This is a genomic window from Blautia sp. NSJ-175, from assembly GCF_022867815.1.
Taxonomy (GTDB): Bacteria; Bacillota; Clostridia; order Lachnospirales; family Lachnospiraceae; genus Blautia; species Blautia celeris.
Genome location: NZ_JALIFQ010000003.1, coordinates 113,856 through 171,526 on the forward strand (window position 1 = coordinate 113,856; position 57,671 = coordinate 171,526).

44 protein-coding genes (1 of these 44 only partly in view) are annotated in these 57,671 nt (G+C 45.0%); 1 reads left to right on the forward strand and 43 read right to left on the reverse strand.

Annotated features, from left to right (window positions below):
- The 26 genes from MUB35_RS06115 to MUB35_RS06240 all read right to left on the reverse strand — a co-directional run.
- Nucleotides 1–626 carry the 5' portion of a family 43 glycosylhydrolase gene (locus tag MUB35_RS06115; protein WP_118593761.1) on the reverse strand. 1,198 nt of this gene lie to the left of the window's left edge, so 626 of the gene's 1,824 nt are visible here — the first part of the coding sequence; it begins with the start codon at nucleotides 624–626; its stop codon lies off the left edge, out of view.
- 1,267 nt (nucleotides 627–1,893) lie between these two features.
- Nucleotides 1,894–2,700: an alpha/beta hydrolase gene (locus MUB35_RS06120; RefSeq protein WP_244805893.1), complete on the reverse strand. Its 807-nt coding sequence runs from the start codon at nucleotides 2,698–2,700 to the stop codon at nucleotides 1,894–1,896.
- Between the two features lie 15 nt (nucleotides 2,701–2,715).
- Entirely contained in the window at nucleotides 2,716–3,537 is an 822-nt protein-coding gene (locus MUB35_RS06125; protein ID WP_244805894.1) for a ChbG/HpnK family deacetylase, read from the reverse strand.
- A gap of 12 nt (nucleotides 3,538–3,549) precedes the next feature.
- Entirely contained in the window at nucleotides 3,550–4,431 is an 882-nt protein-coding gene (locus MUB35_RS06130; protein WP_244805895.1) for a Nif3-like dinuclear metal center hexameric protein, read from the reverse strand.
- Nucleotides 4,432–4,438: 7 nt separating this feature from the next.
- On the reverse strand, nucleotides 4,439–5,320 hold the full coding sequence (locus MUB35_RS06135) for a carbohydrate ABC transporter permease (RefSeq protein WP_244805896.1): 882 nt from the start codon (nucleotides 5,318–5,320) through the stop codon (nucleotides 4,439–4,441).
- A 15-nt stretch (nucleotides 5,321–5,335) separates the two neighbouring features.
- The gene (locus MUB35_RS06140) at nucleotides 5,336–6,244 is read right to left on the reverse strand and encodes an ABC transporter permease (protein WP_244805897.1); all 909 of its coding nucleotides are present in this window, start codon (nucleotides 6,242–6,244) and stop codon (nucleotides 5,336–5,338) included.
- A gap of 22 nt (nucleotides 6,245–6,266) precedes the next feature.
- Nucleotides 6,267–7,799: an ABC transporter substrate-binding protein gene (locus MUB35_RS06145; RefSeq protein WP_244805898.1), complete on the reverse strand. Its 1,533-nt coding sequence runs from the start codon at nucleotides 7,797–7,799 to the stop codon at nucleotides 6,267–6,269.
- 91 nt (nucleotides 7,800–7,890) lie between these two features.
- Entirely contained in the window at nucleotides 7,891–9,483 is a 1,593-nt protein-coding gene (locus MUB35_RS06150) for a helix-turn-helix domain-containing protein (protein WP_033139398.1), read from the reverse strand.
- A 5-nt stretch (nucleotides 9,484–9,488) separates the two neighbouring features.
- Entirely contained in the window at nucleotides 9,489–11,204 is a 1,716-nt protein-coding gene (locus MUB35_RS06155; RefSeq protein ID WP_244805899.1) for a sensor histidine kinase, read from the reverse strand.
- A gap of 61 nt (nucleotides 11,205–11,265) precedes the next feature.
- Nucleotides 11,266–12,684, reverse strand: coding sequence for a sucrose phosphorylase (gtfA, locus tag MUB35_RS06160; protein ID WP_033139396.1), 1,419 nt, complete (start codon nucleotides 12,682–12,684; stop codon nucleotides 11,266–11,268).
- A 103-nt stretch (nucleotides 12,685–12,787) separates the two neighbouring features.
- Nucleotides 12,788–13,561, reverse strand: a complete 774-nt coding sequence (locus MUB35_RS06165; protein WP_244805900.1) for an MBL fold metallo-hydrolase — start codon at nucleotides 13,559–13,561, stop codon at nucleotides 12,788–12,790.
- Nucleotides 13,562–13,593: 32 nt separating this feature from the next.
- Nucleotides 13,594–14,364, reverse strand: coding sequence for an alpha/beta hydrolase (locus MUB35_RS06170; RefSeq protein WP_244805901.1), 771 nt, complete (start codon nucleotides 14,362–14,364; stop codon nucleotides 13,594–13,596).
- 3 nt (nucleotides 14,365–14,367) lie between these two features.
- Nucleotides 14,368–15,156, reverse strand: a complete 789-nt coding sequence (locus MUB35_RS06175) for an alpha/beta hydrolase (protein WP_052098874.1) — start codon at nucleotides 15,154–15,156, stop codon at nucleotides 14,368–14,370.
- Nucleotides 15,157–15,162: 6 nt separating this feature from the next.
- Nucleotides 15,163–15,996 (reverse strand): carbohydrate ABC transporter permease, encoded by an 834-nt coding sequence (locus MUB35_RS06180; protein ID WP_033139393.1) that lies wholly within the window; start codon nucleotides 15,994–15,996, stop codon nucleotides 15,163–15,165.
- Nucleotides 15,993–16,871, reverse strand: coding sequence for a carbohydrate ABC transporter permease (locus tag MUB35_RS06185; RefSeq protein WP_244805902.1), 879 nt, complete (start codon nucleotides 16,869–16,871; stop codon nucleotides 15,993–15,995). The genes MUB35_RS06180 and MUB35_RS06185 overlap by 4 nt, the downstream gene beginning before the upstream one ends.
- 39 nt (nucleotides 16,872–16,910) lie before the next feature.
- On the reverse strand, nucleotides 16,911–18,242 hold the full coding sequence (locus MUB35_RS06190; RefSeq protein ID WP_244805903.1) for an ABC transporter substrate-binding protein: 1,332 nt from the start codon (nucleotides 18,240–18,242) through the stop codon (nucleotides 16,911–16,913).
- 229 nt (nucleotides 18,243–18,471) lie between these two features.
- Nucleotides 18,472–19,473: a LacI family DNA-binding transcriptional regulator gene (locus tag MUB35_RS06195; RefSeq protein WP_244805904.1), complete on the reverse strand. Its 1,002-nt coding sequence runs from the start codon at nucleotides 19,471–19,473 to the stop codon at nucleotides 18,472–18,474.
- A 78-nt stretch (nucleotides 19,474–19,551) separates the two neighbouring features.
- Nucleotides 19,552–20,529: a LacI family DNA-binding transcriptional regulator gene (locus tag MUB35_RS06200; protein WP_033139389.1), complete on the reverse strand. Its 978-nt coding sequence runs from the start codon at nucleotides 20,527–20,529 to the stop codon at nucleotides 19,552–19,554.
- A gap of 308 nt (nucleotides 20,530–20,837) precedes the next feature.
- Nucleotides 20,838–22,193, reverse strand: a complete 1,356-nt coding sequence (locus MUB35_RS06205; protein ID WP_227242633.1) for an MFS transporter — start codon at nucleotides 22,191–22,193, stop codon at nucleotides 20,838–20,840.
- 148 nt (nucleotides 22,194–22,341) lie between these two features.
- Nucleotides 22,342–23,250, reverse strand: coding sequence for an alpha/beta hydrolase (locus tag MUB35_RS06210; protein WP_227210380.1), 909 nt, complete (start codon nucleotides 23,248–23,250; stop codon nucleotides 22,342–22,344).
- Nucleotides 23,251–23,493: 243 nt separating this feature from the next.
- Nucleotides 23,494–25,968, reverse strand: coding sequence for a GH39 family glycosyl hydrolase (locus MUB35_RS06215; RefSeq protein WP_244805905.1), 2,475 nt, complete (start codon nucleotides 25,966–25,968; stop codon nucleotides 23,494–23,496).
- A gap of 105 nt (nucleotides 25,969–26,073) precedes the next feature.
- On the reverse strand, nucleotides 26,074–27,432 hold the full coding sequence (locus tag MUB35_RS06220) for a NosD domain-containing protein (protein ID WP_244805906.1): 1,359 nt from the start codon (nucleotides 27,430–27,432) through the stop codon (nucleotides 26,074–26,076).
- Between the two features lie 59 nt (nucleotides 27,433–27,491).
- Nucleotides 27,492–28,976 carry a glycoside hydrolase family 32 protein gene (locus tag MUB35_RS06225; RefSeq protein ID WP_244805907.1) on the reverse strand — a complete coding sequence of 495 codons (1,485 nt, stop codon included), beginning with the start codon at nucleotides 28,974–28,976 and terminating at the stop codon, nucleotides 27,492–27,494.
- Between the two features lie 18 nt (nucleotides 28,977–28,994).
- Nucleotides 28,995–29,825, reverse strand: a complete 831-nt coding sequence (locus tag MUB35_RS06230; RefSeq protein WP_244805908.1) for a carbohydrate ABC transporter permease — start codon at nucleotides 29,823–29,825, stop codon at nucleotides 28,995–28,997.
- Nucleotides 29,826–29,850: 25 nt separating this feature from the next.
- Nucleotides 29,851–30,735, reverse strand: a complete 885-nt coding sequence (locus MUB35_RS06235; RefSeq protein WP_033139383.1) for a carbohydrate ABC transporter permease — start codon at nucleotides 30,733–30,735, stop codon at nucleotides 29,851–29,853.
- 118 nt (nucleotides 30,736–30,853) lie between these two features.
- On the reverse strand, nucleotides 30,854–32,080 hold the full coding sequence (locus MUB35_RS06240) for an ABC transporter substrate-binding protein (RefSeq protein ID WP_227210383.1): 1,227 nt from the start codon (nucleotides 32,078–32,080) through the stop codon (nucleotides 30,854–30,856).
- 367 nt (nucleotides 32,081–32,447) lie between these two features.
- Between MUB35_RS06240 and MUB35_RS06245 the strand changes: the two genes are divergently transcribed.
- Nucleotides 32,448–33,428, forward strand: coding sequence for a LacI family DNA-binding transcriptional regulator (locus tag MUB35_RS06245; RefSeq protein WP_033139381.1), 981 nt, complete (start codon nucleotides 32,448–32,450; stop codon nucleotides 33,426–33,428).
- 72 nt (nucleotides 33,429–33,500) lie between these two features.
- On the opposite strand, the gene MUB35_RS06250 is transcribed toward MUB35_RS06245, so the two are convergent.
- The 17 genes from MUB35_RS06250 to MUB35_RS06330 all read right to left on the reverse strand — a co-directional run bounded on the left by MUB35_RS06250 (nucleotide 33,501) and on the right by MUB35_RS06330 (nucleotide 57,549).
- A complete protein-coding gene (locus tag MUB35_RS06250) occupies nucleotides 33,501–33,896 on the reverse strand; it encodes a hypothetical protein (protein WP_054352174.1) in 396 nt (131 codons plus the stop codon).
- 91 nt (nucleotides 33,897–33,987) lie between these two features.
- Nucleotides 33,988–34,428, reverse strand: a complete 441-nt coding sequence (locus tag MUB35_RS06255) for a GNAT family N-acetyltransferase (RefSeq protein WP_244805909.1) — start codon at nucleotides 34,426–34,428, stop codon at nucleotides 33,988–33,990.
- Between the two features lie 276 nt (nucleotides 34,429–34,704).
- On the reverse strand, nucleotides 34,705–37,986 hold the full coding sequence (locus MUB35_RS06260; protein WP_244805910.1) for a DUF5107 domain-containing protein: 3,282 nt from the start codon (nucleotides 37,984–37,986) through the stop codon (nucleotides 34,705–34,707).
- Between the two features lie 4 nt (nucleotides 37,987–37,990).
- On the reverse strand, nucleotides 37,991–41,872 hold the full coding sequence (locus MUB35_RS06265; RefSeq protein ID WP_244805911.1) for a glycosyl hydrolase 53 family protein: 3,882 nt from the start codon (nucleotides 41,870–41,872) through the stop codon (nucleotides 37,991–37,993).
- A 47-nt stretch (nucleotides 41,873–41,919) separates the two neighbouring features.
- Nucleotides 41,920–44,205: a beta-galactosidase gene (locus MUB35_RS06270; protein WP_244805912.1), complete on the reverse strand. Its 2,286-nt coding sequence runs from the start codon at nucleotides 44,203–44,205 to the stop codon at nucleotides 41,920–41,922.
- Between the two features lie 14 nt (nucleotides 44,206–44,219).
- Nucleotides 44,220–45,056: a sugar ABC transporter permease gene (locus MUB35_RS06275; protein WP_054352168.1), complete on the reverse strand. Its 837-nt coding sequence runs from the start codon at nucleotides 45,054–45,056 to the stop codon at nucleotides 44,220–44,222.
- On the reverse strand, nucleotides 45,056–46,363 hold the full coding sequence (locus tag MUB35_RS06280; RefSeq protein WP_227210387.1) for a carbohydrate ABC transporter permease: 1,308 nt from the start codon (nucleotides 46,361–46,363) through the stop codon (nucleotides 45,056–45,058). The genes MUB35_RS06275 and MUB35_RS06280 overlap by 1 nt, the downstream gene beginning before the upstream one ends.
- A 30-nt stretch (nucleotides 46,364–46,393) precedes the next feature.
- A complete protein-coding gene (locus MUB35_RS06285; RefSeq protein WP_244805913.1) occupies nucleotides 46,394–47,626 on the reverse strand; it encodes a sugar ABC transporter substrate-binding protein in 1,233 nt (410 codons plus the stop codon).
- 291 nt (nucleotides 47,627–47,917) lie between these two features.
- A complete protein-coding gene (locus tag MUB35_RS06290) occupies nucleotides 47,918–49,282 on the reverse strand; it encodes an ABC transporter substrate-binding protein (protein ID WP_244805914.1) in 1,365 nt (454 codons plus the stop codon).
- Nucleotide 49,283: 1 nt separating this feature from the next.
- Nucleotides 49,284–51,050, reverse strand: a complete 1,767-nt coding sequence (locus tag MUB35_RS06295) for a sensor histidine kinase (protein ID WP_244805915.1) — start codon at nucleotides 51,048–51,050, stop codon at nucleotides 49,284–49,286.
- Complete coding sequence (locus MUB35_RS06300) at nucleotides 51,032–52,561, reverse strand: response regulator (protein ID WP_244805916.1); 1,530 nt, start codon at nucleotides 52,559–52,561, stop codon at nucleotides 51,032–51,034. Before MUB35_RS06300 ends, MUB35_RS06295 begins: the two co-directional genes overlap by 19 nt.
- Before the next feature lie 322 nt (nucleotides 52,562–52,883).
- Nucleotides 52,884–53,693: an ABC transporter permease gene (locus tag MUB35_RS06305; RefSeq protein ID WP_033139441.1), complete on the reverse strand. Its 810-nt coding sequence runs from the start codon at nucleotides 53,691–53,693 to the stop codon at nucleotides 52,884–52,886.
- A gap of 13 nt (nucleotides 53,694–53,706) precedes the next feature.
- The gene (locus tag MUB35_RS06310) at nucleotides 53,707–55,077 is read right to left on the reverse strand and encodes a sensor histidine kinase (RefSeq protein WP_244805917.1); all 1,371 of its coding nucleotides are present in this window, start codon (nucleotides 55,075–55,077) and stop codon (nucleotides 53,707–53,709) included.
- Nucleotides 55,058–55,768 carry a response regulator transcription factor gene (locus MUB35_RS06315; protein ID WP_054352159.1) on the reverse strand — a complete coding sequence of 237 codons (711 nt, stop codon included), beginning with the start codon at nucleotides 55,766–55,768 and terminating at the stop codon, nucleotides 55,058–55,060. The genes MUB35_RS06310 and MUB35_RS06315 overlap by 20 nt, the downstream gene beginning before the upstream one ends.
- Nucleotides 55,769–55,825: 57 nt before the next feature.
- Entirely contained in the window at nucleotides 55,826–56,470 is a 645-nt protein-coding gene (locus tag MUB35_RS06320) for a CDP-alcohol phosphatidyltransferase family protein (RefSeq protein WP_103731795.1), read from the reverse strand.
- 20 nt (nucleotides 56,471–56,490) lie between these two features.
- On the reverse strand, nucleotides 56,491–57,075 hold the full coding sequence (locus MUB35_RS06325) for a TVP38/TMEM64 family protein (RefSeq protein ID WP_033139370.1): 585 nt from the start codon (nucleotides 57,073–57,075) through the stop codon (nucleotides 56,491–56,493).
- A 93-nt stretch (nucleotides 57,076–57,168) separates the two neighbouring features.
- Nucleotides 57,169–57,549 carry a hypothetical protein gene (locus MUB35_RS06330; RefSeq protein ID WP_033139369.1) on the reverse strand — a complete coding sequence of 127 codons (381 nt, stop codon included), beginning with the start codon at nucleotides 57,547–57,549 and terminating at the stop codon, nucleotides 57,169–57,171.
- Between the last annotated feature and the right edge of the window lie 122 nt (nucleotides 57,550–57,671).

Sequence of the window (57,671 nt, forward strand, 5' to 3'; positions counted from 1 at the left end):
GCCTGATCCTTCATCATGGAAATCATGTTTTCCACCTGTTCCTCGATATCCGCATCTGTATGGGGAGCCACATGTTCTTCCCCAAATCTCTCATACCCGCGCACATCCTCATGACTGCGAATCATTACCTGCTTTTCCGTGACCGGCTGCATGGTTTTGGAATCAAGTTCGACTCCATAGATTGGCTCCATATTGGAACATCCCCAGTAAAAATACACACGCCCATCATCATCAATGAACAGATTTGGATCCCAGAACGGGAATGTGGCCGGAATTCTCTCAAAGGCCTCTGTCCGTGGATCTTTTGTCCGATAGAACGAACCATTCTCCCCATTTCTGGACGCGGAAAAATACATATAATCTCCCATAACACGAACATCAGGTGCATAATCATAAACGGGGATCTCATTTCCTAATCTGTAATAGTTCCAGTCATGCAGATCTTCACTTGTAAAAAATCCAGCTGTCATGGATGGAAACAGATAGTACAATCCCTTAAACGCAATCAGTGTCGGATCTGCTGCCTCACGGTATACTTTATACAGATCATTCTTCCCCGATTGATTCGGACGTCGAAAGAATTGATAGCGATATTCCAGATTCATAGGATTACAATAATGTTTCATTAAATTTCCTCCTTATACTTTCACGTCTTATAACGATTCAATATCTATATTATAATCATCCAGGGAATTCTTTTTTACTATATTTGTTGTTATTTTTTCATGTATATTGTTTTATTGAAACATTTCAAAGTTCCCCTGTCTCTCCTAATATCTCATTAGTCTCAGCCCGCTGACAAATCGTTTTTGTGGCATTAATTTTTATTTACACGGGAGTTTGACAGTCGAACATTAGAAAAGATACTCGCAGGTCGCAAAAAACCTGCTTTTTTATGTCAAATCTTTTGTCAGAATAGATTAGCAAAGCTCTAAGTCAGGGGTTCAAAATCAGAAGCCTGATAAGAAGACCTATGACCTCCTTGGATAGCGGTCCCAGTCACGATGCAGAACATACTGATAGAAATCCCTGAGTTTTGCAATATAAACATTGACTGTACGGGGATTAAGATGTCAGCTATCCTTCAGAAATAAGAGTAAGTCACAACAGTACCGGGGACAAGATTACGAAAAGAAAGGATGTCGATTTGCTGTTTCAGATAGTTTGTATTTTGTTCATTCATGGAATGAGTCCTCCTGTAAAATATGTTAATTTGTAAGGTCACAAAAAAACTTTACAGGCGGAACAGAAATGGACTTGTAAAAAAGCGAAAAAGTCGATATACTCATACACGTGGAAGCCCTACGGAATGGGAAACTGCGTCGTCAAACAAAGACCTCATCTGTGGGGCTATTCCTTTATTTAAGATGAGCCAATTATAAAATAAAAAATCTGCCAGTACAATACCGGCAGAGAAAAATAAGAAAGGGCTCTTCGTGGAGAACTGTGGGTTAAAACATCTCACAGCCCCACTGGTTATGCGGATTGCTCCCTATTTGATTTTCGATTTGGAAGTGGAATCACCAAATTTTACCGCAGTGAGGGCATCAGTTTTGCACTCTTGACATTGCATAAAGAATTAGCTGAAGCCATCTGTGGATATTTCCTTTCGGTAAGAGTTTGGATGCTAATACCATAAGGAACCACAGATGGTTTTCAATATTTATTTTCTAATATCTAAAAATAGGGCATCAAAAACATTTTCTGCGTTTAGCTAATCTTTCATATAACACTTCTGCATGGAAACTTAAAGGATACTACATCCGCCTGGGATAACAATATATCCATATCGCTCCAGTCCGCGACTACAAATCCATACCCCGCTGCATCCTCTAACCGCCACATTGAGCAGTATTCAGGACAACATTCTGTTTCCCGATTATCTGCAAATTTTTACGGAAGCACGATTTTATTACGTGAGCCTTCCGGAATACCTGTCAAAAAGGAAAATACTGCATCCATCTTTCCTTCCCAAAAGTCTGTTTCATGGTCTCCGTCGCTTTCCTGGTAAACGATGGGCACACCTGCCTTCTGCAGTTCCTCTGCAAATCTCTTATCTTGCTCATATACAAGCCTGTCCTGTCTGCCGCAGGTCACATACACTTCCGGCATCAACTCTTTTTTCTCAAAGGCATCCAGATATGTCTTGGTAAGATTGGTATCGCCAGCCAGAAACTCTTCCCGGCTGCCAAATATATTATCCAACAACTCGATGGAGAATCCGGCATCCGGTTGGTTTTCGTGTACCTCATAAGTATCAATTGCCGGAGACATCGCCGCAATCCTGCCGAAGGTATCTGCATAACGCATTCCATTCAGAAGTGTTCCATATCCTCCCATAGACACTCCTGCAAGATAAGTATCCTCCCTCTTATGGGACAGCGGGAGCAGCTTCCTTGTCATTTCCACCACTTCCTTGCCTACAAAAGTAGAATAATTCATATTTCTTTGGGGATGATCCACATAAAAGGAATTATCTCCGTTTACAATCACTACTGCCACACCTTTTAAATCAGACTGTCTCCGCATACTCAGATATGTGTAGATTTCATCACTGTCTCCGCTGTAACCAGGAAGGAAATACAGGGTTCTGTACGGAAACGGTACTTCTGCGCCCCATCCGTCAGTGGGCAGAAATATCTCCAGGAACACGCCCCGTGTTAATGCTGCTGATTTGTACTCCAATTTCATGTGTGCCATAATTTATCTCTCCTTTTATTTTTTCCCAAAATTCAACATAGACTTCAGTATCGGCAGTCCATCTCCCTGCTCCTTTGCCTCAGTATAACATACAGGCCGAATATCCAGTTCTTCCCGCCATTTTGTCCACGCATGTGCCGTCACTGCCATGTACTCCTGGTTTCTCTGTTTCTCTATCACACCTGCCGGTATTTCCTCATTGTAGAATAACCGCATTTCTTCACACCCCACCGCGGGGTGTGTCACATAACTGTACTGCCTTCCCTGCTGCAGACCTTCCAGCCACAGCCTTACCCCTTTCAGATAAACTTCATCCTTATCCGTAAAAGGGGGCTGTCCCTGTTTCGCAACAGAATAATAATTTCTCGCACTGATCAGACCTTTTTTCAATGTCCAGTCCTCTATAGCCTCAGCCAGCCCGGGTACCCACAGTTCAGGTCCCATATGGCTGTCCGCATAGGCAGCGGAAAGTCCCAGTTTTGTCAGTCTGTCAAGCTGAGCGTCATATTCCTTTATAATCCCGTCCACATCCGGTTTTCTCCCGGCCAGCTCCCACTGTGTCTGAAAGAAATACCCTCTGTCATCCGTTATCTGTCTATTGTCTGTAAGCGCGCCCCAGCGCACTCCATTCCACTCAGAGTTCAGGGTCAGATGCAGCCCGATATCAATGTAGATATACTTCTTTAGCATCTCTGCTCCCTCTTCTATATAAGGGGCACAGGCTATACAGGACACATTCCGCACTACATATCCCGTGTCTGCGGCCTCCAGGATTGCCCTGTTGGCCGCCCGGGCGGAGCCGAAATCATCCGTCCTGCTCAAAAGCTGAATACTCAAGTTATCTCCTCCTTATATTTTGTCCATTTCCCGCTGCTGCATATATGTAAAATACTGTTCCGTCTGTACATAATGTACAGGTACCTCTTCGCAGAGCAGTTCTTTTATCCAGTCCGCCGCGTAGCGCATTCCCAGCTCTTCCATATTGTAATGGCCGATATTAAAACATGCTTTCGCCTTACCCAGGGACACTGCATCGTGGATATAAGACAACAATGTCCATTCTATGATCTCTCCGGGAATCACCGCGTCAATACAGTCCTCTTCCTCCATCTGGCGCATGATCTGTGACGAGTAGTCCCGGTAATATCCATCCTCCCGGATCTCATCACCCGGCTGCGGATACAGATGAGCCACAATGGCAATGCGGCGGATCACATCCCCGGGTCTTCCCACAAACCGGATTCCGTTCATTCCCAGCTTGTCCATCAATAATTCTGCCAGTTCCTGCACCGTAACCGGCGGTATCTCGAAGGCGTAATATAGAGGGATCTCTCTCCGGGCTTTCAGCTCATATGCTTCCCAGCCCAGATATTTCACAACTCCTTTGAAAATCAGATCCGGCTGGTGGGCATGGATATGATCGTGATCCCTCCACACGGTGATCCCATAACGCTCCAGCAAAGCTTTTTTCTCATCATAAACCCGGTTTTCAAATTCTCCCTTCCATTCAGGGTAATCCGGGGTCTGATAATAGATCGGCTCATGGGTCACCAGCAGGTTACAGCCAAGCTCCGCCGTCTTCCTGATCACATCCACTGTGGGCACCAGAGCGCTGACCACCCCTGTACACTCATCCGACGGATTTCCCGATTTATACCCGTCACATCCGTCATAATCCGGAATATCAGGGTGGAACTGCAAGATACGGTCAATAACTTCTTCATTTTTCATTTTATATTTATCCTTTCACTGCCCCCACTACTACACCCTTGATGAAATATTTCTGCACAAAGGGATAGATGAGTAAAATGGGCAAAATTCCGATCACCGCCATTGCCATACGGATAGATGTTCCCGGAAGGCTGACAGCGCCGGTCCCCATCAGGCTTCCAGTATTCTGCTTCAAGGCGTTGATATTGTTCATGATCTTCAGCAGCAGGATCTGGATGCTGTACAGCTTGGCGTCATTGATATAATACAGACCGTTGATCCAGTCATTCCAGTAGGCCAGACCTGAAAAAAGGCTGACTGTGGCGATCGTAGGCACGGACAGCGGAAGTATGACCTTCCAGAATATTTTCATCTCCCCTGCCCCGTCGATCTGTGCCGCTTCGATCAGAGAGTCGGGAATGCTGTTGGTGTAATAATTCTTCACAAGAAAGACATTAAACGCTGTCACCAGGTAATTCGGCAGGATCAACGCCCATATGGTATCCTTGATCTGAAATACCCTTGTCCACATAATGTAAGAAGGTACAATACCTCCGCTGAACAGCATAGTAAAAAATACAAAAAAGGTTAATATTCCTCTGTACTTAAATGCCTTTCTCGACATGGGATATGCCAGCATGGCTGTGATCAGGACACTGCCAAGGGTGCCCACAACCGTCACCAGTATGGATACACCGTAGGCCCGTACAATAATCGCCCCCTGCTTTACCATGTAAATGTAAGCGTCAACGCTCAATGCCCCAGGCAAAAGAGAATATCCGTCGCGCAGTAAGGTTTTCTCCTCTGTAAAGGATGCGATCACGATCATCAGGATGGGCACCATAGTGACCACCACCAGAATCCCAAGGATCACAGTGGCTATGACATTAAATTTTTTAGAATCAGACATCTGCTTTCACCTCCCTTAGAACAGTGCATTTTCCGGGTTTATTTTTTTCACAACCGCATTGGCTGCCACCACCAGTACAAATCCAATAACAGACTGGTAGAATCCCGCCGCTGCCGCCATACCTACATTGTTGGACTGCATCAGTCCCCTGTATACATAAGTGTCAATGGTCTGGGTAACTGCATACAGCGCTCCGGAATCCTGCGGCACCTGATAAAACAGACCGAAATCAGAGAAGAATATCCTTCCCACCGCCATCAGGGTCAGAATCGTGATGGTCGGGACCAGCATGGGCAGTGTGATGGAAAATATCTGTTTCAGCTTGGAAGCACCGTCGATAGATGCCGCCTCGTAGATAGATTTGTCAAAGCCTGAGATACTTGCCATGTAAATAATGGACTGATAACCTGCATTTTTCCATAGAAAGACCAGCACCAGTATCAAGGGCCATACATTTGGCTGCATGTACCAGGAAACACTCTCCTTCCCCATGGTGCGCAGAATCGTGTTGTTGATAAAACCTGTATCTGCACTTAAGAAAGCAAATCCGATGATACCTATCACAACCCAGGACAGCAGGTTCGGCAGAAGCAGGCAGGACTGAAATATCTTCACCCGCATCCGCTCACCTAGCTCGCACATCAGGATTGCAATAAAGATAGCCACCACGGTTCCCAGTACGATAAACACCAGATTATATAAGATTGTGTTCCTGGTCATGATCAGGGCATCGTCTGTTGCAAACAAAAACTTAAAATTCTTCAGACCGCACCAGTCACTGCCAAAGATTCCTTTGGAATACTTGTAATCTTTGAATGCCAGGAAAATCCCGAACATGGGTATGTAATTGTTGATGATCAGGTATACAACACCCGGCAGAGCGATCAGCATAAAGGGAAGCGTGGTTTTAGAACTTTTTTTCATATTCTTTCCCTCCCTTTAAGCGTCACTGAGCTGCCAGCCATGCATCCAACTGTTTCTGTTTTTCAGCTATGACATTTCCAAGTCCGGCGCTCTCCAGCGCTTTGTTCAGCTTCGGAATCTCTGTTTCCGGTTCCACGTTGCCACAGAACAGTCCGGGCAGATACTGACTCAGAACATTTGCGATTGCCGTATACTCCGTGCTAACAGGTGCTGTGTCAAACACAAATCCCATAACTGGTGAGGAAGCAGCCTCTTTGTTCTGTTCTTCTTCCCATTTCAGGGAATCCAGATTATTGCCTTCCATCTGATACTGAATAAAATAATTTCCCAGTGTACCGCAGCTAAGCTGTGCTGTGTAAGGAACTGTAGAGGCATCCTCCCCCTCCGGATAATTAACAATGTCTTCTTCCTTTACCACATAATCTCTGCCCTCGATTCCATAAATCAAAAGATTCACAATCTCCTTATCTGAATAAGTCAGATTCAGGAATTTGAGAGCCGCCTCCGGCACTTCACAGTTAGTAGAAACCATGAAGGTCACTGCATTAACTGTTGACGTATCAATATAAGCCTCTTTCAGAATCCTGGCCCCTGTCGGATAACCCCATTGAGTCTGTAAGCTGGCTGCTGTATCTTCTTCCGGATAACTGTAGGAAGCAATAGCACAGAAATAATTTCCTGAGGACAGCAGTTCCAGAGACATACTCGTGGTCGTAGCCGCATCTTTCATGATATAGCCCTTGTTATACCAATCCCTTGCCATCTTGCAGACATCCATGAACTCCTGGCTTTCAAAGAGATTCACAACCTTGGTGTCATCACCCAATAAAACACCCTTTGGTGCGGTATAGTCATCGCCAAGGTAATCCACATTTGTACTGTAGAGCCTATTCAGTCCTGTATCTCCCGGTGCAATGGGGGCCAGCGGTGTGATATCAGGACGCCCTTCCTTAACCTTCTGAAAAACAGCATCCAAATCCTGCACACTGTTTACCTGACTCATATCAATCCCCAGTTCTTCAGCAATATCTTTGCGGTAAGTAATCATAGGCGTAAGTGCCAGCGGTTTGTAGACCGGTATTCCATAAATCTTACCGTCTGCAGTACAGGCATTCATCCACTCTTCACCCACCAGCTCTAGTGCCTCGGGTGCAAATTCCGGCGCCAGCTCTGTGATATCCATAGCCATATCCGCGGCAACACAGTCCGGGAAATTAAACAGACTCTCAAAGAGATCAATCTGCTCGCCCGCCTGCAGGGACAGACTGATCTGATTGTTGTAATCCGCGTAGGCGATAGGCTTTAACTCCACCTCCACGCCAATCTTTTCCCTTGTGATCTTGTTCACAGCTTCCTGTACCTCAGCAAGTCCTTCTTCTGAGGGAACATTGTTAAAGGTCTGGTAGGCAAAAACTACCTTTTCATACTTGTCAGAGTCTGCCTTGGCGCCTTCTTCCTTCTTGCCGGAACCCCCGGAGCCGCCGCAGGCACAAAGACCGGCTGCCATGCTCATGCCCAGAACCACTGCCATGATTTGTTTCATTCTTTTTTTCATTTTTCCTTACCTCCTTTTGATACTCCCATTATAGGTGATATCCATGGTCTGATTCTTGCAAAAACAAGTCTTCCTTTTTCAAAAACAAGCCTCATACGCCTGATTCACGCTTCCTGTATTCATTCGGGGTAAGACCCGTATACTTTCTGAAAAGAGTAGAGAAATAAGAAAAGTTATCCATCCCCACCTCTATAGCCACATCGCTCACCAGCTTATCTGTCTGCGCGAGAAGCCTTTTCGCCTGTCCGATCCGGTATTCGTTCAGATAATCCTTCAGGCTTGTGCCTGTTTTCCTCTTATACATCTTCGCCAGATATTCCGGGGTCAGAAAGAAATGCTCCGCTATCTCATTTCTGCCGATTTCCTCCCCGTAATGCTTATGGATATAATCATTGATCTGCCCGATCATGGTATTGGATTTCCGGATCTCCTCCTCATAGGCAAAGGTACGTTCCAGCAGATATGCCGCCCAGCGCATCAAATCCAGGACAGAGCGCACCGCCTTCTTCTCCATATCCACAGACAACTGGTCCCCCAGAAGCCTGGATGCCTGGATTCCCCTCTCTGTGAGGTAGAAATAATCGGCCTGCAATAGCTCCTGTTTCACCTTGATCAGCATTTCCCGGTCCAGATTACCCGGTTCATGCATCAGCGCCGTACATCTTTTCAGATAATTTAATAGTCCGCTTTTGTCCTTTTTGTCCAGGTATTTCTTCAGCTTACCGCCATCCAGTAAAGCATCTCCGGTCCTTTGCTTCTCTGAAATCTGGCTTTCCAGCACCACTTTGCCGTAAATTCCCACATTCCAGGACATTTTCTTCAGGATTCTGTGATATGTCTCAAAGAGCCGGCTGACATCACAGACCCGGCTTACGCAAACCGTCATCACACAATCTATATACTGCCTGACGGAATCCACCAATATCCTGGCACGGTCAAGCATAGTCTCATCCGAATCCACATCGCAGACTGCTGCCAGCAGCAGCTCGTCGTCTTTCTCCTGACAGATGACCCGCTCATTTTCCGGTGTACTGCACAGAATCTCTGAAAACAGATTGTTCAGGACAAATTTCAGCAGCTCTCTGCCGTATTTGGCAGTATCCTTCTCCACATCTGTAAATTTCGCTGCCAGTATCCTGTACTCTGTTCCCAATTCCAGTTTCTGGCCGCCGGATATCAGTTTGCTGTTGTCCTCATACATTTTTAGAGTGAACGGTTCCTTCAGCAGGCGTTCCACAAAGGACAGCTTGATATTCTTATAGTTGTGCTGGAACCAGGCTTCATACTCCCGGGATTTTCTGTTTGCCTCCTTCTTCCTGATGTTCTGAATGCATTTCTGAAGGGCCATCTCCAGCACTTCTGCATCAAAAGGCTTCAGGATATACTCAGCCGCCTGCATTTTCAGTGCATTGGCAGCGTATTCAAAATTCTCATGGCAGGTCAGAAGCAGAAATTCCCCGTCCAGTTCCTGTTCCCTGTACCACTTAAGGAGTTCCAGGCCGCTTCCCTGGGGCATCTCAATGTCACTGATGATAAGTTCTATTTCCTGCCTGTCCAAAATCTGCTTTGCATCCTCTATGTTGTATGCCTTGCAGACCTGCTCCACCATAAGCCTGTCCCAGTCCACTGAACTTTCAATGGCATCCACGATCGTGATATCATCATCAATAATCAACACATTCATTTTCTTCACCCAATTTTGTTCTGTACGGTTTCTTCCTTCATCTCATGCTTCGCTTTTTCCGGAATGAGCAGGAGATTCCGGCATCCGTGAGGCTCCACATTTGACATCTGGAACAGGTCCGTCCTCTCATACATCAGATACAATATCTTTCGTATGCTCCACAGACCGATCCTCGTCCCCTCCTCCGGATACTTGTCGTGATATTCCCCCATCTCCTTCAGAACATTTTCCGGATAGCCCTGTCCGTCATCCTCTATCTCCACAGACAGCATGGTTTCATTTTGGAAATGAGCCAGGGACACCCGGATCAGAATGCTCAGTGTTTTTCCCGGATAGACTGCGTATTTGTACTCATTTTCAATCAGGGTGTGGATCAGAAGCTGGGGAATCCTCCACTCCTCACACTCCTTTGCCATCTCCACGAAATAAAATACACTTCCCGGATACTTCAGCTCCTGCATCTCAAAATAATTTTCCACATGGCTGATCTCTTCCCGGACAGGAACTGTATGCAGCCCGGAGCGGAACATATACCGGATATTTTTCGACAGAGATTTCACATAGGCATCAATCTCAACATTTTTATTCTGCATACTCAGACTGGAAATCGTAGTCATGGCATTCAGGAAAAAGTGGGGACGCAGGGTCAGCCTGACACATTTTAGCTCTGTGTCTTTTAATTCTAACTGTTTCTCGTAGCTCTGGATGCGCAGCCCCACGATCTCATCCATCAGCCGGTTAAATGTCTCTGCCAGACGGATAAACTCCCGGCTCTCATATCCGCCCTGAAACCGCAGCTCGTAACTGCCGTCAGAAATCTCGTCCATCACGCTGGTCAGGTGCTGCATGGGATGCAAAAGCTCTCTCCTGATATAGCGTATGACCAGAAGCGCAAACACGATGCTTCCCAGGATCAGCAAGATAACAATGACCGCACTGTAGCGGATACTGCCCAGCACATCATAGGCCTTCACAAAGGATTCCAGGCACACCTGCCCCTCCACGATCTCCATCTGCCTTTTCACAAACTGCGGCTCCTCCAAATTCTTCCCTTCCTGCGAAAGCAGCTTCGGATCATTTAAGAATCCAACCGATGTCCAGACTGTGCCATCTCCGTCAGTTATGGTAAACGCCTGGTTTCCAAAATCCGTATTGTCCCAGAAATGCCTCAGTCTCTCCATAGACAGAAAGGCTGCCTCAGCCCTGGTTCCGCGCATATAGATTCTGTAAATATAACTCTTTCCTTCGATAGAAGTAAAGTACCACCTGGCCTTTTTCCTGCCCTTTCTGGACATTTCCAGCACAAATTCCCGGATAGCCTCCCCTTCCTGAAAGCTCACCCCATCTCCCTCGGCACTGAGACAGATATCGTACTCCCCTTCTGCGATCACCAGCATCTGAGCGCTGTCATCCCATGCCGTCAGATCTTTGATCTGATTACTGAGAGCCAATGAAGCGTAAAATCTCTCGCTCTCGTCTTTGCTCTCCAGTTTTGCGAGGTTTATATTCTGATATACAATACTGTTGAGCATCTTTTCCATCTTATCCAGCCGGTCTTTGATCTCTTTGCCGTAAACCTGCAGGAAGTTATCAGAGGACTGTATGATCTCCTCTCTGGTCTCGGCATAGGAGAAATAGACAAATACACAAAAAATGAATATCAAAAACAATAACTGGGCCGTGACCAGCGCTATGATTCTGCGGACAATTGATTTTTTCATAGATAATCCTCTCTGCTGTGCAAACAGCCCCCTGTCCGTAAGACAGGGAGCTGTATTTACGTCAGGAACACCTGATCTCGAACGTATGTCTCTTTAAATCTGCATCCAGTACAGCAAAATGTTCCCCCTGTTTTCTGGTAATGCGCAGACCGTGTTCCCCTGTCAGCGCCACCTCTATCTGCCCTTCCAGGGAAAACGCCGGGTGCCGGTTGCGAAACCGCATGAGTGCCAGCAGATCCTTTATCACAGGACGCTTTAATTCCTCTTTTACCTCCTCCGCCGAATAGCAGTGCCTGTTGATATCTCTTCCGTTCTTCGTTGATTCCATGAGCGCAATATCATTTGCGCCTGCCAGCATTCCCACATAATACACCTGAGGGATGCCGGGAGCAAAGAACTGGATGGCCCTTGCCAGAAGATAAGCGTTGTCATTTTCTCCCAGCGCTGCATAATAGGTGGTGTTGACCTGATAAATATCCAGATTGTTATAGGCCTCTGTGTTGTATATCTTCTTGACATTTGCCCCCTCGGCAAACATCTTATCCTTGGTAAATTCTATCTCCTCATCCGGCAGCAGATCCTTAACATCCACGATTCCGATACCATCATGAGTATCCAGTGTGGTGAACTGCTTCATGGGAGACATGAGCAGCCATTCCCTCAGATATTTCCCCTTCCCGCTGTACAGGGCATGAAGCGTCAGGACCGGAAGGGCGAAGTCATATATCCAGAATTTCTCTCCGGCAATCTCCATCTGGATCGAGTAATGTTCATGTATCTCCGGCAGGATCTCCACCCCGTAAGGTTTCACCAGGGCTTCTGTCTCACGCAGCAGATTCCAGATATCCGGCTTCACGAAGAAACAGCTGGTGTCCGGCTTCTTCACCGCATAGGCAAAGGCATCCAGCCGGATAATGGACGCACCGTGGCTGCACATGGAAACCAGATTCTCCCGGATAAATTTCTTCGTTGCAGCGCTTTCCACATTTAAGTCAATCTGTTCTTCACAGAACGTACACCACACCTTCTCTCGGCTGCCATCTCCGAATTCCACGTCCGTGTACGGCGCACGGGGCTTTCTCTTATAGATTTTGTCCACCTGTTCCGCAGTCGGCTCCCCGTTCTCCCAGAAATCCTTATACCGGATAAACAGATCCCGGTATTCAGACTGGTCTTTCTTCTTCTCAAAATCCCTGAAGAATTCCGAGCTTCTGGAAATGTGGTTGATCATAAAATCAAACATCAGGTAATAACTCTTCCCAATCCTCTCCACATCTGCAAAGGTTCCGAACTCAGGTGAAACCCTATCATACCTCATAGGTGCAAAACCCCTGTCCGCGGAGGACGGGAAAAAGGGAAGGATATGTACTCCGCCCACTGCGTCCTTGATGTCATTTTCCAGGATATCCCCCAGTTCCTTCAGATTACTGCCCAGGCTGTCCGCGTAGGTGATCAGCATGATCTCGTTTTTTAACTGCATTGTATATCTCCTTTCACTACTCTGTATCCTGTCCTCATTATACCACTGTCCGGCATCGAAAATCTTTTGTAAAAGGGATTGTCTCTTTCAATTTCAAGATATTTCAAGCATCATTTCTGTCAAATACGCGGTCCGGCGTATAGGTAATGGAGATATCCTTATAATAGAAGCATTTCGCCGGACCGAAGGGCATCTCTATATCTTCTCCCTCCGCCTTTTTATCCAGCAAAAGGTCAGCGGCTTCACGGAACTGTTCCAGTATCTCAGGAGAAACAGGAATTTTGTGATGCGCCGGCCAGGTCAGGTCATACTGCTCTCCAATGGACAGTAGCCTCTCTATGGTCCTTTTATAAGTCTCCACTGTAGTGGTATATTCCAGGTTCAGCAACACAGAAGCCTGGCAGCAGGTATCTCCTGTAAACAGCCATTTTCTCTCCACATCCAGAATGCTCACAGCTCCTAAGGTATGGCCCGGTGAAGAAACCAGACGGAGTGTCCGCCCGCCGAGCTGAAATTCTTTCTCCCCTGTGTACCAGATAATATTATCCCTCTGTCCTCGAAATTGATAATCGGGATAATGACTCCTGAACTTATCGCAGTGCAGACTAAATACCTCTCTGTCCAGCTCATTGATATAAACCTTCTCAAAGAAGCTGTTCCCGCCGATATGATCCAGATGTGCGTGTGTTGCCAGTACATCCACAGGCAGCAATGTCAGTTCAGCCGTTATCTCATCCAGCGGAATCATGCCCAGGCCTGAATCCAGCAGCATGGCCCTCTCGCTCCCCTCCAGGAGATACATATATACACTGGATGTGTCATCAAATTCCTCAATTCTCCAGGTGTGTTCATCCATTTGTACAACTCTGTAATCCATATTTTTTCCTCCCAAATTCATTTTCACATTCCTTATTTCTGTGCCAGAAACGCAAATACAGGATCCATAAATTTTTCCCAGAACATTACATCATGGCCGCCGTCATCTTCCCGATAATCAACCGGAATCTGATTTTCCTGCAGGAATTTTACAAAGCGGACATTATTCTCATACACCAGCTCATCCTGACGTCCGCAGCACATAAATAGTTCCGGGATCTCTTCTCCCGCCTTCTTCGCTTCCAGATAAGCCGGGTCCAGACCCAGGTCTGTGCGCTCAAACTCCTCCCTGCTTCCAAAAAGCCCGTCCAGGTATTCCCGGGTAAAACCGTTCACACCCCGCTCCATAAGATCATAGAAATCAAGTCCCGGAGACATAGCCGCAATCTTCCCAAAGGTCTCTCTGTAACGCAGGCCATTCAACAGCGCCCCATATCCGCCCATGGAGATTCCGCCGATGAAGGTGTCTTCCCGCTTAACAGAGAGGGGGAAAATACTCCTGGTCACCTCCACGATCTCGCTGCCGACAAACTTACTGTACCAGGCAAACCGGTCCGGTCTGTCCACATAAAAAGAATTGTCCCCGTCCGGTATCACCACTGCAATCCCCTTCATCATGGACTGCAGGCGAAAACTCAAGCTAGTGCTCAGCTCTTTTCCGCTGGCACTGAAGCCCGGAAGAAAATACAGGGTTTTGAAGGGTTTCTCCGCATTTCCCCAGCCGTCACAGCAGGGCAGAAACACATTCAGGGATACACTCCTCATAAGACTTTCTGATTTGTAATTCATTTCAATATATGCCATCTTCTATTCCTCCATAAATGATTTCGCCGGGGACAGGAACGCAAAACAGGGTTCCAACATTTTGCTCCAATATACAAGGTCATGAACTCCATCTGTCTCCTCAAAATCCACCGGAATATTCTGTTCTTCCAAAAACCGCAAAAATTCTTTGTTTACATCATATACCAGCTCATCCTGGCAGCCGCACCGAAGGAACAATTCCGGAATTGCCTTCCCGCTTTTCTTCCTGTCAAGCAGCACTTTTTCCGGATTTTTATCGGAATGGAGATACTCATCCTCTGTCCCGAAAATAGCCTCCATCCTGTCCGGTTTAAGGGGTGATATTTCCTTTTTCAGAATCTTGTTGACTCTGAGGGCCGGCGACAGCATGGCAATTTTACTGAAAGTATCGCTGTAATGAAGCCCATTTATAAGGGCGCCAAATCCGCCCATAGAGATTCCGCCGATAAAGGTGTCCTCTTTCTTACGGGAGAGAGGCAGCAGAGATCTGGTGATCTCCACAAGCTCTTCACCGATAAATTTCCCGTAATTATCACCCCACTCCGGCTTGTCCACATAGAAGGAACGGTCCCCGGTCACAACCACCAGCGCCAGGCCATGAAGCATTGCATGAAGCTTCATATTCAGAAATGTCAAAGTCTCTCTCGCTCCCCCGCTGTAGCCTGTGAGAAAATACAGGGTCTTAAAGGGAGGATTACAGTCCATACCTCCTGTCAGAGTTGGAAGTATCACATCCAGTTCAATACTTTGGTCAATCGCATCTGATTTGAAATTAAAATGTAAATATGCCATATACTATCATCCTTTCACACTGCCCTGCACAACACCTTCCAGAATGTGTTTCTGACACAGCACATAGAAGATGAGCATGGGAATCATTGACAAGAAGAGTCCTGCAAGCATAGGCGCGTAGTCCACAGAATACTCATTTACAAACACACGGATCGTCAGCGCCAGAGTCCGCTTCACCTCGTCTGTGAGGAAAAGGCTGGACATCAGATAATCATTCCAGATTCCCATGGATACGAATACCAGAAGAGTGATCACAATGGGTTTCAGCATAGGAAGTACGATCCGGAAGAATACCTGTATGTAAGAACATCCGTCTATCATGGCAGCCTGTTCTATCTCAATGGGAATACCGTTCAGAAATCCTCTTATCAAAAATATGGAGAACGGCAGATTCAGCCCCAAGGCCACAACGGACAGAAACAAAAGGCTGTTATTCAGTCCAAAGGTACCCCCATATATCTTCACGATCGGTATCATGTATACCTGGAAAGGAGCCACCATGGATGCCACCATCATCAGGAACAACGCGCTCACCCATTTCTTATGGGAAAATCTGCTGACCACATAGGCTGCCGTAGCTCCGAACAAAGTGATCAGAAGAGAGGACACGATCGTCAGGATAAATGTATTTTTCAGGGCTGAGAAAAACTTCATCTCCTGCAGGGCCTGGGTGAAATTCTCCACATGAAATGCAGATGGCAGGGAAAAAGGGTTCATGATAAATTCCTGCGATGTTTTCATGGAGTTGAAGATAGTCAGCACAAACGGAAATATATAGATCACTGTCAGTATACAGGCTGCCGCGAACAGCAAAACACGGCTTGCTTTCACTTTTCTCATGCCTTTACCTCCTTCTTCATTGAAAAATATGTCTGCAGCACAGAGATCACCGTTACGATCAGAAACAATACCACAGCCTCTGCCTGTGCAACTCCGAATTTCATACTTGTAAATGCTGTATTGTACACCTTAAGGGCAATCAACTCTGTGGAATTGAATGGTCCGCCTCCTGTAAGCGCCAGGTTCACATCGAATACCATGAAACAACGGACAATAGACAGGAAAACACATACCGTAAAGGATGACCTGATCATGGGAAGTGTCACATGCTTGAATGCCGACCATTTTCCGGCCCCATCAATATAGGCGGCCTCCAGCAGTTCTTTCGGCACATTGGCAAGTCCCGCCACATAGATGATCATCAGATAACTGCTCAGCTGCCAGGAAGCCACAATGATCATAGCGGCCATGGCGTAAGCCGAGCTGGTGAGCCAGGACTTCTCAAGCCACGCGATCCCACCGCTTTTTCCAAATGCCGTAAGACCGAAGTTAAAGATAAACTTCCACAGATATCCCAGGATCAGCCCTCCGATAATATTCGGAGTAAACATGGCTGTCCTGAAAAAAGTTTTACCTTTCAGAGCGCTTGTGAGAAGCAGCCCCAGGCCTATAGCAATCACATTGCTGACGATCACAACGGCCACTGCATAGATAGATGTCTTCAGCAGGGAATCCAAAAATTTGGAATCCCCGAATATTGTGAGATAATTTCTCAGCCCTACAAACGTAAAATCATTTCCCAGACCATCCCACTGTGTAAAAGAAATGAAAATCCCGTAAAAAAACGGCACGATCAGGATTCCCAGCCAGACCAGTATTGCCGGCACAAAGAAGAGCAGTATCAATCTTCGTTCTCCGTGTTTATTTCCTACCATACCCAACCTCTCTTTCCTCTCCCTCTATCCGGATGATCGTTACTCCAAACTCGTCCAGTAGCTCTCGATTTCTTTGGCAAGTCCCTGTCTGTCAAGCTCACCTGCCACATACTGCTGGAAATAGGGGCCAACAACATACCAGTAATCGCTTGGAACATTTACAGTAAAGGTTCGGATATCTTTGATCTCACCTTTTTCCATATATTCCTGTGTGGACTTTGCCAGGGCATTGGGATTTTCTACCTTCACATCTTTGAATGGAAGAGTGGAACCAATAGTCACTCCCATGAAATCCTGTCCTTTTTCACTGTTGCACAGCCATTCCACCAGTTTGAGCCCGGCTGCCTGCTGTTCCTCGGTATTCTGGGAAGCGTCTATACAGTAACCTTTCGGAGAAGACATAGGAAGTCCCACATTTTGTTCAGGATCGTTGCTGATAGGCAAAGGAATCATTCCCAGCTCTTCATCTCTTCCCTCCACACCGCTCATCATCATCCAGTTCCAGTCTCCCTGGAAGTAGGTAGCAACTTTGCCGGTGGCAAAAGCTTCGCAGTTCATTTCCTGATTGATCTGAAGTGGGTCTGCTTTGTTCATATTGTGCTCTGACAAGATATCCAGAGTGTCCATCAAATCATTGTAGACCTGATCATCTGCAAGAGAGGCTTCCCCTTTCTTAAGACTGTCAATAAATGCCATCTGGGCTGTTTCATCTCCCTGATATCCTGAGTAGAGGAGCGCACCTAGATGAGCTGCCAGCGCCCAGTCTGCATTCAGCGTGATCGTAGAGGCCGCCTTACCTGACGCATCGATATCGTCAAGCATCTTCTCCAGTTCATCCCTTGTATCAACAGAATGGATATCAAAATCTTCCCCGAAGACCTCCTTCAGCACACGGTTGTTATACATCAGGCCAAATCCCTGAACACTGGCCGGTATGGCATAAAGAGAACCATCCACAGTGTAATACTCTTTGCCTGTGACAATATCATCCACCCACGGCACCTCATTTTCACTGAAATTATAGAAATAAGAATGGTACTGGGTCACCACAGATACATCCATAAGAGCCACTGTCGGCGCCTTCTTCGCTGCATATAATCCCAGCCATGCCTGAAGCTGGTCATCACCGCAGGGCAGGAACTCCACCTTAATGTCCGGGTTCTCTTTCGTAAATTCATCCAGGAGCGCCACCGTCTCATTGTCCACACCCGCCTGAGTGGAATAAAATGTAATCTCTACCTGTTCCCCTGATGCCTCTGACTGTTTGGCTGACTTCTCCTGGGATTTATCATTTCCTGCATCTCCGCAGCCTCCCAGTGCGGTTGCTCCCAGCATCATAGCCATAAATAACGCAATACTTCTTTTTTTCATACTGATTTTCTCCTTTTTGATTTGTATGGGCGATACTCTGAATCCGGATTTTTCAAAGGCCTTCGTTCCATTAGTTCCATATTTTATGTGGAACTGTTTTCATACTCCTTTTATACACTATACAGGAAAAAATGTCAATTAGTTTGAAATAAAGCGCAAAAAAACAGGCAGTTTGCATAAACCCATGCACATCTGCCTGTCTAAAACTTCTATATGTTTATGGAACATCTTATGTTGTTCCACCTTTCTGAAAATAAACCGGAATGACATAATTCTGTTCAACAGATTCTCCGTTTATTTTTTTAACCAGAACCCCTGCTGCTATTTTGGCGATTGCCGGAATATCCTGAACGATCGTAGTTATAACAGGCTGGCAGATCCTGGTCAGATCCAGTCCGTCGTAGCCGACTATTTTCCGTTTTTCGGGAACGGATATCCCGGATTCCTCTGCATGTTTCAGTGCAAAATATGCAGAAATATCCTCCACAAACACGCCGTCTGCATCCGGATACAGACGAAGATATTCCTCTATACTGCGGCGGTAATAATCATAGGACAGGATGTTTGTCCATGCAAGCCGCACAGTGATCACCTCTGTTCCTTCCGCACTCAGGATTTCCTCCAATATCCTGTGCCTCTCGCTGGAGGGCGTATAAAATGTGCTGTCGGAAGATATCTGCAGAACTTTTTTGCATCCGCACCTTAAAAACTCTTCCGCGGCCATCCGTCCCCCCTGCCTGTGGTCTGAATATACCTGGGTCATCCCCTCTGCCGGCCTGCATTCATATGCCACGATTCTGCTGCCCACACGCCCGATCCCCGGAATATCGGATTCCGTAGTATTGAGTATGGCACCGTCTATGATATGCTGTTCCAGCATTTCTACAATTTCTTCCACACGATTGGATACCCCCAGGGAATTAAACATCATCACATGGTATCCCAATTTATGCAGTTCTATCTCCAAATATTTTAAAAGACCTGCAAAAAACGGCTGTTCCATATCCGGTACAGAAAGACCAACGATACCTGTTTTTCCTTTGGCTGCAAGTCCTGCATGATGCTCTGCCGGCTCCGGTACTGACATATTCTGCCTGTAATGCAGTTCTTCAGCCGCTTTCAGTATCATTTTCTTTTTTTCTTCAGACACATAACCTGTCCCGTTCAATGCTCTCGAAGCAGTACCCAGTCCTACTCCGGCAGCATCCGCTACTTCTCTCAGGCTTGCCATATATTCCCACCCTTTTATTTTTAGCGTACCACATTTTGTTCCACAGTGCAAGACAAAGCAAACATTTTTTATGGAACATCACACAGTAGTTCCACCCTGCAATAATTTCACCGGAATATAATAGTGGGCATCTACTTTTTCTTTTGCGATCTTCTTCGCAAGAACCTCCACACAGGTGCGTGCCAGAAGAGGTACATCCTGGGCTATGGTAGTTACCTGCGGATCGATCATCCGCGTCATTTCATTGCCGTCATACCCCACAATCTTCAAATCCCTTGGCACATAGATTCCTCTTTTTTTTGCCTGCATCAGACAGCAGTAGGCTTCCACATCCTCTGTAAAAATGCCGTCGATCCGGCTGTACATATCCAGATACTGGCTTATCATCTCTTCAATAAACGGATAGGACAAAAATGCCCCGTTGATCTCCACAGCTGTAACCTGTATTCCCGATTGTTCCAGTATCCGTCTGCACTCCTTAATCCTGTTCTCCGCATGTACTTTTGTGGCAAACCTGGCCCCCAGGATCATAACATTTTTGCACCCGTTTTCTTTCAGCAGCTTTGCCGCAATCTGACCACCCTTTATATGATCAGAGGCAACCATGGGTATTTCTTTTGCCAGCACCCGCTCAAAACTGACTACCGGCATGCCCTTCATTCTCTCGATTTCCTCTCGCGTTACATCTGTATTGATGATCATGCCGTCAAGACTGCCCGCCTCAATCAAATCCAGCGTATCCGAAACCCTCTTCTGAACTCCCAGCGTATTGCACACTAAAGTTTTATAACCAATATGATTCAATTCCAGTTCTGCATACTTTAAAAACGCCCCATAGAACGGAAATGCCACATCCGGCAGTACGATCCCAACCAGTCCGCTCTTTTTCTGAACAAAACTACGTGACAGCTCACTGGGTCTATAATTTAACTCTTTTGCGATTCTCCTGATTTTCTCTTTTTTACCGGCTTCCACATAACCGCTGTCATTCAGCGCCCTGGATACCGTTCCGATTCCCACGCCCGCAGCTCTCGCCACATCTCTTATATTTGCCATGCTGACCTCTTATTTGACTTTTTTAATACCCATTCCATCTATTTAACAACACGGGCTATGTTTACAATATCATACATTTTTTAGTAATGTCAAACTATTATAAGTTCTTCCAGAACCAGCTGAATCCCAATAGGCTGTTTGAATTTTCTTGCTCATTCAATTAAGCATAAAAATTATTTATTAAATAACTTGGCTGTCTGGACAACTGCCGCGAGTATTTAGTGATAATTACCTTATAACATGTAACGGAGAGAAGATGCGTGGAAACCACGACCTATTATGTAACTATATACCATTACGAGACAAGCTTAGGCGTTTTTACCTGCTTTACGTTCTGCAATTTCCCTGATAAACTGCGGATTCTTCTTTTCAACATCCAGCATAAGAATATCAATCAAAAGGATAATGGCAACAACCAGCGGACCGTATTTAAAGAATGCATCGATACCGGAAATGGTGCCTGCAGCCTGAACTGTCAGGGAACCGTCATAAGCGATAGCTGAGAGGACGAAACCGAATGCCGCGGTCAGCGCACCCTGGCCGACTTTCGCCCCAACTGAAGCTGCGGAGAAGAGAACGGACTGAACGCGCACTCCTGTTTTCCATTCACCGTAATCGATGGTATCACCAATCAAAGCACCTGCCATTCCCATAGCAAAGCCCATACCGATGCCTCGAAGCAATGCGGTAAGGAAAAGCATCGTCGTCGTAAACGGCATGAAGATAAATGCAATTTGTGCAGCAAGCATACATCCTGCACCAAAAATGACCATCTGCTGTTTCGTAAACTTATTGAGCAGAAATGGGGCAACTGCTGAAATGATCACACCCGGAAGGTTGGAACAGGCAACAAACGTGCCCATCAAAGCGATATTGCCAACAACGTCCTTCAAATAGTACAAGGATACCGAAAGGTTGAAAGTCAGGATAAAGTTTGCCATCAAATTGACAATAAACGCCATCCACCAATATTTATTAACAACTGCACATTTCACACCAATCAAAATGTTTTCTGCCGGAGCGTCATTTTCCACTCGCTCTTTCACAAAAAAGATGTTCAGCGCAATCGGAATCAAACCGATAACACCGAATACCATGATGGCTTTGATCCATGCAGACTGCATCTGCTGACCGCCAAAGTATTCCACCATGGGAATCATAACCGATGCCATGATGGTCTGGGTAGCGGCTGCAAACATCATCTTAAAAATGAGCATCTGGGAACGGTCCTTGGAATCATTCGTGACATACGATGCAAGCGACCCATGGGCCATACCGACATAAGTGTATAATATCGTGTTAAAAAGGTTGTAAGTTATAAAAATGTAAGCAACACGAAGCCCTACACTTCCATCCGGCACGGTAAATACCAGAATAACGGAAAGTACCATCGGAATTGCCCATTTCATCAAAACCGGAATACAGTGACCGTATTTATTTTTGTGTTTGTCAATCAACTGACCTGCGATCAAATCAGAAATACCGTCGAAAATTTTTGAAATCATGATCACGGTACCGATCAATGCAGCATTTATCATCAATACGTCCGTATAGAACATTAAAACATAGGAGCTGAACAAAGTATACATTGCATTCAGACCCACATCACCGGATCCATAAATCAGTTTTTCAAATAAGCTGATTTTTTTCATTTCTGTAGCCATTTCCATTTCCTTCTTTCCTTTTTATAGGTCCCTCAGTATAACAGTTCAGACAGGTCTGCGCATTTACTGCGCTGACCGTATGAAAATGTACCGGAGACAGACATCCAGCCCATCGTGAAGCGATTCTTAATGTCTGGATGTATTCTGACTATCGCACTGCCTTTTGGATGAAGTCCTCCATGATGTCCAGAACCTGTTCCGTCCAGAATTCGTTGCCGCTGTGGTCCGCACCTTCTATCAAATACAGCTTTACATCCTTTCCGCATTCTTTCATGCGCCGATAAAGAATCACGCTGCCTTCACAGTTTACAACACGGTCTTTTGTACCATGGAATATGATCGTCGGCGGGATCACACTGTCTTTCTCTATGTTGCATTCCACAGAAAGCCTGCGGCGCAGCTCCTCGCTTTCGCGCAGGTCCACATGCCCCATCACCATACCTTCCGGACTGTCCGGCTGACAGTGGAGAAGCTGGGTTGGATTTGAATCTTCCTTCATGACACTGCAGCTTCCGTAGAAATTCAGAATGCCCTTAACCTCCGCAGAAATACCCGGGAAGAGATTATTTTCCACATCATCGTGGATCATGCCGGCAAACATGGCAGTGTGCCCACCGGAAGAGTCGCCTGCAACAACGATTTTTTCAGGATCGATCCCGTATTCTTCCGCATGTACACGCATAAAGCGTACGGCATTTCTGGTATCCATAATTTGTGCCGGGAAAGGTGCAATGCCTGAATGACGATATTCCACCACAGCCACTACATAACCACGTTCCGCAAGCTTTGCCACTCGCGGAAGCTGTATATATACGTCCTGCTTAAACCATGCGGAACCCTGTACAAACACTACGCATGGACAGATCATGTTCGGCCGGTTTCGGGTCAGCGGGCGTAAAATCTGCAGATGCAGTTTTTCACCGTCAATCTCCGCGTACTCCACATCATGTTGATAAAAAACTCCGATTTCGTCGCCGGTGGTCGGAATCCTTTCCGCTCCTTCCACCTCTTCTGCAAATTCCGGAAACTCTTCATAGGTCCATTCTTTTACTTCCATAAGATCACCTCGTTCAGTTATTGTTTTACAAATTGTATCATACGTTTTGCCCGGCTTTCTCTTGATTCCTCCGCAGGTTTTATTCATTTTTCACCCACATTTTTTTAAAAAATGACATTCACAGATCTTTTTTCATGAAATGAATCGTGATTTATTGTGCTGTAAATCGTGATTTTTGACAGCAAAAAGGGAAATGCCGAACATTTCAGCATTTCCCACTAAATAATCACTTTGCTATTTTCCTTAACGCTTTTCCAGCAATATCAGCCGCACTTCATGTTCATCCAGTACGGTGGACAGGTTGAAGCTCCCGCTTTTTCCGATCAGGACATTTTCATAAAGAGCGCCATAGGTACTGATCTTCGTCAGATACAGCTTTTGTGTACGGTTCTGCAAATCCGGCGCGCCCATTTTCATCCATTGGTCATAACTGCTCCCATGCTCACGGTTAACGGAAAAACTGCGTTTCAAATAATTGCCGGGAATCATATTTTGCAGATGAAGGGCAAAGCTGCGCGTTCCTTTCTGCACAAATCCCATATAACGGTCAATTGTTCGCTGTTCCTCCAGCGGAATCCATTCCGTCAGATGATTTTGTTCATCATAGTGGCAGTAATGGTACAGCAGAATCTGCAGCTTCCTGCCCTCCCCGGAACGAGTAACTATATATCCGTCCCCCTCAGCAAGAATTATATCGCCGTTGTTCTTTAAAAGCGTCAGAAACATCATGGCATAATAGGCCGCCTTTGGTATCCCGTAATAGTTTAAAATACCATAACCGCCATGATAGGGATTAGAGTTCATGACACGGCGTTCCGAGTTATCTGTCAAATGTGCCATTGCCATTGCAGTGACCAGATTGCGGCTCTCCAGGCAGTGCTTCACTACTGCGGCTGCCTTAAAACAGGTATCATTCCCCAAATCATTCTGCCACAATGTGGTATTCCAACCGAAAACAGAGATCGGCAGATCCGAATACCCATACTCATCCAGACAAGAACGGAGTTTCTGCAGACGGTGCTGCAGTACACTTTCATCAGCACTGATCGGCGCCGGCTCCCCCGGCTGTTGGTCCATCTTTGCCTGAATACGATTCTCGGTGACGGCACGGTCATATTTGGCATGATCCATGCAGAAACTCTGTACACTCAGCTGGGTGGGAAGGCAGCTCTTTTGTCTGCAGTAGTCTAAAAAGCGATAAAGAATGTCAAATCCATCCACAGATAAAAAATCAATATCAAACACAGGTGCCTTCCACATGACCCCCGGAAGCTGCTGCTGCAATATCTTCCAGGTAGTTTCGTAATAATAAAGATAATCCTCCAGGGAGAAAACACCATACTGCACAAACAGGAGCTGTTCCGGTGTGAAACTCCACAACGAAACCAACTCTATTCCATAACGGTAAACAAGGTGCTCTAAAAAACCATTCACTAAAAATTTCCACTTTTCCAGATTATCCGGAAGCCCAATACAGGAATTCCCAAAAACATGCCGGCGGTCTTTTGTCAAAAGTTTCGGGGTATATCCCAGTTGGATCTGCGGGGAAACAATTATATCCACCAAAAAATCCAGAATTAAATCAATATAGGTAAAGCTCAGCCATGGTTCCCCGTTTTGGTCCTCGTGATAAAAGTCCAGAGAATCGTCGAAAATACCGAAAAACAGTACACTCTGAAAGCCGATCGTTTTCACGGAATCGCGGACTGCATCACGTACCTCCTCGTGCAAAAGCTGTTCTGCCCAGCCAAGTGACGTGGTATCGTTGTGATGAAGCTGCAATTCCCCAAGATTTTCCCTGGTATCGATTTCAATGCGGGTCGGCAGAGTGCTGCGTTTGTTTAACGGCAGCACTGCTTCTTCTTTCGCCGCATATTTTAAAAGGTTCATATAAGACAGTGTACCGGAAATAGCGGCGATTCCCTCCTGCGGCTGCGGGGATGCCTGTTTTTCATAACATCGGCGATAGTTTCCGGGCGTAATGTGGTATTGCTGCCGAAAGTTCAATATAAAAGTGTTGGTATTGGAGAAACCGCATTCCAATGCAATGTCCGTCACGCTCTGCCGTTTCGTGCGCAAAAGATACTCTGCTTTATTTAAACGCAGCTGGCGCAGATAATCTGAAAATGAGATGCGCAGTATTTTATGAAAATCACGGGACAACTGGCTTTTGGAGAGATGCACCAGATCCGAAACCGTCTGTAAACTCAATTCCTCTGAAAAATGTTGTCCGATATAGATCAGGACTTTCTGTATTCGTTCTATTTCCTGTGTCGGGTGCAGTTCGTATGACTCCGGTAACTCAAACTGTGATTTCAGGATAGCCAGCAGTCCGAAAAGGTGACTTAAGATCTGCAGCCGGCGCAGATCAGGCGAATCGGTAACCTCTTTGAACACCACCGCCAGGTTCATGCGAATCATGGAAAGATAATCGGCTTGATCCGGCTGCAATTTACTGCAGCACTTAACACGTCCTAAATTTGCCTGCTGTAAAATCGGCAGCGAAATATATGCCGAAACAGTATGCGCACCCGCTTCGCGATAAATCTCATGGTGTTCATACGGGTTATATACAGCAAAGTCCTCACTGCTCAAAAGATAATTGTTTTTTGCCGTCATCACAGCACACCGGCCGGTCAGCACATAAAGTATTTCCAGCTCCCCATGAAAATGCGGAACGGATGTGTCGCAGTCAAATTCAAAACGAATTTCATCCATGTGAAATCACCCCTTTTTTAATTATACCGATAAAAAAGGTATCTGTCGAATTCTTTTTCAGATTGTAGGCGATATCACAGAAAGGACCATTTGTCCTGTCCCCGGTCACACTCCCCCAGGCACCGGCGTAGCCCTAAAAGCATTCACACGCCTGTCAAGAATAACCTGCTCCTCACTTCCTGAATCCAGTATAGTATTTTGAAAGGATTCTTTTGCCACCAGAACAGTTGTCACATCAAGCACCGCCAGTTTATCCGTAGCAGTAAGAGCATCCACCTGTGCAGAAAAGCAGGAATCAGATGCCCCGGTCTGCGCATCTGCTGCCTCTGTTGTGGCAACGATATGATTATCGGATATATAATTTCCCTTGCCCGAGACAACATGTATGATCACAGGTTTTGCGTCGGCCGGCTTGATAGACTGCCTATGGATTGTTTCTGAAATATGGTTGGCGATCACCGAATTATGATTGCCGCTGATGCGCAGAAGGCCATACCTGTCATCTAAGCCATTGTCATTTTTAAGCATAGGCGCCCATGGTTCATGATCACGTAAAAAGTGGTTGGAAGAGACCGTGTTTTCCGAACAGTTCCCTTCAAATACCAGTGCCCCCGGATAAAAGGAATGAAATCTGTTGCCTGTGATAACAGAGCGGGCAACCTTATCGAAATGGACACAGCTTGTACCTCTCGGAAAAATATTATTTGAAGTGATCAAAAGTCCTCCGAAATTCTGCGCAAAAACAGAATATCCCCTGTACCCGGCTCCCATCAGGTTATCAGTTATCTTAGATGCCTGTCCCCAGCCGCGCAGTTCGATACAGTTTCCGCATTCAGCTATAAAATTATCATGGACTGACAATGCGTCTGCATGGTAAATAATAACCCCATGCTCTAAATATACAAAGCCCATGCCTGTGATCCGGAAGGAATCCTGTGCACTGGCAACATAAATGCCTGTTTTGCCATTCACATATGTATTTTCCGGATCATTTTTTCCTGAACCGTCGTCCGCAAAGTGTAATCCGTCAATACAGAAATTTTCAAATTCCACAGAGCTGATCCTGGGATTTCCGCTCCGTTCCACATAAAAGGCGGCTCCTGCCGCCTCACCATCTGCGTCCTTCGGAGAAAGGTCAACTAGTATGCGGCTGCCTCCCGGCCACACTTCATGCAGATCCTCCCATTCACTCTTTGGAAGATTATAACGAATGCTTGAAGATACAAAACCATGTCCGGCACCCATGATTTTCAAATAACTGATATCAATCACCACCTGCGTACGAAGATGATAATCCCCTGACGGAATGTAGATGACAGCCCCCGGTTTTCCGCCCTCCTCCACATTGGAATCTGTCTGTCTGCTTTTAATATCCGCCAACATGCTGTTGATCACTTCTCCTATATCTTTATAGGGATCTCCGACGTTCCATTCCGTAACATCATAGTAATTTTTACCTGCCATACATAAATCCTCCTATATATTTAACGCCGCCCGGCCTGACAATAATGCTTCCATCCGTTCTAACAATAACAATCCTTTATTCCGTATGTCTCAATCTCTTTGATCACCGCACTCCCGCCAATCGCCCGGATTTTCAACTGATTCTGCGTCTCTCCCGCAAAAATATTATTAGAATGGTTATTCCGGTAATTATCTGTGAAAATTTCAAGTGAACTCCGGTCTGACAGAATATGGACGTCCAGCTCCCTTTTTCCCTTCAGATACATAACGCTTCTCGAAATACCTCTGCTCCATCCATCTGCTTTCTCACGATCTACACTCATTTCCGCATTCTCAAGATCAAACAGACATACCGTCTTTTTTCCTTCTCCGCAGCGCAAAAGCAGCTCCAGTTTATCCGCATCTGTATTCTCAAGATCAATCTTCAGCTTCAGTTCAAAAGCCACACCGTCTCCGGCTCTCAGTTCTGTCTCCTCTTCCGTGATCACAAGACTGTCCAGATATTCCGGGTTCTGCCTCAAAGCTTTTATTTCCTCGATTGGCAGAAACTGTAACGTGCTGTCTTCCATCAAACGTACCTCCAGAGGGATGTTAAAAAAGCCGCACCAGCCTTCCCTGTAGGTTGGCCCCCAGTCCTTCCATAATGGCATCCATTCCCATTCATTTGACCATCCTGCCATGATCCTTCTTCCATCCGGTACCGGAAATGACTGCGGTGCATAATAATCAAATCCCCAGTTGATTTCACCGCTCACATGAGGATAAAACCTTCCTGTCTTATAATCAAAATCCCCCACCAGATACACGGCAGTATGGTCGCCTGCCCCCATAGGTGAAAAGGTCAGAACATATTTATCGCCTATCGGATAAAAATCCGGGCATTCCCACATGTATCCCCATTCCCCACGGCTTTCCGCCAGAACCTGGAAGAACTCCCAGTGGAGCATATCCCCGGAACGGTAGAGAAGTGCCAAGCCCCTGTTTTCACGGCTTGCGCCACATACCATATAATACATGTCCTCGTGCTTCCATACCTTCGGGTCACGAAACATATCCGGCAAAATCCCTTCCGGCGCTGTCAACACCGGGTTCCCTTCATATTTCTCAAAATGGATTCCATCCTCACTGTATGCGATACACTGTGTCTGCTCATAACCTCTTCCCTTATTGGCTGTTCCGGTGTACATAAGGAAAAGTTTATTGTCATGTTCTATCGCACTTCCGGAAAAACATCCGCCTTTTGGATGATCGTCATACACTTCACTGGGTGCCAGTGCCGGCGGCAGATACTCCCAATGGAGCATATCCTCGCTGATGGCATGCCCCCAATGCATACTGTCCCAGAAACCACTATAGGGATTATGCTGGAAAAAGAAATGGTATTTCCCTCTGAAACAAATCAATCCATTGGGATCATTCAGCCACCCTGTCTGCGGCATAAAATGATAGCGCTGACGCATCACGCCATTCTTTACAGCTTCCTTTTTTCTGTCTATCTCCATCTGAGCCTTTTCAATATTCAGCTTCAATAATTCTTTACTCATAAGACTCCTCCGTACTCCTTAACCTTTTAAAGCTCCTGCTGTCATTCCCTGCACAATATATTTTTGAGCCGCAAGGGAAATGATCATCACCGGAAAACTAAACAAAAAAGCTCCTGCACACATTGGCCCCAGATCCAAATTGTATGCCGACAAAAATCCGGCCAGTCCAACCGTAAATGTCTTTGCACCGGTACTGGTCAGCAATAATGCCACAAGGAAATCATTCCATGCAAGGAACAGGGTAAATATAAACGCTGTTGCCAAACCGGGTTTACAGATCGGCAGAATAACCTTCCAAAATGTTTGGAAGCTGCCTGCCCCGTCTACGAATGCTGCCTCGTCCAGTGTCGTGGGAATTCCCTCATAAAAACTTAACATGGTCCACATGACAAACGGCATATTGATGGCTGCGTAAACAATGATCAAGGCAATTTTGGTATCATACAAGCCAAGATTACAGATCAATTCATAAATCGGCACTACAATACTTGAAGTAGGTATCATCTTCAGGCATAAAACCAAAACCACCAGTATGATCGATAATTTGGCACCTGAGCGCTGTATTGCATACGCCGCAAGAGCTCCCAATATCAACGCGATCACTGTGCTTATCAAGGAAGCACTCAAACTGTTGAGCAGAAATCCGAGTGCATCCATTCTTTCAAACAGTCCCCCAAAATTTTCAACCGAGAACACTTTTGGGAAAAAACTCGGCGGAACTGCGATCACTTCTGATCCCGGCTTGAAAGAACAACAAATTACATATATGTAAGGGAAAAGCCAGAATACAGTGAAAACCACTGACAGACTGATTCCCAGCTTCTTCCCGATCTCACCTTTAAATTTCACCTTTTTTCGCCTCCTATCCACTCAGCTAACAGTTCTTTTTCTTCGGATTCCACAGACTCTGCATAAATACCAGCGTAAATATTACTAATACTGCAATAAATACCACTGCCATTGCGCTGGCATACCCCACATCATTATAGCGCGTCAATGTCTTGTATATAATAATACTGAGTGTTTCCGATGAGCTGTTCGGACCTCCCTCCGTCATTGCCCAGATAATATCAAAGGTTCTGGCCGCGTCAATGATCCTTACGGACAATGCTGTCAGTAAAACCGGTTTGATCACAGGAAGCTTTATGGCAAAGACCTGCTGCAGCATACCTGCCCCGTCAATTTTCGCGGCCTCCAGCATACTGGAATCCAGGCCCTGCAGCCCGGCCAATATCATCAGCATCATAAACGGTGTAGTGAGCCAAATATCAGCGATACAGCATGCAGCTAACGACCACCTTTCATCCGCAAGCCACAGAATGTCACTGCTGCTTGACAAAATCCCAATTTTAGCCAATAGTTCATTGACAATTCCGAAACTGGAACTCATCATCAATTTCCATGTAAGACCGGCTACTAAAGGCGCGATCATAAGGGGTGCCATCATGAAGGATCGTATCACTTTACTTCCTTTATAGTTCAATTCAAAGAATAATGCGAATAATAAACCGATTGCCGTCTCAAAACTTACAGCCACTGCAATATATATCAAAGTATTCTTTAATTGTTTTAAAAATCCGCCGGCGGTAAATGCACGTATATAGTTTTCCAAACCGATAAATGTCTTCTCACCTGTGATTCCGATTTGAAAGAAACTGTCAGCTACCATTGTAATGATTGGATATATGAGAAATGCCCCCATAAATACCGCACCCGGCAGAAAAAATAGTAATAATGTTTTTCTTGAAATCAATCTCATTCTATTTACCACCTTCTATAAACAGAGGGGAAAAATCGCTGTTCACTCCGTGCCCAGCAACACGCTTCGCGGGATTCCCCTCTGCTGCTCACTTTATCTGTTTCACTGCGCGCCTCCGTTATCGGGCGATCGCTTCAATCTCATTCTTTGCTGATTCTAATGTCTCGTTTATATCTGCGCCGCCCAGACTGGCTTCCACAACACCGATTAAAACCTCTTCGATCTGAGCCCATGTTGTCACCATAGGCCTTGCCTGTGACTGCTTTGCTTTTAACGTATCAAGAACTGCCGCTGTATGCTCATTGCCCGCCTCTTTACCTGCTTCTTCATATACAGATGTTCTGCCTGCGATCTTTAAGGTAAGATCCATATAATCCGCATTGTGGCTGTACATATATTCTACATATTTTTTAGCCATCTCTTTATTTTCAGAGCCTTTCATAACGCATTCATACCAGGGACCGGTTGTTGCCCCAATACCCGCACTTCCGCTGATCATCGGTGCGCATCCGACTTTATCGGCACCGAGAGCCTTTACTGCCGCCGGATACTGATGGCTCCAGTTCAGCTGCATGGCTGTTTTTCCGTTCGTAAAGAGTTCCTGCGACTCTGTAGAGGCTGTGGCAAGTGAATCTGACGGAGTGTAATCAGCGTTGGCATTTTCCACCATAAAATGCAATGCATCTGCGTAAGCCTGATCTGTTATATTTACATTGCCGTCTTTGTCAAATACAAGTCCCTTTGCACCGGCCTGACATGCAAAGTCAAGAAAAGAACACACTGCATCCGATCCACTTCCAAAGACTGTTGTTCCGCTCATATCATCGGTCTTCATTTCTTCCGCAACTGCCTGATACTCTTCCCATGTCTTTGGCACTTTTTCTTCCGGTATAAGGTCTTTTCTGTAGATCAGCACTTTTGTATTTACCCACATCGGGTACCCCAAAAGATTCCCATCAATCGTTCCGCTTTCCTGTAATGTAGGCAGAAAATCACTGGTATCTGCATCATTGACGGCTTCCACTGCGTCTGCAAATGCTGCCAGCCATACCACATCCATGCACGCCACGTCATGGGCCGCCTGCTTTGCCTTGATCTCTGTAGAAAGCTTATCGTACATTCCTGTATAGGCAACCGCGTCAATAATAACCTCGCATCCTGTCTCCTCTTTAAAAGATGCCGCTGTTTCTTTTGCAAGCGCCTCTGCGGGTGAACCGCTTTCTACCAGTACAGTAATGCTGTTCTTATGATTCTCTTCCTTTTTTCCTCCATCTGCCCCGCACCCGGTTGCCATTGTTCCTGCCATCATTGCCGCAAGTATGATACTAAGCATCTTTTTCTTCATTTTTGAATCCTCCTGTTTTCCTATTGATCATCTGTTTTCGTTACTTTTGCTTTGATGGCTCTATTGTATTCCATGAAACTTATAATGTCAAACGTTTTCATTACTAATTTTCATTTTCTTTCAATTTTCACAAGATATTTCCCTTATTTTTATCTATATTCCATAATACCTTACCCGATTTTCATCGAATTTATCTTCAAATGATAAAACATATATGAAATTTTTTTCATGAAATTATTTTCATTTTCCCTTTCATTTTTCATAATACTGTGCTATAATTTTTGCTAAACAGTGAGCATTTATAACTATTCCGTATGTCTGCGCTTTTGCTGCGCTGACCGTAAAAAACGATATAAGTGAGGTTTTTATGAGTAAAGTAAAGATTACAGATATCGCAGAGAGAAGCGGCGTTTCCCTGACTACCGTTTCCCGGTATTTCAATCATCCTGAACTTTTGTCTCAGGAGACACAAGATAAAATCAAAGCTGCGATCAAAGAATTGAATTACCAGCAGGACAATCTGGCCCGTATTTTAGTAACCGGGGAATCCAATCTGGTAGGAGTCATTTTTCCCCATCTTCATTTAAGTTTCTATACCGAGCTGCTAAATCAGCTTATTAAGTACGGCAAAGAAAAGGGGTATAATTTAATCGTCTATACTTCCAACGATTCAAGGGAGGAGGAACTGCAGCTGATCCAAAACCTGATTTCCTACCGGATCAAGGGATTGATACTGCTGAGCCATCTCCTTTCAGCCGAAGACATTGAAAAGCTGCCCGTACCGGTGATCTCCGTTGAACGTGTCGGCGGTAATTTCAAACAGATCAACAACGATAACTTTACCGGTGGAAAGCTGGCCGCAAATCTTCTGGTCCGCAACGGCTGCGAGGTTTTCATTCATATCAATAATGATTTTCGGGAAGACTGGCCTTCCTTCAAGAGAATTTTGGGATTTGAATATGAGGTAAGAGACTTATGTTATGAACGTGTGATAGAACATGATTTCACAGATACTTACACACTAAAAGCTGCCGAATCCATGAACCGGTTAGTTCAGCATATTATCACCAAATATGCCGGTAAGAAAATAGGTGTCTTTTGTTCCAACGATGATATTGCGAGTCTGTTTGAACGCCAATGCATCAAAAATGGGATTGCTATTCCAAATACAATTGAACTGGTCGGATACGACAACTCCCCGGTGTCCAACTATGCCGTACATTCCATCACTTCCATCGATCAGAATATCCCTCTCATGGCACAGATTGCAATCCAGTCACTGGAAAACTATATCCCATATGAGAGTATGGTGCCTGCTACATTGGTTGAAAAAGAAACGACAAGTTAACTGTCAGTCAGGTCAGCGCATTTACTGCGCTGACCGAGCATAAGCGCAGCGACAGCGGTCATCCCATTTCCCCTACCACGGAGAAGGGCTGTCCCACGGTTCCATCCCCATTTCCTCCCAGGTAACACCGTAGGGAGCGCCGCCTGAAGTATAACCGGCAATAAAGAAAAAGGTATCATCAGAATCAGGATAACTGTCTTCAACAGCCTGCAGTTTCTTTTCCTCACGTTTCCGGCGCAAAGCCTGCAGACGGAGCTGCTCTGCCCGCTGCAGGGCAGCCAGTTTCTCCGATGGGATGGCACCGATTTCTCCTAAATCTTTCAGCGCACAGGAAATATCTACGTTGAATCTTTTGCGGTAAGCCCGTACAATATGGCTTCCCTGATAGGTTAGAACCCATTGACGTGCTTTTATAAGTCTTGCGTCACGGCGTTCCGACTTTGAAGGTTTTTTCTTTTGTTTCGGCATGATAGACCACCTTTCCTCAAATCTTCTTATAAATAATATGGCACTGTAAATCGGACCGGTATCCGGTGCCCCGTACTTACACTTAATTCTTCTAATCCATACTCAGAATCATTTCTATATGCGGAATGTCGTCTTCCATAAATTCCTCACTGCTTTGTTTGAAACCGATATTTTCATACAAAGACCTCACATATGTCTGTGCCGCAATTCTGATCTTTGACGCGTGCATCCGAGACTTTGCCACTTCGATGCCGGCAGAGACTATTTCGGTTCCCAAGCCGCAGCGCCGCTTTTTTGACAATACCCTTCCTATTGCCGCATCTTCCCCTGCTTTACCCGGTTCAATCACCCGTAAATAAGCTTGAATTCCGTTATCATCGCGTAAATATATATGGACTGCACATTGGTCAAGATTATCCATGTCCTGATATACACAATGCTGTTCTACAACAAAGACCTCAGCGCGGACTTTTAATATTTCATATAACTCATCTGATGTGAGCTCCTGGTATTTTTTAATAACTAGTTCCATAAACAGTATCCTCCGAATTTCATGCTTCTTCTATTATAGCAGAGGTTTGCCTCTTTACATAGAAGAATCAGGCTTACCTGCCTCTTTTTCATCTTTTCCAGCAAAGCTTTTAAACATAATAGGCATACCAATACAATTGGAAATTTCACTCACTTCAAAGTGATTTCAAGATTGATTCGGCCGGTGTATCCATAAAAATAAAGGGCAAAACAACATCCCGTAAAGCTCTGTTGTTTCGCCCTTTTCATCGGTTTAAGTCGGAGGATTCACCTCCGTTTATACTGCCATTTTTTTATAAATATAACAATTCTGATGATTATGATCAAGCTGTAATGCTTCATCAAAGTATTCGGAAGCTTTTTGTTTTTCTCTAATACCAAGCTTTGCAAGGCCCATCAGATAAAAGCAATGTGCCTTATTCCTCACATTCATATCCTCTTCAAAAATAAGGAAATCCGGTAATGATACTGCGAAAAAGTCATCCTTCATCTCATCATTTAAATGTCTTTCTCCGTAATCCATCAGCTTATTAAAGCACGCATATGCTTCTTTTGTATTTCCAAGCTCCAGATTTGCCAGACCCTTGTAAAGAATCATGTCTGCGGGCTGGTCGTAATAGTATAAAACGCCTGCAGGTTCATTTTCACCGATCCGGGCTTTTTCAAAGCACTCTGCTGCTTCTGCTTGGCTGCCAAGCATCTTTTTCACAATTCCCAGATAGTAGTACAGGTGATTATCCTTTGTGCCTTCCAGTTTTCCTTCTCCCAGATTATGGGGATAGATCATTGCTTTCTGAAGTAATTCCTCTGCCTGTTCATACTGAGCCTGAGCAATTTTTTCTTTTGCCATTTCCAGCAGTGCGATCTTATACTGGCCGGAAATTCTCCCTTCTGCGCCTTCCCACGGTCGGAATGTATGGGACATAATGGTTTCATATGCTTTTTTATGCATACCCGTAAGATTGTAGAGAGTAACAAATTCCAGCATCACATCATCCCGCTCTGCCACAATATCCATATGTTTTTCATATCTCTCCAAACGCTCTGTGAACGGCACTCCCAGTTTCTTGTATAACTGGTCTAACTCCAAAAATACTCTTGAATCTGTCTCATCCAAAGCAAAAGCCTTTTCCATCTCTGTTTTTGCTTTCTGCAGATTTCCCTGCTTATTATAATAAGCAATTGACAGATTTCTGTGTACTGTGGGATAACTATTATCCAGTGCTGTGGATTTTTCCCAAAGCCCGATTGCCTGCTCAAACTGCAGCTTATCATAATAGAGATTGCCGAGATAGTAATAAGCTTTTGCACCTTTTGGCAGTACACGGATCGCCTCTTTTAATACGGCAATGTCCTCTAATTTATTGGGGAAACAATAGATAGGGTTACATGCATCCGCTTCTTTGTACTCACTGATACATTTTTCCGTATTCCCCAGTTTTGCGTAATAGTAACCTTTGTAATAGGACAAAAGCGGATATGCCTTTGTGCACTGTTCCAAAATGGCAATTGCCTCCTCATAACACCCGGCATCTGCATAATCTCTTGCAGTCATCAGATAATTTTCCTGGAAATTGCGCATTAAACAATTCATTTCTGAAAGTATTTCTGTATTATCCTCTTCTGATAACGCCAGTTCAAATCCGGACATATAATCAAATGCATCAACCTTTAAGTTTTCCGCAATCCAGTCTTTTGCCTCCTTTGTTCTTCCCAGTTTCCGAAAAATGACTGCTTTTAGAGCTCTTGCCTTTATATTATGGCTGTTCTTTACAAGCCCCTTTTCTATTAGCTCTAAGGCTTCCTCATAATTTGCTCTTCCGGCCTCAATAGCTGCCAGATAATAAAAAGACATTTCCTGCTGTTCATTGCTCCAGGTTGCCTTGTAAAATGCATCGAAGGCTTCCTCCTTCCGGTCCTGATAAAACAGAACCAGTCCCAGATTGTAATAAGCCTCACTGTTAAAAGGATTCGGGCTTCGAAACGTCAGTCTCTTGATCGCCGCGCGAAAATGTTTTTCTGCCTCTGTAAAATTACCTCTTCTGAAAAGCAGCATTCCGTAGGCATTGTTGATCCTGCTGTCTCCCGGATCTCTTTTCAGCCCTTCCAGATAATACGGGTCAGGAAGATAGGTGGCATGGCGGTGCTGTTCTATATGCTGGGCTGTCAATAGAAGCTCCTCATTGGTCATGATCTCTTCCGGATTTTTAGCTGCCTCTGCCGGTTTTCCAAGTTCCGGTATTTCTTCCTTTTCCGGCTGATAAGATACCAGCAGTTTTTTTCCATGATATACAGAAACACAGATATCTTCTTTCTTTTTGACATCTGCCGGGATAGCTGCCTCAAAGATATCTGTTGGAGACAGAAAACCTTTTTTACGATAAATCTCCTGCCCGGCATTTGTCACAACTACTTCTGCGTCCTCATATCTCTGTGTCCCATATACGGTAACTCTGATTGTCTCACGGTCTATCTCTGCACCAAGTGCTGCATGGATCGTAGCATTCTTTACTGCGCCTACCTTTTTGTAAGGCATGAAATATTGTTTAAAGGTCTTTTCCTCAAATGGTTTCAGCCATGTAAAATCCGGCTGGTTTTCTGTATAAACGCCTGTCATCAATTCAATGTAAGGCCCGTCTTCGTCTGTCAGGCTTCTGTCCCATGCTTTTCCGAACTCCCCGCAGCCCCACGTCCACTGTTTCTTACCTGGTGAAAAATGGTGGTCCGCTACATGAAGCAGCCCTGCCTCTTTCTGATAATCGTAACCGCCCACAAAATCATATTTTGATGTCTCAGCCATATAGGATGTGGGTACCGGTATGTTCTTATATCTGGAGATATCCACACCTTCACTGTAGTCATGTTTGTAATATACACCTTTTGCAATGGGGAAACGTGATACATCCCTCTTGCCGTGATCATATACCGTATGAACATCCGGCGGAAAAACAGACTGTGTATGATCGTTGACCGGAACTGCCGGATTGGCCCACCATAAAAAGGTCTGCGGCATGGCAGTCCGGTTATAAAGCTGTCCCCGGATTTCAATATATGCTTTTCCCGGATACAGAGTAAAGGATGCGATTCCTTTTGTCCCATACATCTGGTCCACATCATTTACCATAAGTGTCTTACTTCCGTCTTCATGTTCACTGATCACATGGTCAACCGGCATATAAGTAGTCGGCCTGTGATGCTGGGGCCAGTTAAATTCAATCCCGCCTGAGATCCATGGGCCGGCAAGACCTACAAGAGCCGGTTTGATCACATGATTATAGTATACAAAATCATAGTCGTTTGTCTTGTCATAGGCTCTCTGAATACGGCCACCCAGTTCGGGAAGGATCATAACCTTCAGGTATTCATTCTCCAGATAGACTGCATGCCATGTCTTATCTTTCTTTTCATGGCTGATGATCTCTGTGGTAGGATAGGGATATACCTTTCCTGAACTGCCCTGATAAACCCTTTTCTCCAAAAACATTGGGTTCTTATCCGGTGCTCCCACCTCATATGTAGGAATCACAACTGATTCTTCCCATATTCTAACTGTATCCATCCTCTTATTCTCCTTTATTTCTGTCTTTCTTTCTGCCTTTCTTTGCGAAAACGCCCAGCGCTGCAATACCTGACGCTGTCATCAGACAAAGATAAATACCTGTCTGTGTCTCATCCCCCGTCTTAGCCGCCTTCTCAGACTTATTCTGCAGATTACTGCTGTTTCCCGGTTTGGTTTTATTACCTGCGCCGGCTGTATTGCCCGGTTTCTGTATAGCACCCGGCTTTGATGTATGATCCGGCTTTGGTTTATCATCCTGGTTTGGCGTACTATCCGGTTTTGGCGTATCATCCGGGTTCGATGTATCGTCCGGTTTCAGCGTATCATCCGGATTCGGCATATCATCCGAGTTCGGCGTATCGTCCGGCTTTGGTTTATCATCCGGGTCCGGCGTATCATCCGGCTTTGGCGTTTCCTCTTTTACAAACACCGCCGCAAAACTCCGGTCCTCATTAAGCACAGTCATATAATCCGGATTGGTGGAAATCACAATCTCTTCCTCATTGCCGTCCACCCATTTTACAAAACGGTATCCTTCTGCCGGACTTGCAATCAGGTGCCAGTCTGCGGTTCCCTTCTCCTCATCTGCCCCCATCAGGACAGCCTCCACGCTTCCGCCCTCCTGTGGGATTGCCCTCACATCTGCTTTCGGTGCTGTAAAATCCGGCTTCTCATCCGGTTCTTCATAGCTGGGTTCATACTGTCTCAGATACCCTAATTCCACCTGGTCCGCAACAGCCCAGTCCGAACCGGCTGTATCTGCGTAGAATCCAATACTGCACACCTCTTCCTCCAGTGAAAAGACAAGACTGACCGGGCTATAACCGCCGCTGGGCTGAATTGTCGTACTGCCGATGATCTCTCCCGAACTATCCTTCGCATACAGACAGAAATCCTTACTGATTCCTGAGTACACATATGCCCGCAGAAGGTAATTTCCCGGTTCCAGACCGCTCATCTGCTGGCTGACATCCCCCGCAAAGGCTTCATCCAGCCAAAACGAAAGTCCGTATTGTCCCTCAAAAGCACCTCCAAATGTACTTCTGTCCTGCCTGATCACACTGGAACCACTGGCCTCATTGGATGTCGCTTCGATTTCCCAGCCGGCCGGTACTTTATCCCATTCATCTTCCGGGTTTGCCGGAAGCTCAAAGCCCGGGTTCTGTACCTCTATCTTATCCGGCAGAACCAATACATCTGCTTTTGTCTGCTCTCCATACACAATCTCCATAGTCAGGGCAGCGCTTTTCATATATCCTTCTTTTTCCGCCTGCACGGTATAGGTCCCGGATGTCATTTCCGCAATACTGTAACATCCGTTTTCATCTGTTACAGCCTCATAGGTATCTGTACCGCTGATGGCAATAGTCACCCCTTCGGCCGGCATTCCGTTGGAATCCATCACTTTTCCGCGCACGGATCCCATGTCTTTTTTCAGTACAACATTCTCTGCCTGTGTATTCTGTCCAAGCAGTACCTCTGCCTCGTACTCCTGTTCCACATACCCTGCTTTCGATATGTTGAGTTTATATATTTTGGCCGCATCTTTTTCCGTTTTCAGATGAGAGAGGGTGTAAACTCCATTCTCGTCTGTAAATGTCAAAACCGTGATATCATCTGCCATGGCGCTCACTCTGACATCTGCCAGGGTATTCCCCTCCTGATCCAGTACCTTGCCGGTAATACTTCCTGAATTTAATATTATCTGAAAATCCACATGGGAAAGAGTCTCTCCTAAAGCCAGTGTTTTCTCTGTTTTTTCCGATGCATCATATCCTGCTGCCTCTGCCCAGATTTCCCATGTACCTGCAGGAATATCCTGCATGGTGTAGCCGCCTTCTACATCTGTAGCCGTTTCAAAGACATGCGTTCCATCAGACGCATAGACTGCCGCATTCTCCACACCGGTTCCGGAATCATCCAGCACCTTTCCTGACAGGACAGCACCCTTTAACTCCAGACTGCATACCGTGTTTTTTCCCTTTTCAATTTCCAGGCTTTCCAGATTCCCTGCATATTCCATTCCATCCACCAAAAGCTCTATGTTGTAAGAGCCTTCCGGTATATTTCCCAGGTAAAAGTATCCGTAGGCATCTGTCTGAATATAGTGGTCAATACCGTTCAGTCTGAGCAATCCCTCAATCCTGTTCACACCTTCTGTATTTTGTCCCGCTTTTACAAGCCTTCCGGAAATACCGCCTTCTGCATAGCCTGCCTGGCTGTCCCGGTACACCTGCCCTACCGGCAGAAGCTTATGCTCAAAGTCAAACAGCGTTGTATTGGAGATCACATTGATATCCGGTTCGTCCGTAGCCTCCAGCATTGCCCAGCCTACGCCTCTCTGTTCCACCATGACCGGATCCCAATACAAGTCTCCCAGGCAGCGCCCGTCTATTACACTTTTCAGTCCGTTGAACAGATCTGCCATAAAGTTTTTCTGTCCCTCCGGTGTACTTCCATAAGTTCCTTCCTGGCTGTAACATCCGTTATCCGATAACTGCCCCGGCTGGCCGTTTGGCAGCACCGGATTAAAATTATATCCTGTTTCCATGATCATGATGTCTTTATCATACCGCTCCACCATATCATTGCAGAACGCCACAATGGTATCTACATCACAGTCTGTCCAAAACGGATAATAAGAAGGTCCGATGATATCATAGGGAACTCCAAAGGATTCACAATTATCAAAAAAGCCTGTATATTTTGAGCTGTCACCTGCACCATCCAGATGGATAATAACCTTTGTTTCCGGCGATGCCGCTTTCACGGCATTGCTTCCGCTGGTCAAAAAGCGGGCAAGATACTTCCAGTTTTCCGAAGATGCCTTTCCGTAAGGGAATAACATGCCACTCTGTATCTCATTTCCGAGAGACACAAAAGCCGGCACGGTTCCCTGGCTTTTCATTTCTTTCATGACTTCATAGGTATAGTCATACACAAGACTGCAGAGTTTATCAACCGCATCTTCTTCTGACATACCTTCAATCTGTTCCTGCCATTCTTTCGGTATATTCTGGGTCTCACCATTGCTCCAGTAAGCGCTGTAATGGAAAGAGAGTTCCAATTCCATTCCCTTATCCGAAGCTCTTTTGGCCAGAGATAAGATATCCGGCAGATCCTGATACCCTTCTTTACAGTAGTAGGTTCCGTTTCCTTTACCTTTTCCCGGTGCATTGTAAAGCCTCAGCCTTGCAAAATTGAAACCACTGTCTGCCAAGATCTGAAGTGCGTCTTTTGGGCTTCCGTTCTCATCATAAAAGACAGCCCCTGAATCTTCCAGCCAGGTCAGTTCCGAGATATCTCCGCCTTTTAAAAATTCATAAGGCGTTTCCTGGTTTGTTTCTCTGACCAGATTCAGATTATCCAGCTTCATCCAGTTTCCGGCATATGCGTCTGTGCGAAGTCCAATCCTAAGTGCACCGTCTTCTTTCACCTCAATGCCCCGGACCGTGACACCCCGCCATCCTTTCGTAACCCCGCCTTCACTTACAGGTATCATAGTAGAGGCATAAGACTGTCCGCTTCCGCCTGCGTAAAGACTGCAGGACTTCTGGCCGCCGCCATTTTGTGCATAGGCGGTCAGATAATAATAGCCCGGCTCAAGCCCCTTAACATCCTGATAAATGTCCACATGATAATCGCTTTCTGCCCAACAGGCCAGGTTGTAATTTCCATCCTGCGCATCGTTTTCACTCCACGCCGGCTTTACTGCCCCGGCGGTGGTATCCGCACTTTTTGTCCAGCCGTCCAGTCCTTCGCCGGTCTCCCATATTTCAAAGGAAGGATTTATGATTTCCCCTGTTTCCCCCGCGTGGACAGCCACTCCCCTCATACAGCCTATGAGTATCAGGCTCATTATAAGAAATACTTTTATTTTTCTCATAGAATGGTCTCCTGTCTATGACTTTATCGTTATCATCCGCCGCACCTTTATCTCAGAACGAATTCATACACCGGGCATAATTCCACACGCTCCAATTCCCCTATGTATGCCTCTGCATTCTCCATGCGGGCTGCCATTGCAGATTCCACGTTGACATTCGCCCCCACCCTAAGCGGGGTAATGGCAAGTGTAAGCGGATGTTCTTTCAGCTCTTCTTCAAAGGTCCTCACTCCAAATTCCCACACATCTCCATTGCAGAAATTGTCATTCACCATGGTTCCGTTGATAAATAAATGGCCGATATCTCCTTGATAGCGAATCTGCACCAGTAAATCTTTAAGACCGTCCATGAAATTCTCCGGAAGTTTCACCGTAAACCTGGTGGCTGCTGTCTGAACGACTTTGGCTGAAAGTTCCCTTTCCTGCGTATCCGCTTTCCAGATATCAAAAACAGGATCTGTCTCATCTGCCCTCACCACGTTTTCATTGCCGCAAAAACCATCCTTTGGATAAGAATACATTCTGTTTGCAGCCATTCTCGACTCAAGCCGGATTCCATCTTCCGTTTCCATAATGGCCCCATGGGCAAACAGCAGGGTCTGGTCTTTCAGAAGATACATCTGATTTGCCATATCCCGGTTTAGGCAGAGGATATTTAAGACTCTGTCGCCTTTGGCAATCCGGAACAGTTCCGCTGCCTGATCTTCCTCACACCTCAGCACACCATCTGCCCCCGGATTCCCGCCGCATATCTGAACACCCTCCTCAAAATAAAAGGCAGCCTTCATCCCTTCCGGTTTCAGGAATACATAGGTAATATCCCCGCCCCTTTCCAGTCTGGTTATTGGCTGGGCTGTGGCTTTTTCCAGCAAAATGCCATCCATATCCATGTAAAACGGCAGAATACAATTTTCTTCCCCGGCCAGATCCAGATGGTCAAACACGATTTCCCCGTCTTTTGTCTGGATCGTGACTGTCTCATTTTGTTTTGGCTTTGCAGTCTCGTGATCCTGGAAATTATTGATAAACAGGAACCCTTTTTCCCCATCTGTACGGACTGCAAACCTGAGCGTATCCAAATCCTTCGCTTCTATGAAAGACGCTCCCTTTGGCAGAACGGTTTCCATCTGACACAGCGCTTCTCCAAATGTTCTGCAGAAAAAATGCATGGTCTTTAATCTCTCATAGGATTCCCTGATCTGTCCGAACTCTCCAAGTGCCGCCTGATAATCATAAGACATCTTCGGTACCTGGGATTCATTCATAAAGGTACCGTGTTTTCCCAGCGGGTTTGTGCCGCCCTGAAATACATAATATCCAAGGAAATTACAGCCGGATGCAATCTTAATATTGGCCATGGCATCCACACTCTTATATGGCAGTATGAAACGGTAGTTGTAAGTACACATCATGCCGCCGCCCATTTCACAGCATGCATATGGTCTGGTCTCCGGTTCGTAAGCCGGTTTAAAATCGCTGGTGACCACTGCACCATTGTGATGGAAATCCTGATAGACATACTCTTCTGTGCTGGGATGTTCTCCCCTGTCCCCGTAAAACAGCCATGGACGGTATGCGTACCCGCCCCACAGAGGCATCATGACAGATGGCGTAATGGCACCACCCCATCCTGTACAGGTGTAAAAGGGAGTGATGATCCCGCATTTCTTCGCTTCTTCCTGAAGCGTGAGCATATAAGTCTCTCCCTCATCTCCCCCGAATACCCACTCTTCGGAAATACCTGTGGTGATTTCCCAGGGTGCGGATGAATGCATATATTCATTATCAATCTGTGCCGCAATAATGGGTCCTCCATCTTTATAAAGAAGTCCCTGAATCTGCTCAGATATTTTTCCGTATAACCGTCTTACATAGAACAGGAAACCTTCACTTAATTTCCGAACTTCAAAGGGTTTACCGTACATCCAGTCCGGGATTCCCCCGTTTCTCACCTCACCGTGGTCAAACGGTCCGATACGCAGGATCACATAGATTCCGTGTTTCCCGCAGAGTTCAATAAATTTTCTCAGATTTCTGCACCCTTCAAAGTCGAAGATACCCTCCTCCTCCTCATGGTGAATCCAGAAAACATAAGTGGCGATCACATTGATCCCGCACATTTTCATTTTAATGATCTCGTCTTCCCAGCGGCTCTCATGACATCTGCTGAAATGAAACTCACCGCTTATGCCAAAAAACGGTTTCCCGTCCACTTTCATATAATAATTTGTAAATGAGATCTGCTCTCCGGATGGGTTTTCTCCCTGGAAATTTTCCCCCAGAGAGTAAAATTCTTTTTTGTCAAACTCTGCAATCGATACGTGATGATTCATTTCTTTCTCTCCTTCTATTCCTTCACAGCCGCTCCGCTCAAAGAGGTGATCAGGGTTTTCTGTGTCACGATAAAATAAATAATAAATGGTATTGCAATGATCAGAGAACCGGCTGAAAATGTTGCAAACATGTTTTTCTTTTCTGTGACAAATCCAAATAATCCCTGTGCAATGGTCTGCACATTGGACGACCGGAGCACCAATTTCGGAAAAATAAAATCCATCCAGGGCGCAATAAAGCTTGTGATCGTCAGCAATACGATGATGGGCCTTGACACCGGCAGGATCACTTTTGCAAAAATCTGGAAATGCCCGGCTCCGTCAATTCTCGCCGCCTCATCCAGGCTTTTGGAAACCGTATCCATATAACTCTTTACCATCCAGGTATTATAGGGAATATTCCCCGCCAGATAAACCAGCACCAGCCCCCATAATGTATTCAGACCCCCGATTCTTAACAGGATCACATAGATTGCAACCATCCCCACAAAGGATGGGAATATCTGTAAGATCAAGAGCGACATCATAAGTGATTTCTTAAACACAAAACGGAATCTGGAAAATACATAGGCGCTTAATGCACAGATAAATACTGTGCTGACTGTTGTTGCCACCGCTACAATAAGCGTGTTGCGAAACCAAAGCGGAAAATCCGTTTTTTGAAATAAGTAAATAAAATTTTTTATCGTCACCCCATTCCCAAATGGAATAATACTCAGGGATGCGATATTCTGCTGCGGTGAAAAGGCTGCTGCCGCCACATAAACCAGAGGATACACCACAAACAGGCTGGTACCGATCAGAAACACCCATACAAGTACGGAAGTAAATATTTTTCCACTCTTTCCCATTACAGTTCTCCCTCCTTATATGACTTTGTCTGTCTGAAGCTCAGTATAGCGAAAGGTGCCATAACCACAAAGATAACAACCGCCAGCACTGCCGCGTAGTTATATTTCTGCAGGTCCATGGTCAGATTATAGATCCATGTCACAAGGATATCCGTGGAGCCAGCCGATGTCACGGCACTGTCTGCTGCCTCGGGAAGTCCGCTTGTAAGGAAATAGATGGCACCGAAGTTATTGATATTGTGCGTAAATCCCATAATGATAAGCGGCATGGTCTGAAACAGCACTAAGGGAAATGTGATCTTCCTGAACATATAGAGGGGTGAGGCCCCGTCAATTTTGGCTGCTTCATATATATCACTGGAAATCGCAGTCATATTGCCCATTGTCAGCAGCATGAAGTAAGAAAAACCTGCCCACAGGTTCACCAGCACACATATAAACCTGCAAAGTCCCGCATCACTCAGCCATGGGATTGGATTATTGATCAGTCCTATTTCCATCAGGGTCCTGTTCACAATACCAAAAGACCCATTCAACAGATTCTTCCACACCAGCATACTTACAATAGCCGGAACTGCATAAGGCAGGATAAAAATGGAACGGAACACCGGTTTTATCCTGATCCGGCACTCATTGAGCACTGCCGCCAAAACGAAACCGCCAAAGAAACAGGTTGCCGTGGCAAGCACTGCCCAGATAAGCGTCCACACAGCCACACGGCCGAACGCTCCTGTCCATGCAGCATTACCGCCGAACATATCCGTAAAGTTCGTAAATCCTACCCAGTCTACCAGATTATTCGGCGGAATATGTTCCGGTGAAGCATAGTTTGTAAAAGCCACACATGCTGAAAACACCAGGGGAACAACCACGAATACAAGCATCAGTATTAAAGCCGGGGCAAGTCCTGCAATGGGAAATGCTTTTCCTGATATGAATGCCTTTTTCCTATTCAGACTGCCATTTCTGCAGAACTCCTTATATTCCGCCATTGCACCTTTTACTGACACTACATAGACAGCAATCACAATAAGCAGGACCGCGATCACCAGGATTCCGTCTATCATCATAAACATGGAATTGTCACGCTGCTTGACCGGCAGTTCCGGATGAGGGCTTCCCAAAGTGATCAGCCCGTAAATTTTATTTGCCCAAAAAGGAATGAGGCAAAGTGTTACAAGTTCTATCAGGGCATAGATACTGCCCTTCAAATATTCTTTGAAATACAAGATATGGCCAAGCCCCATAAAAAGTATGGCTGTTGCTCTTACCTTTTTTTCAGAACTGCCATCCGTTTTTAATTCCATCACAGTTTTCCTCCTCCTGGATTCTGCGTGTTATTTTTTCACTGCGATCCTGTCGTTGACTGCATCCAGTTCTTTCTGTACCTCTGCACCGTCCCAGATATTTGCACACGCACTGTCCATTGTTTCGTACCAATCCTGAGCCTCCGGAATGGATGGTGCCGGATAAGCGTACTGAAGCTGTTCGATCAGGCCATTTACATATTCACTGTCCACCTCAATATCTCCTGCAGGTACTTCCCCTGTGATCTCATAGCGCAGTTTCTGCATTTCGGGAGTAACAAGGAATTTTGCAAACGCTTCCGCCTCTGCAGGATGTTCTGTATACGCTGACACTACCATGGTTCTTGCGTTGGAAAATGACGGGCAGGGATGATTCTCTCCCGGTAAAGCCGGTAAAGTAGTCACACCAAAATTCAGTCCTGCATCTTCACAGTTGGAGATATTCCACGCACCGGTTACATACATAGCGGCTTTTCCCTCGGTAAATGCTGCAAGGCATACGGAATCATCTGAAATATCGGCTGCCGGTACATCTAAATACTTACGGAAGGACTGGAAATATTTCATGCCTTCCACTGCGTCTTTATTATTCATATATGTATCTGTTGCATCGGTCCCATCCGGTCCAAACAGTTTATTTCCGTTTAATCCGTTAAACATGACGGAATAGTAGCCGGATGCCACGTTGAAGATCATCCCATATTTTCCGCTTCCGTTAAAGGAGGCACAGAATTTCTCCACATCCTCCCAGGTCTTTGGTGCTTCCTCTATCAAGTCTTTGTTGTAGAACAACGCATAGGTATCTGCTGAGAACGGATATCCATAACATTTTCCGTCATACGTCACAGCATCTATACCCGACTGGGGAATATTCGCTTTCAGTGTCTCTGCGTCTGTAATCTCTGTGATATGCCCGCCTGCAACCAGATTTCCGATCACGTTATTGGGAATCGCAAAACAGTCAGCGCCGACTCCTGCCGGTCCGTCAAGCGCGATCTGTCCGTTAGCGTCACCAAGTTCCACATTCTCATATTCTATGGTTATATTGGGATGTTCTTCTGTAAATGCGGCTCCTGCCTGCTCTATGAACTCCTGCGCCACACCTGAGGACTCCCACACTTTTAAAGTTACATCCTCTGTGGCAAGACCATCCTCTCCCGCCGGATTCTCTGCTGCCTCCGCTTTTTTGTCACTTCCGCATCCCCCTGTCACTGCCGCTGTCAGTACACAACACAGTAGTACGCTTACAATCCTTTTTTTCATGTTCTTCTTCTCCTTTTCTTTCATTTTATAATGTCATTGTTTTTATTGCTTTTATCTCTTTACGGCTTCATTCTATCATCGCATGCTCATTTCCCATACATGACAAACTTTAGAATTTGTTTGCATTTTATAGAACTGATAAAACGGAATCCTATGCGTAACTGTGAGAGTACCGAACAGTGACTTCTATGCAAGATAAAAGCCGGTATCCTCATCAGATACCGGCCTGCTGCCACTGCTCTTATACATGGTCCGCACAGTAAATGCGCTGACCTGACGGATAGTCTTATCCTACTCTATCTTATAATCCGGCAGTTCCTCCTTCAAATAGTCCTTCAGATACTGCAGCGCATCCTGGGATGTTATTTCAGGGTCTTTGCGCAGGGATACATTGATCAGATTTAATCCCTCATGGATCACACTGTCATTTACAGATATTTTCCTGTCCCGGATATTTGGTACGATCTCGTTCAAAAAGTAATCCCCTATATCCTGGCTGCCGAACCATGGGCTCTTATAACTTCCCAGATCTGGATTCTCTTCATATGGCCTGATGGCAGTGGTCAGAAGCCCTAAGGTGTTCAGGGCCTCTGCCCCTTCTGTCGACAGCGTGGCAAACTTGATAAATTCCCATGCCAGCCGTTTATCCTTACAGGTCTTGGTAATCCCCATGGTCGTACCGCCCCAGAGAATATTCCCCTCCGGTGCGCTCATAAGGCCCCAGTGCCCCTTGTCTTTTCCTTCAGGGTCATACTGCTCGATTTCAAATGCCACTGACCACGTGGCGCATCCTGTAAAGATATGGGTGCCCTTCCCCAACGCTTCATACCATTTCGGCGTCCATGCCTCCAGCGTATCAGAAGTGTGGCTGTCCCTGAACTTGCAGACTATGTCCAGGGAATGCTTGAGCGTATCCGTGACACGAATAGTATCCCCCTCAATCCAGGGAATCCCTTGCTGTTCTCTGATAAACTGCTGCGCATCTGCCAGTCCCGGCCACAAATATACAGTCCCATTGCTGTTATCATAGACCTCTTTTCCCTTTTCTATAAAAGACTGCCAGTCCGGGAACATTGCTTCCAGTTCCTTCGGATCATCTGTACCCAGATATTCCTCTGCCAAATCCCTTCGATATGCAAGACCTGCCGCTGCAAGAGTCTGTTCAATACCGCATACATCCCTTTTGCTGTTCATCATCTGCGGGCGGACGCATTCGTGGACCTGTGAAATGTCAAACCCATATGGCTCTTGATTCAATGGTTCCCACATGTCCAGTTCAAAAATTTCCGCCCGATAGGCCATGACCGCCCAGCCAATATCCGGCAATTCCCCGCCTGTGATCAGTGCTGTTTTATATTTTTGTATTAAATCTCCATTTTCCACGGGCGTATACTCAAACTTCACATTTGGATATTTTTTCCGGAAAGCCTCTGTGACCGTTTTAAAATATGCGTCATCCCATCCCCACATGGATAATGTGCCTTCATAATCTGCGGGAAGTGGTTCATCATAACTTTCCTGCCAATCAATATTCTCATGGTTTTGCCCGTCCGCCTTTGGTATCTTCTCTGTCACTTCCGGTTCACGCTGGTTCTTCCCGCATCCCACAAGGGAAAGAAGGCTTATTACGACCAAAAAACAACACACTTTTTTCACTTTACTCACCATCCTGCAAGACCGGAAGGCGCATCATGACTTCCGTGCCTCCTTCCTTTCGTCTCCTGATTTTCATCTCATATGGCTCTCCATAGAGATATTCAATCCTGTCCCGGATATTACTGATGCCGATATGTTTTCTGCCATTCTTTTCATAGACGATCTGCTCTCTGTTCCGGAATTTAAGAAGCCGGTCATCTGCGATCCCCTGCCCGCTGTCTCTTACCATCACTATAATATTCCCTTCCGCTTCTTCTATTGTGACAGTTATCTTCCCCTTGCTTTCCGTTGGCAGAATCCCATGTAACAAAGCATTTTCCACTAAGGGCTGAATGCTTGTCTTCAGTATGCGGTACCCTTTCAATGATTCCGGACAGCTTATCTCTGTTTCAAACATATCCGGGTAGCGGTACTCCTGAATCTGCAGATAACATTTTGTCAGTTCCAGTTCTTTTTCGATTGTTGTCTCCACCCTGCCTTCCCCCAGATTCAGCGTTTCCTGGAGTGTGTAGATCAGTGCGTTGACGATTTTAACGATTCGCTTATTTTTTTCTGCCGCGGCAAGATATACGACGGTATTCAGCACATTATAGAGATAATGGGGATTCACCTGTGACAGCATGATATCGAATTCCATTTCTTTTTTCTGCTTCTCATAGGTGATCCGCGCCTCGATTCCCCGTTGTATTTCCCCTATCATTGCCTGATAGCACTCATATAAGGTTTGTATTTCATCCCCGGTGTGAACGATTTCCACTGAATCCATGGAATCATACTGCGTGTTCCCCATCTGCTGAGACAAATATGTAATAGGTTTGATCCGTTTTTCCAGCGTCCTTGAGGTAAATACAAGAACAAGGCCCAGGGACAGCACAAAGGAGATTGCAAAGAAGTTCAATACAAAATAGCTCTGCCTCCAGAGATAACCATCTGTGATCAGCGTATACAATTCCCAGCCGGTATACCCTACGGCATGGCAGATCAGATAGCCGTTTTCTGTCCTGAGGCTTAAATTTTCTTTTATTGTACCCTGTTTTTTTATGTATTCCTGAATCTTTTTATCCTTATCATTCTGAAATAAAACTTCCCCGCTGCTTCCTGCCAGGCATACATTTTCATACTCCTGCCCGTAAACTTCCATCTGGTCAATAAAATAGTTCAGGTAGACCTCTATGTAAAGCGTTCCCTGCTGCTTTCCGAAATCCTCCTGACTCCATATTTTCACACGATAACATACCACCGGGGACGTGACCCTGGATTCCAGCCCAATATACGGTTTAGAATACTGTAAGGAATCATCCTTTTTAAATTCCACAAATTCCCGGATTCCAAATTTCCGTTCCAGATAGTCCTCCTCACTTGCCCCAAAACCGCTGCCGTATCTGCCCCCGTTTTCCAACTCTAAAAATGAACTGGCTACATAGGTTTTAAGGCTGTTGTAAAATGCCAGCCTTTTGCTGATTCTGTCTTTCTTTCTGGACAGCTCAAACTCACTTAACTGTTCCTCTTCCTCCAGGGCCATCTGCAGTGTTTCGTCGATAATAACGCTTTTGGCAAAATTATCAATATCCTCTGTCATAAACTGCATCTGGTTCACGATCTGCTGCTGCTTGACCTCCTCATCTGAAATCTTCTGCTCCCTCACAATACGGACAAAATACAGATAGCCTGCCAAGGCACTGAATGCCATGGAGACAGCAATAAAAATCGTGATACTTTTCAGAATCTTCCACTTCAATCCGCCTTTTCTCAATTCTTTTCGTTCCATTTCTTATACTCCTGAGGCTTCATGCCCACATTCTTTTGGAATATCTGGCTGAAATACTGGCTTGTCTTGTATCCTGACAGTTCTGCCACTTCTGACACATTGTACTGTCCGCTCTCCAATAATGCCTTCGCAGCATCCATCCTGCACGTTGTCAGATATTTTAGAAACGTCATGCCCACTTCCTTTTTAAAGACCTGCCCCAAATAAACACCGTTCATATGGAAGACATCCCCCATCACATCCAGGCTTAACTCTTTCTTATAATTTTTACGAATGTAGCGCATCATCTCCAAAACAATATTGGAATATTTCGTCCCCTCACCCTCGTGGATCTTCCCGTTCAGACAGAGAAAGCGTTCTGTATAATACTGCCGTATGTCCTTTACTTTATACACATTTTCTTTTTCATCCGAACTCGTGACGCTTTCTTTTTCTTTTATTTTCCTATAAGTCATTTCCAGTAAATGTACCAATTCTTTTAAGGATTTCAGCTTAAACTGAGGATAAGTCACCAGGTCAAAGAGGTAATCCAGCATCTCCTTAATATCCCGGCTTTCTTTATAGACAGTACTTTCCAGGTCCATCATTTCATCTCCCCAGACAACGCTGTCCTGGTTTTCTATTTCAGCCATCTGTTCCAGTGCAAGACATGCCCCGGCCTCCCAAAATACCGCAAACCGAATCTGCCGTGACATTTTCTGGAACGTAAAACTGATTTCACTTTTCCTGATCTCGTAACTGTAAAGTACATTGATTTCCTTTCCTACGGTTTCTTTCAATACCTCGGCAAGCTGTCTGCTCTTCTCCTCAATCAGATGGTTGATCTTATACTTGCTCACTTCCTTTTCGATCTGATACAGTATGATCTGATGGCTTTCGTTCATCTTAGCATCCGCAACATAAGATACGGTTTCTTCCAAAGGGGCTTCCATTACATTCCTGATTGTTTCATAGTTCTCTATGCAAAGGCTCTGTCCGGTAAAAACCCCGTTCTGAAAAATATCTTCTCTATGCAGCATGATCATAAACAGGCGGTTCCCTAAATCCATCTCATCAAGCCCCGGCATGGCATCCTGTTGATAGATCAACTGCTTCATAAAATATTCCTGGTATATTTTTTCCTTTTTTGACTGTTTTGCCAGCTCGGCTTTGATATGCGTAAGCTCGGCCAGCAATGACTCTTCACTCAGCTCATGCTTCAGCAGATAATTGGATACTCCGTACTGTATCCCTTTTTGGGCATACTCAAAATCTTTATATGCGGATAAAAGGACGACAATCGCTGCAGGATTCTTTTCCTTGATCTTTCTGGCCAGCTCCAGTCCGTCCATTCCGATCATCCGAATGTCGGAAATAACAATCTCCGGCTTATATTTCTCATATAACGCCCATGCCTTCTTCCCGCCTGTTGCACGCCCAACCACCTGGAATCCTTCTGACTCCCAGTCAATCAGGCTTTCCAGATAATCCAATGCCAATACTTCATCATCCACAAGAATCACTTTGATCATGGGACACCCTCCTCACTTTTCTAACTATAAAATATCACATTTATTATTATTTTACTGTATAAATTCTAAATATTTTGTTTAAATTCTATAGCGGGCTCAGAAATTAAAAATAGGATGACATAATGCCATCCTAATCTGTAACTACTCTTATGCACAGTCAGTACAGTAACTGCACAGACCTGACTGAACCGTTATTATCATCTTATATTTTCCCGTTTTTTCCTCTGCTTCTGTCATTTCCAGAAGATAACAATCATCAGGACTGCATTTCGGATAGCAGTATCTGCAATAAATAGCTCAGGCTTTCTATTCAAAACATTCGCTATAATACATCTGCAAAATGCAGTTTCAGACGCTTGAATATTCCGGAACCTAAAATAAATATTATTATCGTCACAACCCAGAAATAGATTCCCCACTTCCAATGAGCAGTAAGCCATGTCTGCCCTAATATAGAATCTCTGTATCCAGATACAATATAATACATAGGGTTAAGCTTAAATATTTTCATCAGCATGGGATGTCCGCTCAATCTATTTATATCCCACATAATAGGGGTCATCCAAATCCCTACCTGAAGAAAGATATTAATGATCTGTGTCAAATCCCGAAAAAAAGCCACAATAGCACTGGTGGCATACACAAGAGCCAATACGAAAACAAACGTACAGCCAGTATAATAAAAGATCTGCAGTGTATGAAGAGTAGGCGTATACCCGTTAAATGAGCAGATAATAAGTGCAAATACTACAAAAAACGCATGTACAAACAATGCGGATAATACCTTCACAATGGGAAGAATACTGATCTTGAAAACTACTTTCTTAACCAGATAATTATACTCCATCAATGCATTCGTTCCGCCATTCAGCGCATCCTGGAAAAAGAACCAGGGAATAATCCCTGAAATCAGATAAAGAACAAAGGGATATTCCGCCATATCACCAGCTTTCAGTCCAATGGTAAAAACAAACCAGTACACCATGATCGTGACAACCGGCTGAATAAATGCCCATACAATTCCCAAATAAGAACCTGCATACTTTGTCTTAAAATCATTTCTGGATAATGACAAAATAAGCCTTTTATTATGATATAATTCCATTGGCAGTCCTAACATTTTTTCTTTCATATTCTGTTCCTGTTTATTCACTTTCCATATATTCTTTTGTTACATTCCGCTTATGATCTTCTTCAGAATATGAAGCAGCTTCAGGGAAAATAATTGCGATATAAAAATATTCCTTGTCCTGTCTGACTTCACAGATCCCATTCATCTTTTCCATCATATTCTTAACACTCGGTATTCCTACGTGGGTGCTTTCCACTGTTTCCTCCAACTGTTTTACCACATTTCTGAAAGAAAATCCGATTTTGTTCCCATTGCAGACAGAGCATATCTCAACTGCTTTTTGGGGATCGGCATATTTTATAATATTTGATGATATATTATCCATGATACGCCATATATAATCCGTACAAATCCTAAGTTTCTTATCTACCCACTCCATACTGAACTCTATAGTAAATCCCTTCTGTCGAAGATAGCTGCAGGTTTCCGAGAACAAGTCATAAAACAGGACTTCATAATATTCCGGTTCCTCCAACACCATTTCCGTTGTTCCGGTTACCAGCGTATATTCATATAGATGTTCTGTAAGCTGTTTCATTCTATGTGCTTTCTTGTCTATCTTCTCAATATATTCTTTTAAATGCACTTCATCTTTATATTTTCCTGTCTTTATAATTTCAGTATATAACATAATAGAGGTGACCGGTGTCCTGATGTCATGAGACATCTCAGTAATCACCTTTTGATTTTCCCGCACGATATCCGCTTCCCGTTTAATCAGACTGCGAAAAGATAAACGCATATTGTCCAGGCCCTCCGCCAGCGCAGTAAGCTCGTCTTTTCCTTTTACCGTAATCTTATAGTCCAGGCTCCCGCCTTCCAGTAGTTCAATCTCTTCACTTAACTTTAAAATATAATTCATTTTCCTGCGAATTCCCAAAAGAACCAATATTAAAAACAAGATAAAGGAAAACATGATCTCTATGATTAATGCATAATTGTAAAACTGATATGCATATAACCCCCAAATGTATACCTGTGCTTCCCCATCAACAAATTTTACCGAATAATAGTTCTCCCATTCATAATCACCGGCGGCAATTTCCTCTTCCCATAATTCCTGCTGAGGATACTCTGAATCAAATACCTGAATACCGTCCTTATAAATCCTTATGGTAAGGATTCTCTGCTTTTTCACCCATGAATCCAGTGACTCCGCATCTCTTGATGTAAGCTGATTCCGTTCAATATACTGCTGTAGTTTTCTGATATAGTTTTCATCCTGCTGTCTTTCATATCCGGTATGATCATAATAGCAATTAATCACATATTCCATCGAATAATTCATCACCCAAAAAACAAGTCCTGCCGCGATTGCTGAAAAAACCAAAAGCCGCAGAAGCTGGAAATAGATAGAATTTTTTTTATTCACTGCCTGCGTCAAACTTATACCCCTTTCCCCATTCAGTACGTATATATCTTGGATTTTTAGGATCCGGCTCTATCTTTACTCTTAGATTCCGAATATGTACCATGATGGTACTGTTACAAGAATAAAAATATGGTTCCTGCCACACACTTTCATAAAGATTCTGCGCCGAGAATATCTTCCCCGGATACTGCATCATCAGCAGCAGGATGTGATACTCAATATCTGTTATCTCCTTTTCTTCTCCCTTTACATAAACCTCATTAAATGATTGATGTATCCGTATACCGCCCATTTCCAGATAGGTTTCGGCATCACCTCCCGCGTTCTTTCCCATGTACACCTTATATCTGCGCAGTAGAGCTTTTATCCTTCCCAGGAGTTCTGCGTAGGAAAAGGGTTTAGGCAGATAATCATCCCCACCCGCCATCAGCCCGATCAGCTTATCAGATTCCTGAACCTTTGCTGTCAAAAAAAGAATCGGAACATTGGAAACCTTTCGTATTTCTCTGCATGTATATATTCCTGACATTCCCGGCATCATGACATCCAAAATGACCAAATCTGTCTTGTCATTTAAGATCTCCAGCCCCTGTCTTCCGCTCGCCGCCTCCTTCACTTCATAGTTCTCACTTTCCAAAAGAATACGTACTCCTTCACGAATATCGGCCTCATCTTCTACAATTAAAACCTGCTCCCTGTCCATACTTTGCTCCTTTCCAACTGCGGATACCCATTTTTAATGAGAATTTATTCTTTTATTTTATACTTCCATTCCCAATCCCATTAGCAATACAATAAATTCAATCAATCCTGCAGTAACAAGCCCTATTTTACCAAAAAGATATGGTTTTTTAATCTTTATCGGAAGCACAAATGCAGCTGCCATCAGCATCGAAATTGTTATGACCATTCCTCCTGCAGCCGGTCCCCTGCCATTCTCCATGGCATAAAAAGCCGGCAGGATCAATGCAGAGGAGGTCACAGGAAGTCCCAGATACCACTGACGTTTTTCGGTTTCTCCCTGCTGCCTTTCTTCCTCCAGGACATTAAAATAAGCCAGCCGTATCAATGCACATAACAAATAAAGGCACCCTGCCAACAGGCCGGAATACCTCTTCCCGCTGATGTTATATGTAAATAATGCAGGAAGCACCCCAAAACAGATCAGGTCGCTCAAGGAATCAATCTGAATTCCGAACCTTTTCTCTCTGACACTCCTTTGTTTTGTAGCTGCCACTGTACCGTCAAACATGTCGCATACCCCCGCGGTCATAAGACAGAGGACTGCCTGCCTGTATGCCCCTTCCATCGTATACGTAATACCTACAAATCCTATCAGCATTCCCAGATAGGTCAACACGACTGTATAATTATAATAGCCGCATAACCGTTTCTTTTCCTCCATTTTTCCACCTCTTTCATTCCTTATGATACAACCGTTGAGAATATCAAACTATATGCCAGGATACACCACGGCTTGCCAAATATGATAATCGCAGTAAATTTGCGGGCAGTCATTCTTGTTATACCGGTAAAATAACAAAAAAAATCATCTGGAAATAATGGCAGTACCATACCGAGAAACAGCACAATTGTATAGAATCTGCTCTCTGCTGCCCAAGTGGCCCATTTTTCATATCGTTTTCCGGGAAACATCCGGGAAACCAAATCTTTGCCATATTTTCTGGCCAGCCAGAAAGCGATGACAGAACCTGCGGATATTCCGATATAGTTACACCAGAACCCTCCCATCCATCCAAAAAGAACAGCGCCTACAATACACCCCAAGAATCCGGGCAATACTGGCAGCACCACCTGTACCGCCTGAATCCCGGTCAATATAACGGGACCCAGAAGCCCAAAACCTGCAATATACCGCTGCAGCGTTTCTACAGAATGAAACCTGCCGTCCAGATAAGCTTTAAAAAGGGCGGCACAGAAAGCCAGACACATCAGGAGCAGAAAAGCGGTTATCCATTTCTTCTTACCGCTTGAATCATCTATATTCATTTTTGTGCATCACCTCCATTTTGGATATTTCTTTCTTAATGTATTAAGGATGAAATGGGCTGTACACTCCTGTACAGCCCATCATGTTTCCTTTTAATTATTACTTTTGTCCTTTACAGAATCATTTTTATTTGCTATGTTCGATTTTTTCGTATCGCTATTCTTTTTATCCTTATCTTGTTTTGACTGTGTTTTTTTCTTTGTTTCAGTATCTTTCTCCCTGTCCTTCTGTACACCGGTACTGTTTTTTTTCTGTGGTGTTTTCTTGCTATCCTGTTCCTTTTCGTCAGCAGACGAATTGGACCTGTTCTTTGTCTCCGGCTGGGCGGACTCGTTCTTTACTCCCGGCTGAGGGGGTGCTGCATTTTTATCCTTTCCCCCGCAGGCTACCATACCAAGTGCCATGATACATACTACACTGAGTACAAGTCCTCTCTTTAAGATTCCATTCCTTGCTTTTTTGCTGTCATTCATTTGTTTTGCTCCTTTCGCATTGGATTTTATGATATGTAACTGTGTTTCGTTACTATCTTAAGTATCATCAAAAAATCTTAACCATTCCTAAAAAACTTCTTAATAAATCTAAAGTTACATTT

Bases quoted from the DNA above. Each gene is read 5' to 3' on its own strand.
- MUB35_RS06295 (WP_244805915.1), bottom strand. From the start codon at position 51,050: ATGGAACGAAAAGAATTGAGAAAAGGCGGATTGAAGTGGAAGATTCTG.
- MUB35_RS06195 (WP_244805904.1), bottom strand. From the start codon at position 19,473: ATGGCAAGCCTGAGAGAAGTAGCGGATGCTGCCGGAGTAGGACTGGGT.
- MUB35_RS06285 (WP_244805913.1), bottom strand. From the start codon at position 47,626: ATGAAAAAAAGGATTGTAAGCGTACTACTGTGTTGTGTACTGACAGCG.
- MUB35_RS06155 (WP_244805899.1), bottom strand. From the start codon at position 11,204: ATGAAAAAATCAATTGTCCGCAGAATCATAGCGCTGGTCACGGCCCAG.
- MUB35_RS06140 (WP_244805897.1), bottom strand. From the start codon at position 6,244: ATGAAAAAAAGTTCTAAAACCACGCTTCCCTTTATGCTGATCGCTCTG.
- gtfA (WP_033139396.1), bottom strand. From the start codon at position 12,684: ATGCAGTTAAAAAACGAGATCATGCTGATCACCTACGCGGACAGCCTG.
- MUB35_RS06130 (WP_244805895.1), bottom strand. From the start codon at position 4,431: ATGAAAAATGAAGAAGTTATTGACCGTATCTTGCAGTTCCACCCTGAT.
- MUB35_RS06260 (WP_244805910.1), bottom strand. From the start codon at position 37,986: ATGGATACAGTTAGAATATGGGAAGAATCAGTTGTGATTCCTACATAT.
- MUB35_RS06280 (WP_227210387.1), bottom strand. From the start codon at position 46,363: ATGGAATTAAAAACGGATGGCAGTTCTGAAAAAAAGGTAAGAGCAACA.
- MUB35_RS06120 (WP_244805893.1), bottom strand. From the start codon at position 2,700: ATGGCACACATGAAATTGGAGTACAAATCAGCAGCATTAACACGGGGC.
- MUB35_RS06240 (WP_227210383.1), bottom strand. From the start codon at position 32,080: ATGAAGAAAAAGATGCTTAGTATCATACTTGCGGCAATGATGGCAGGA.
- MUB35_RS06170 (WP_244805901.1), bottom strand. From the start codon at position 14,364: ATGGCATATATTGAAATGAATTACAAATCAGAAAGTCTTATGAGGAGT.
- MUB35_RS06235 (WP_033139383.1), bottom strand. From the start codon at position 30,735: ATGAGATTGATTTCAAGAAAAACATTATTACTATTTTTTCTGCCGGGT.
- MUB35_RS06265 (WP_244805911.1), bottom strand. From the start codon at position 41,872: ATGAGAAAAATAAAAGTATTTCTTATAATGAGCCTGATACTCATAGGC.
- MUB35_RS06245 (WP_033139381.1), top strand. From the start codon at position 32,448: ATGAGTAAAGTAAAGATTACAGATATCGCAGAGAGAAGCGGCGTTTCC.
- MUB35_RS06215 (WP_244805905.1), bottom strand. From the start codon at position 25,968: ATGGATGAAATTCGTTTTGAATTTGACTGCGACACATCCGTTCCGCAT.
- MUB35_RS06225 (WP_244805907.1), bottom strand. From the start codon at position 28,976: ATGAGTAAAGAATTATTGAAGCTGAATATTGAAAAGGCTCAGATGGAG.
- MUB35_RS06305 (WP_033139441.1), bottom strand. From the start codon at position 53,693: ATGAAAGAAAAAATGTTAGGACTGCCAATGGAATTATATCATAATAAA.
- MUB35_RS06145 (WP_244805898.1), bottom strand. From the start codon at position 7,799: ATGAAAAAAAGAATGAAACAAATCATGGCAGTGGTTCTGGGCATGAGC.
- MUB35_RS06180 (WP_033139393.1), bottom strand. From the start codon at position 15,996: ATGAGAAAAGTGAAAGCAAGCCGTGTTTTGCTGTTCGCGGCAGCCTGT.
- MUB35_RS06330 (WP_033139369.1), bottom strand. From the start codon at position 57,549: ATGAATGACAGCAAAAAAGCAAGGAATGGAATCTTAAAGAGAGGACTT.
- MUB35_RS06150 (WP_033139398.1), bottom strand. From the start codon at position 9,483: ATGAATGTGTTGATTATTGATGATGATATCACGATCGTGGATGCCATT.
- MUB35_RS06250 (WP_054352174.1), bottom strand. From the start codon at position 33,896: ATGCCGAAACAAAAGAAAAAACCTTCAAAGTCGGAACGCCGTGACGCA.
- MUB35_RS06320 (WP_103731795.1), bottom strand. From the start codon at position 56,470: ATGGAGGAAAAGAAACGGTTATGCGGCTATTATAATTATACAGTCGTG.
- MUB35_RS06135 (WP_244805896.1), bottom strand. From the start codon at position 5,320: ATGTCTGATTCTAAAAAATTTAATGTCATAGCCACTGTGATCCTTGGG.
- MUB35_RS06175 (WP_052098874.1), bottom strand. From the start codon at position 15,156: ATGGCATATTTACATTTTAATTTCAAATCAGATGCGATTGACCAAAGT.
- MUB35_RS06210 (WP_227210380.1), bottom strand. From the start codon at position 23,250: ATGGAAGTAAAAGAATGGACCTATGAAGAGTTTCCGGAATTTGCAGAA.
- MUB35_RS06315 (WP_054352159.1), bottom strand. From the start codon at position 55,768: ATGGACAGGGAGCAGGTTTTAATTGTAGAAGATGAGGCCGATATTCGT.
- MUB35_RS06200 (WP_033139389.1), bottom strand. From the start codon at position 20,529: ATGGCAAATATAAGAGATGTGGCGAGAGCTGCGGGCGTGGGAATCGGA.
- MUB35_RS06255 (WP_244805909.1), bottom strand. From the start codon at position 34,428: ATGGAACTAGTTATTAAAAAATACCAGGAGCTCACATCAGATGAGTTA.
- MUB35_RS06275 (WP_054352168.1), bottom strand. From the start codon at position 45,056: ATGGGAAAGAGTGGAAAAATATTTACTTCCGTACTTGTATGGGTGTTT.
- MUB35_RS06185 (WP_244805902.1), bottom strand. From the start codon at position 16,871: ATGGTAGGAAATAAACACGGAGAACGAAGATTGATACTGCTCTTCTTT.
- MUB35_RS06220 (WP_244805906.1), bottom strand. From the start codon at position 27,432: ATGGCAGGTAAAAATTACTATGATGTTACGGAATGGAACGTCGGAGAT.
- MUB35_RS06270 (WP_244805912.1), bottom strand. From the start codon at position 44,205: ATGAATCATCACGTATCGATTGCAGAGTTTGACAAAAAAGAATTTTAC.
- MUB35_RS06300 (WP_244805916.1), bottom strand. From the start codon at position 52,561: ATGATCAAAGTGATTCTTGTGGATGATGAAGTATTGGCATTGGATTAT.
- MUB35_RS06165 (WP_244805900.1), bottom strand. From the start codon at position 13,561: ATGGATTACAGAGTTGTACAAATGGATGAACACACCTGGAGAATTGAG.
- MUB35_RS06325 (WP_033139370.1), bottom strand. From the start codon at position 57,075: ATGAATATAGATGATTCAAGCGGTAAGAAGAAATGGATAACCGCTTTT.
- MUB35_RS06190 (WP_244805903.1), bottom strand. From the start codon at position 18,242: ATGAAAAAAAGAAGTATTGCGTTATTTATGGCTATGATGCTGGGAGCA.
- MUB35_RS06205 (WP_227242633.1), bottom strand. From the start codon at position 22,193: ATGGCTACAGAAATGAAAAAAATCAGCTTATTTGAAAAACTGATTTAT.